This window comes from Shewanella olleyana (assembly GCF_023283825.1).
In the GTDB taxonomy this organism is placed as follows: Bacteria; Pseudomonadota; Gammaproteobacteria; order Enterobacterales; family Shewanellaceae; genus Shewanella; species Shewanella olleyana.
In genome coordinates this window covers 57,226-111,176 of record NZ_JAKILD010000019.1, presented here as the reverse complement: position 1 = coordinate 111,176, position 53,951 = coordinate 57,226, and the positions used below count along the sequence as shown (strand labels likewise).

Annotated in this window: 45 protein-coding genes and 1 pseudogene (1 of these 46 running past the window's edge); 32 read left to right on the top strand and 14 right to left on the bottom strand. The window is 39.3% G+C overall.

The features are described from left to right. Positions 1 to 214 precede the first annotated feature (214 nt). Positions 215 to 661 (bottom strand): DUF4826 family protein, encoded by a 447-nt coding sequence (locus tag L2735_RS14400; protein ID WP_153913511.1) that lies wholly within the window; start codon positions 659 to 661, stop codon positions 215 to 217. A 263-nt stretch (positions 662 to 924) separates the two neighbouring features. Here L2735_RS14400 and L2735_RS14395 point away from each other — a divergent pair, with 263 nt between their 5' ends. The 6 genes and pseudogenes from L2735_RS14395 (at position 925) to L2735_RS14375 (ending at position 6,117) form a co-directional block, all read left to right on the top strand. Continuing rightward, on the top strand, positions 925 to 1,956 hold the full coding sequence (locus L2735_RS14395; RefSeq protein WP_248985375.1) for a Glu/Leu/Phe/Val dehydrogenase dimerization domain-containing protein: 1,032 nt from the start codon (positions 925 to 927) through the stop codon (positions 1,954 to 1,956). A gap of 310 nt (positions 1,957 to 2,266) precedes the next feature. Then, positions 2,267 to 3,169 (top strand): UDP-2,3-diacylglucosamine diphosphatase, encoded by a 903-nt coding sequence (locus L2735_RS14390; protein WP_248985374.1) that lies wholly within the window; start codon positions 2,267 to 2,269, stop codon positions 3,167 to 3,169. Between the two features lie 75 nt (positions 3,170 to 3,244). Beyond that, entirely contained in the window at positions 3,245 to 3,439 is a 195-nt protein-coding gene (locus L2735_RS20240; RefSeq protein WP_487250618.1) for a hypothetical protein, read from the top strand. Positions 3,440 to 3,452: 13 nt separating this feature from the next. Then, a pseudogene (gene olsF / locus L2735_RS14385) lies at positions 3,453 to 4,982 on the top strand (bifunctional ornithine lipid synthase OlsF); the annotation flags it as partial. Between the two features lie 126 nt (positions 4,983 to 5,108). After that, entirely contained in the window at positions 5,109 to 5,531 is a 423-nt protein-coding gene (locus L2735_RS14380; protein WP_428848317.1) for a CBS domain-containing protein, read from the top strand. A gap of 241 nt (positions 5,532 to 5,772) precedes the next feature. Further along, positions 5,773 to 6,117, top strand: coding sequence for a hypothetical protein (locus L2735_RS14375; RefSeq protein WP_248985372.1), 345 nt, complete (start codon positions 5,773 to 5,775; stop codon positions 6,115 to 6,117). 169 nt (positions 6,118 to 6,286) lie between these two features. On the opposite strand, the gene L2735_RS14370 is transcribed toward L2735_RS14375, so the two are convergent. The 4 genes from L2735_RS14370 to L2735_RS14355 all read right to left on the bottom strand — a co-directional run bounded on the left by L2735_RS14370 (position 6,287) and on the right by L2735_RS14355 (position 10,432). Then, a complete protein-coding gene (locus L2735_RS14370; RefSeq protein ID WP_248985371.1) occupies positions 6,287 to 6,685 on the bottom strand; it encodes a PliI family lysozyme inhibitor of I-type lysozyme in 399 nt (132 codons plus the stop codon). Between the two features lie 182 nt (positions 6,686 to 6,867). Then, positions 6,868 to 8,058 carry a class I SAM-dependent rRNA methyltransferase gene (locus L2735_RS14365; RefSeq protein WP_248985370.1) on the bottom strand — a complete coding sequence of 397 codons (1,191 nt, stop codon included), beginning with the start codon at positions 8,056 to 8,058 and terminating at the stop codon, positions 6,868 to 6,870. 327 nt (positions 8,059 to 8,385) lie between these two features. Then, on the bottom strand, positions 8,386 to 8,811 hold the full coding sequence (locus L2735_RS14360) for a DUF2057 family protein (protein ID WP_248985369.1): 426 nt from the start codon (positions 8,809 to 8,811) through the stop codon (positions 8,386 to 8,388). Positions 8,812 to 9,517: 706 nt separating this feature from the next. Further along, on the bottom strand, positions 9,518 to 10,432 hold the full coding sequence (locus tag L2735_RS14355) for a LysR family transcriptional regulator (RefSeq protein ID WP_248985368.1): 915 nt from the start codon (positions 10,430 to 10,432) through the stop codon (positions 9,518 to 9,520). Between the two features lie 251 nt (positions 10,433 to 10,683). Between L2735_RS14355 and L2735_RS14350 the strand changes: the two genes are divergently transcribed. From L2735_RS14350 to L2735_RS14330, 5 genes are all read left to right on the top strand, one after another. Continuing rightward, a complete protein-coding gene (locus L2735_RS14350; RefSeq protein WP_283104650.1) occupies positions 10,684 to 11,382 on the top strand; it encodes a type 1 glutamine amidotransferase domain-containing protein in 699 nt (232 codons plus the stop codon). 27 nt (positions 11,383 to 11,409) lie between these two features. Continuing rightward, positions 11,410 to 12,567 (top strand): iron-containing alcohol dehydrogenase, encoded by a 1,158-nt coding sequence (locus tag L2735_RS14345; RefSeq protein WP_248985367.1) that lies wholly within the window; start codon positions 11,410 to 11,412, stop codon positions 12,565 to 12,567. 261 nt (positions 12,568 to 12,828) lie between these two features. Beyond that, entirely contained in the window at positions 12,829 to 13,485 is a 657-nt protein-coding gene (locus L2735_RS14340; RefSeq protein ID WP_248985366.1) for a TetR family transcriptional regulator, read from the top strand. A 2-nt stretch (positions 13,486 to 13,487) separates the two neighbouring features. Then, positions 13,488 to 14,846, top strand: a complete 1,359-nt coding sequence (locus tag L2735_RS14335; protein WP_248985365.1) for an efflux RND transporter periplasmic adaptor subunit — start codon at positions 13,488 to 13,490, stop codon at positions 14,844 to 14,846. Further along, positions 14,846 to 17,953 (top strand): efflux RND transporter permease subunit, encoded by a 3,108-nt coding sequence (locus L2735_RS14330; protein WP_248985364.1) that lies wholly within the window; start codon positions 14,846 to 14,848, stop codon positions 17,951 to 17,953. Before L2735_RS14335 ends, L2735_RS14330 begins: the two co-directional genes overlap by 1 nt. A 96-nt stretch (positions 17,954 to 18,049) precedes the next feature. Here the strand turns inward: L2735_RS14330 and L2735_RS14325 are convergent, their stop codons facing one another. The 3 genes from L2735_RS14325 to ydiJ form a co-directional block, all read right to left on the bottom strand. Continuing rightward, on the bottom strand, positions 18,050 to 18,460 hold the full coding sequence (locus L2735_RS14325; protein ID WP_248985363.1) for a MarR family winged helix-turn-helix transcriptional regulator: 411 nt from the start codon (positions 18,458 to 18,460) through the stop codon (positions 18,050 to 18,052). A 178-nt stretch (positions 18,461 to 18,638) separates the two neighbouring features. After that, entirely contained in the window at positions 18,639 to 19,088 is a 450-nt protein-coding gene (locus L2735_RS14320) for a DUF1285 domain-containing protein (RefSeq protein ID WP_248985362.1), read from the bottom strand. Beyond that, a complete protein-coding gene (ydiJ, locus tag L2735_RS14315) occupies positions 19,081 to 22,158 on the bottom strand; it encodes a D-2-hydroxyglutarate dehydrogenase YdiJ (protein ID WP_248985361.1) in 3,078 nt (1,025 codons plus the stop codon). The genes L2735_RS14320 and ydiJ overlap by 8 nt, the downstream gene beginning before the upstream one ends. A 444-nt stretch (positions 22,159 to 22,602) precedes the next feature. Between ydiJ and L2735_RS14310 the strand changes: the two genes are divergently transcribed. Then, complete coding sequence (locus tag L2735_RS14310; protein WP_248985360.1) at positions 22,603 to 23,349, top strand: tRNA (adenine(22)-N(1))-methyltransferase; 747 nt, start codon at positions 22,603 to 22,605, stop codon at positions 23,347 to 23,349. A gap of 62 nt (positions 23,350 to 23,411) precedes the next feature. Here the strand turns inward: L2735_RS14310 and L2735_RS14305 are convergent, their stop codons facing one another. Beyond that, positions 23,412 to 24,134: a DUF4937 domain-containing protein gene (locus L2735_RS14305; protein ID WP_248985359.1), complete on the bottom strand. Its 723-nt coding sequence runs from the start codon at positions 24,132 to 24,134 to the stop codon at positions 23,412 to 23,414. Positions 24,135 to 24,326: 192 nt separating this feature from the next. Beyond that, on the bottom strand, positions 24,327 to 26,696 hold the full coding sequence (gene ppsA, locus L2735_RS14300; RefSeq protein WP_248985358.1) for a phosphoenolpyruvate synthase: 2,370 nt from the start codon (positions 26,694 to 26,696) through the stop codon (positions 24,327 to 24,329). A gap of 124 nt (positions 26,697 to 26,820) precedes the next feature. On the opposite strand from ppsA, the gene ppsR reads away from it, so the two are divergent. The 12 genes from ppsR (at position 26,821) to L2735_RS14240 (ending at position 40,136) form a co-directional block, all read left to right on the top strand. After that, entirely contained in the window at positions 26,821 to 27,633 is an 813-nt protein-coding gene (gene ppsR, locus L2735_RS14295) for a posphoenolpyruvate synthetase regulatory kinase/phosphorylase PpsR (RefSeq protein WP_248985357.1), read from the top strand. 204 nt (positions 27,634 to 27,837) lie between these two features. Beyond that, a complete protein-coding gene (locus tag L2735_RS14290) occupies positions 27,838 to 28,902 on the top strand; it encodes a 3-deoxy-7-phosphoheptulonate synthase (protein ID WP_248985356.1) in 1,065 nt (354 codons plus the stop codon). Between the two features lie 448 nt (positions 28,903 to 29,350). Then, positions 29,351 to 30,430 (top strand): TonB family protein, encoded by a 1,080-nt coding sequence (locus L2735_RS14285; protein WP_248985355.1) that lies wholly within the window; start codon positions 29,351 to 29,353, stop codon positions 30,428 to 30,430. A gap of 464 nt (positions 30,431 to 30,894) precedes the next feature. Next, positions 30,895 to 31,527, top strand: a complete 633-nt coding sequence (locus L2735_RS14280; RefSeq protein WP_248985354.1) for a histidine phosphatase family protein — start codon at positions 30,895 to 30,897, stop codon at positions 31,525 to 31,527. Positions 31,528 to 31,763: 236 nt separating this feature from the next. Beyond that, entirely contained in the window at positions 31,764 to 32,213 is a 450-nt protein-coding gene (locus L2735_RS14275; protein ID WP_248985353.1) for an acyl-CoA thioesterase, read from the top strand. Between the two features lie 311 nt (positions 32,214 to 32,524). Continuing rightward, entirely contained in the window at positions 32,525 to 33,187 is a 663-nt protein-coding gene (locus L2735_RS14270) for a response regulator transcription factor (RefSeq protein ID WP_248985352.1), read from the top strand. 14 nt (positions 33,188 to 33,201) lie between these two features. Next, positions 33,202 to 33,798: a DUF938 domain-containing protein gene (locus tag L2735_RS14265; RefSeq protein WP_248985351.1), complete on the top strand. Its 597-nt coding sequence runs from the start codon at positions 33,202 to 33,204 to the stop codon at positions 33,796 to 33,798. Positions 33,799 to 33,989: 191 nt separating this feature from the next. Then, positions 33,990 to 34,835 carry a D-hexose-6-phosphate mutarotase gene (locus tag L2735_RS14260; protein WP_248985350.1) on the top strand — a complete coding sequence of 282 codons (846 nt, stop codon included), beginning with the start codon at positions 33,990 to 33,992 and terminating at the stop codon, positions 34,833 to 34,835. 329 nt (positions 34,836 to 35,164) lie between these two features. Further along, a complete protein-coding gene (locus L2735_RS20125; protein WP_248985349.1) occupies positions 35,165 to 38,419 on the top strand; it encodes an intermembrane phospholipid transport YdbH family protein in 3,255 nt (1,084 codons plus the stop codon). A 41-nt stretch (positions 38,420 to 38,460) separates the two neighbouring features. Continuing rightward, positions 38,461 to 38,643, top strand: a complete 183-nt coding sequence (locus L2735_RS14250) for a YnbE family lipoprotein (protein WP_248985377.1) — start codon at positions 38,461 to 38,463, stop codon at positions 38,641 to 38,643. A 17-nt stretch (positions 38,644 to 38,660) separates the two neighbouring features. Beyond that, a complete protein-coding gene (locus tag L2735_RS14245) occupies positions 38,661 to 38,981 on the top strand; it encodes a YdbL family probable chaperone protein (protein WP_248985348.1) in 321 nt (106 codons plus the stop codon). Between the two features lie 396 nt (positions 38,982 to 39,377). Continuing rightward, positions 39,378 to 40,136: a transporter substrate-binding domain-containing protein gene (locus L2735_RS14240; RefSeq protein WP_248985347.1), complete on the top strand. Its 759-nt coding sequence runs from the start codon at positions 39,378 to 39,380 to the stop codon at positions 40,134 to 40,136. 177 nt (positions 40,137 to 40,313) lie between these two features. Here the strand turns inward: L2735_RS14240 and L2735_RS14235 are convergent, their stop codons facing one another. From L2735_RS14235 to L2735_RS14225, 3 genes are all read right to left on the bottom strand, one after another. Continuing rightward, positions 40,314 to 40,721, bottom strand: a complete 408-nt coding sequence (locus L2735_RS14235) for a hypothetical protein (RefSeq protein WP_248985346.1) — start codon at positions 40,719 to 40,721, stop codon at positions 40,314 to 40,316. 74 nt (positions 40,722 to 40,795) lie between these two features. Next, complete coding sequence (locus L2735_RS14230) at positions 40,796 to 41,434, bottom strand: GNAT family N-acetyltransferase (protein WP_248985345.1); 639 nt, start codon at positions 41,432 to 41,434, stop codon at positions 40,796 to 40,798. 389 nt (positions 41,435 to 41,823) lie between these two features. Beyond that, complete coding sequence (locus L2735_RS14225; protein ID WP_248985344.1) at positions 41,824 to 43,713, bottom strand: choice-of-anchor I family protein; 1,890 nt, start codon at positions 43,711 to 43,713, stop codon at positions 41,824 to 41,826. Between the two features lie 317 nt (positions 43,714 to 44,030). On the opposite strand from L2735_RS14225, the gene L2735_RS14220 reads away from it, so the two are divergent. The 5 genes from L2735_RS14220 (at position 44,031) to L2735_RS14200 (ending at position 49,410) form a co-directional block, all read left to right on the top strand. Next, positions 44,031 to 45,194 (top strand): multidrug effflux MFS transporter, encoded by a 1,164-nt coding sequence (locus tag L2735_RS14220; RefSeq protein ID WP_248985376.1) that lies wholly within the window; start codon positions 44,031 to 44,033, stop codon positions 45,192 to 45,194. A gap of 253 nt (positions 45,195 to 45,447) precedes the next feature. Beyond that, on the top strand, positions 45,448 to 46,527 hold the full coding sequence (locus tag L2735_RS14215; protein WP_248985343.1) for a cytochrome-c peroxidase: 1,080 nt from the start codon (positions 45,448 to 45,450) through the stop codon (positions 46,525 to 46,527). 124 nt (positions 46,528 to 46,651) lie between these two features. After that, a complete protein-coding gene (locus L2735_RS14210; protein WP_248985342.1) occupies positions 46,652 to 47,170 on the top strand; it encodes a cupredoxin domain-containing protein in 519 nt (172 codons plus the stop codon). Positions 47,171 to 47,176: 6 nt separating this feature from the next. After that, the gene (locus L2735_RS14205; protein WP_248985341.1) at positions 47,177 to 47,779 is read left to right on the top strand and encodes a cytochrome P460 family protein; all 603 of its coding nucleotides are present in this window, start codon (positions 47,177 to 47,179) and stop codon (positions 47,777 to 47,779) included. Continuing rightward, a complete protein-coding gene (locus L2735_RS14200) occupies positions 47,776 to 49,410 on the top strand; it encodes a GGDEF domain-containing protein (RefSeq protein ID WP_248985340.1) in 1,635 nt (544 codons plus the stop codon). The genes L2735_RS14205 and L2735_RS14200 overlap by 4 nt, the downstream gene beginning before the upstream one ends. A gap of 27 nt (positions 49,411 to 49,437) precedes the next feature. Here the strand turns inward: L2735_RS14200 and L2735_RS14195 are convergent, their stop codons facing one another. Continuing rightward, positions 49,438 to 50,484 carry a sensor domain-containing diguanylate cyclase gene (locus L2735_RS14195; protein ID WP_248985339.1) on the bottom strand — a complete coding sequence of 349 codons (1,047 nt, stop codon included), beginning with the start codon at positions 50,482 to 50,484 and terminating at the stop codon, positions 49,438 to 49,440. Positions 50,485 to 51,071: 587 nt separating this feature from the next. Between L2735_RS14195 and L2735_RS14190 the strand changes: the two genes are divergently transcribed. The 3 genes from L2735_RS14190 to L2735_RS14180 form a co-directional block, all read left to right on the top strand. Next, positions 51,072 to 52,790 carry an acetolactate synthase 3 large subunit gene (locus L2735_RS14190; RefSeq protein ID WP_248985338.1) on the top strand — a complete coding sequence of 573 codons (1,719 nt, stop codon included), beginning with the start codon at positions 51,072 to 51,074 and terminating at the stop codon, positions 52,788 to 52,790. Then, positions 52,790 to 53,284 (top strand): acetolactate synthase small subunit, encoded by a 495-nt coding sequence (gene ilvN, locus L2735_RS14185; protein WP_153913550.1) that lies wholly within the window; start codon positions 52,790 to 52,792, stop codon positions 53,282 to 53,284. The genes L2735_RS14190 and ilvN overlap by 1 nt, the downstream gene beginning before the upstream one ends. Before the next feature lie 241 nt (positions 53,285 to 53,525). Continuing rightward, a protein-coding gene (locus tag L2735_RS14180; RefSeq protein ID WP_248985337.1) for a DEAD/DEAH box helicase crosses the window boundary here: on the top strand, positions 53,526 to 53,951 show its 5' end (the start). The gene runs 1,008 nt beyond the window's last position; the window shows 426 of its 1,434 coding nt (coding positions 1-426); the start codon lies at positions 53,526 to 53,528; its stop codon lies beyond the right edge, outside the window.

Below are 53,951 nucleotides of genomic sequence, written 5' to 3'. Positions count from 1 at the left end.
CCAACAATATTGCTCAAGATGTGTTTTTAAATAAACGTCGTGAAATGCGTATAAACCAATAAAATAAAACCCCCACTTTAAAAAAAGTGGGGGTTTGTCATTAATCTGAAGGCACCTATAATAGGTGCCTTTTTAATGTGTAGCGACATATCGCTAGCTTCTTACGTAATTTTGCTAAGCTCAAACATAATCGAGAATACTTAAACGAGAAAGCTTAAGCTTGCCCTTCCCACAATTTTTCATCATTTTGCATTTTATATAAGCTCTCAGCACGAGAGACTAACAAGTTAGCAAATTTTAATTGGGTTTCATCACGAGTAGCGCCGGACTTATGCAAGTTCTCGGCTTTAAGTTGCCACATCATTGAGAAATGACGAATCGCTTCACGAGCGGTGCCAGCGACTTTCACATCGACGTAATCTGAAGGTAAATCACCGGACATAACCCAAAATGTTTGCTTAGTTGGTTGCTTAGATTCCATTTTCCAAATTGCAAGATAAGGCACTAAATAACGGCTTTCATCAGCAAGTACTTTTGACGGGATGACCCCTTTCTCAGCGAGGAAACGATTGGCTTTTTGGAATTGCGCTTGGACCCATTGTTGTCTTTGAACTTCAGGATCTTGTTGTTCTGTTTTCGGCTCAGCCACTGACTCGGTCATTCTTTCTTCCTATTTTATTGTTATATTTGTCATCATAAAAATAACATTAACACCTATAAAAAGGTGACAAATGTAACGAAACGCATAAAAAGTTTACGTTTACGTAAAGTGGCAAGCTAAATTGCCACGTAGATCACAAAATTATATGAATCTATCTTTGTTGAGAGTATCGCTAAATGCTATCGTTCTGCAATAAATAATAACAACCAGTCGTTATCCCGTATCACTCTAACGACTTTTTTATCGCACAGCGGAGATCACAAGTGGCTTTATTTAATCATGTATCGTTTGATAACCACGAACAAGTCGTTTTTTGTCACGATGAAGAAAGTGGCTTAAAAGCAATTATTGCAATTCATAACACTAACCTTGGCCCAGCTGTAGGTGGTTGTCGTATGTGGAACTACGATTCAGATGATGAAGCAGTCAACGATGTATTACGTCTTTCTCGCGGCATGACATACAAAAATGCCCTTGCTGGTTTAACTATGGGTGGTGGTAAATCAGTCATTATTGCCGATCCTAAAACAACCGATCGTGAAGCACTGTTCCGTGCATTCGGTCGTTGTATTCATACCTTAGGTGGCAAGTACTTTTCAGCAGAAGACGTCGGTGTTTCAACTGCTGATATTATGATTGCGCATCAAGAAACACCTTACATGGCAGGTCTTGAAGGTAAGAGTGGCGACCCATCACCTTTCACAGCACTTGGTACGTATTTAGGTATCAAGGCAGCGGTTAAGCATCAACGTGGCCTAGACAGCCTTAAAGGCCTTAAGATTTCAGTACAAGGTGTTGGTCATGTGGGCTACTACTTATGTAAACATTTACATGAAGAAGGCGCAGAACTAATCGTTACTGATATTCATCAAGCCTCTTTAGATAAAGTGGCTACAGAGTTCGGCGCTACCGTAGTTGCACCACAAGATATTTACACCCAAGACGTTGATGTTTACGCGCCATGTGCATTAGGTGCAACGATTAACGACACCACGATTCCGCTATTAAAAGCAACCATCGTTGCAGGTTGTGCAAACAACCAACTAGCAGAAGTGCGTCACGGTGAAACGCTAAAAGAAAAAGGCATTTTATACGCACCAGATTACGTGATTAATGCAGGTGGTATCATCAACGTATCGTTTGAAAGTGATTATGACGCGGCTAAATCGACCGCTAAAGTTGAAGACATCTACAACACGCTAATCAAAATTTTTGATGAAGCTGAAAAAGATAACCGCACCACTGGTGATGTGGCTGACGACATGGCTCGCGCTATCATTAACGCAGCTAAATAAGACTTATTTAAGAGACACTCTATAACAAGTTAATAAATCGGTTCGCTAATGGCGACTGACTTAACCGTCTTATTTAAAGGAGTAACTGGAATCAGTTGCTCCTTTTTTATATCTGTTGGCTAGTAATGACAAGAGTATCTTAAACGACTGAATAACTACCCTTCACTTTCCCTTACTCACTAACCAGTAATCACTCCCATAATCACTAACAATTATTTAACCATGTCACCAATCTGACATATTGACGTCATCTATTATTCAAAAACTTGCCATAAGCTAGCCTTGAAATCCATTGATAGGCGATGCGTAAATGTCTCAAAGTCATGTTGATAGCAAAGCAAGCTTTAACCCATTTTCCAATGCAAATCTGGCAAATGGTAATGCTCTCCCTCCTGCCAACATCAAACAAAAATTCAATGCCCTTTGGCTTTCTGATGTCCATCTTGGGAGTGTTGATTGTAAGGCAGAGTTTTTACTGAACTTACTTACTCAAACTGAAGCTAAACAGATTTATTTGGTTGGCGATATCATTGATATCTGGGCACTAAAAAAACGAGTTTACTGGCCTGAGAGCCACAATTTAGTGCTGCAAAAACTGCTTCAACTCGCTAAAGATGGCATCCAAATAAAATATATCCCTGGTAATCATGACGAAGCCTTTAAGTCCTATACCGACTTTCATCTATGGGGCATTAGCATGGCAAACCAACATATTCATCAATGTATCACTGGTGAAAAAATCCTCATACTTCACGGCGACCAATTCGACTCAGAAGTTTGTATCAGCCGTACTTACGCAAAACTCGGGGATCATTTATACGACGTTTTATTATTTCTTAATCGTAAGTTACATCAAATAAGACACACTTGCGGATTTTCATATTGGTCATTGCCGAGCTACGTAAAACTCAGGGTTAACAAAGCCCAGCACGCGATCGAAATGTATCGCGATGCAGTGCTGCGTTATGCCAAAACTCAAGACGTTCAAGCCGTAGTCTGCGGCCATATCCACCAGCCAGAACTATCGCTTCATGACGACATTATTTACGCCAATGATGGCGACTGGGTTGAAAACTGCACCTTAATTGCCGAAACCCTCACAGGCGAGCTGCAATTGTTACGTTGGAGCGATGAAGCATCCACAACAAAAGTGCTGAAGCAATTCCAACTGAATGCACAGCATGCTGATGAATATAAGCAAAAAGTAGCTTAGTCATTTGCCATGAGTAATGGTCACAGTAATGACTAAAACTCGCAAAAATAATAAAAGAATAGAAAGGTCATTATTATGATTTTTACCGTAGAGAACGTAGTTAAAAAGAACTTACCAAAACTAAATCAAACACCATGGCTTGCCACGCCAACCAAAGCCATGTTGCGCTATTTGCTTAATGAAAAGCAATGTAATGAAATTGCCGCTGAGTTTGCTTATTTAAAAGGGGGTAGATTTTGTAGAACATGTTCTCGATTGTTTCGACTTTAACTATTCAGTACCCAGTAATGAAATCGAAAATATTCCTATTGAAGGGCGCGTAGTCATTTACGCTAACCACCCTATTGGCTCACTTGATGCGTTAGCGCTAATCAAACTTATTAGCCAAGTCAGGCCAGATATTAAAGTGGTAGCCAATGAACTGCTAATGGCATTAGAGCCTATGCATTCGCTGCTTTTACCCGTAAATAACATGTCTGGTGGCACGCCAAGACAGCATCTTGAAAATATTCACCTTCATCTTAAAAATGAAGGTGCAGTGCTCATCTTTCCATCCGGTGAAGTGTCAAGATTGCGTCCCTCCGGCGTGACTGATTTAAAGTGGCATTCAGGATTTTTAAAAATGGCGAATACCTGTAATGCGCCTTTATTACCTATGTATGTTGATGCAAAAAACTCCGCTGCTTTTTATGGTGCATCAATGATTTACAAGCCACTGGCAAGCTTGCTATTAGTCAAAGAGATGTTCAAGCAATCTAAGCGGACCATGCCAGTTCGTATAGGTAAGTTAATCCCCAAAGAAGCCGTCACCAGTAATGATTTTGCCCGTAAAACTAAAGTGCAGTTACTTAAAAACCACCTTTATCGCATCGGCAAAGATCGTAGCCCAATATTTGCCACTCAAAATGCTATCGCCCACCCTGAGTCGCGTAGCGAGCTTCAACATGCCCTACAACAGTGTGAATTATTAGGTGAAACCAACGACAACAAACAAATATTTCTATATCAACACAATGATTGCAGTCCAATCATGCGAGAGATTGGACGCTTACGCGAAATAGCGTTTCGCGCGGTAGGCGAAGGAAGCGGCCATCGTCGTGATAATGATCAATACGATCCTTATTACCAACACTTAGTATTGTGGGATAAAGATGCATTAGAAATTGTTGGTTCATATCGATTTGCCAGTGCTAAACAAGTCCATCAACAACGTGGTAAAACGTCCCTGTATAGCCAATCTTTATTTAATTACAGCGAAGAATTTGCGCCTTACTTTGAAAATGGACTGGAATTGGGCAGAAGTTTTGTTCAGCCAAAATATTGGGGAAAGCGAAGCCTAGATTATTTATGGTTAGGCATTGGCGCATATTTAGCTAAAAATCCACAGTTTAGATATTTATTTGGACCTGTTTCAATCAGCGATCAACTACCTGAGCAAGCGAAAGAAATGATGGTTCATTTTTACCAACAGCATTTTGCTATGCCAGATAAGCTTGCTCAGTCAAATACCCCATATCAGTACACTGATGAGCGCCTACACCAATTAAACCGCTTGTATACGGAAGATGACTATTCAAGTTGTTTTAAGGTACTTAAACACACCTTAGCCAATATGGGGGCTGCGGTGCCACCTCTTTATAAACAATACGGTGAACTGTGCCAAGATGAAGGGGTCAAGTTTTTGGATTTCGGTATCGATACAGATTTTGGTAACTGTATAGATGGCTTGGTACTCGTTGATGTACGTGCGCTTAAACCTAAAAAAAGACAACGCTACATTGAATATCATTTAAATCACGATAGAAAAGGTTAAAGCTATACTAATTAAATATTATCAAGCATTAATAGAATCATTTATTTAGATCATTGATAAAACCTTGGGATGATTTGTTCACTTTACAATTGTCTGATATAACTAGATTAATTGAAAAGGAGGAACATCATGGTCACAATTGAGCAAATTATGAGCCCAAGGGTTGTCACCGTAGAAATGGATGATCGCATTAGCACTGCCAAAGAAATATTTGATAATGTGCCTTTTCATCACTTAGTGGTCGTGGATGAAGACAAAACAATTTCTGGGATTTTGGCCCGTACTGATTTAATCAATGCCATCAGTCCTAATTTAGGCACAGCTGCAGAACTCACTCGCGATATTGAGACCCTTAATAAACGTGTACATCAGGTTATGGCACATGGTCCGATCACAGTTCCCCCTTCACTCGATATCGATAGCGCAGCTCAACTAATGCTAACTAAAGGAATTACCTGCTTTCCTGTTTTGCAAGAGTCTGAATTGGTTGGAATCGTCAGCTGGCGTGATTTATTGGGTCATTATTGTGGCTTGACAAATATTGAATAAAACATCATACAAAAAAATTAAACCACTGTTTTAAAAGAGTTTGTAAAGCCCTCACAATAACTACCTTCTAATAAAACGCTTAGCTCAAAAGCGATTTTTGTCAATAAAAAATAATTAAAATAAATTCTTTAGCCTCAACAGACACATACCCTTTGATTCAAAAAAACTTCATTTTTCTCACTGGAAAACGTCACATTTGTCTGCTTATCTTAAGGTAGGTTCACAGGCCAAGGAGACACTCATGACGAGTTTTAAATATCATCTACATCAGGAAAAAATTGAATTACTGGCGAGTGACTGGATCGGCTTAGAGCGTGTATTAGTGAATGACAAACTTGTATCGACTAAAGTTAATTTTGGACAAAGAAGCACCCATAAAATTGAACTTAAAAATGGTAAACCTTGTCGATTACAGCTCTTAATAGACCCTCAAACTGAGCAACTTACCTGCAGGCTATATAAGCAGAATGAGTTTATCGCAAGCTTAAAGCAAGGAAAGCAAAGCTTATTGGGTAGTAAAACGTTTTTTGAGGCAAGCATGATACTGGCGTGTATGAGCAGTTTAGGCCTTTACTGGCTAAGTTAGCTAATAAAATACCGTTATTAACATAAACAAAAAGCCGCATTAGCGGCTTTTTTGTCTTTAATACACATTAAATTAAAAGGTTACACTAAGTGTGTCAGGTAGGCACATCACGAACGGCTAACTTCCTATGGCCAAGAGTTCCTATGGCCAAACGTCCCTATGCCCAAGATTAGCCGCACTTTGAAACGAGATTGTCACTAACGCAGATGAACACATCATCTTGGTAATTACCACTTCCTGCTGTAACAGTGGTGATTTTCAGTTTTTGTTTAGCAGCAGTATCTTCAACAATTGCTACTGACAATATGGTTCCGTCTCTTGGTATAATTATCCCTTGAGTAAAATCACCAACATTTAAATCTTTGTATAGCTTAATACTTATTGAACCAATAGATCTTGGCTCAATACGCCCCTCAGCAATCACAACACTCTGACCATTATCAAAATTGAACGCTTTAATGTAGGTTCCACCGTTTGACGTTGTCAGCTCATACCCTTCATGTGATTGAACCGAAATACTAGAGAGCATTATTGCAATTACCGTAATTGTCTTAAGTAGTATTTTCATCTTCTACACCTTTTTACTGCTAAATTTGAGCTTCAAGCTCTTTAGATACTCTTGTTACGAATCAAGTTATGAATCATATGTTGGCTACTGTAATCATTAATCAAAATACGCTAAATAGCGAATATAAAAAAAGCTACCTTGTAAGTAGCTTTTAATTCACTCTTCTAAACGTCATTATTCCTTTAGAAGACGCGAGCAACATGACCTTTCAAATAAAAACCTTCAGGAAATGCGCTACCAATCGGATGATCGCTAGCTTGACTTAATCTATCAATAAATTGCACATCTCGTTTAGCATCAAGTGCGGCATCTGCAACCACTTTTTGAAATAGATCTGCGGCCATTAAGCCAGAGCATGAGAATGTCAGCAATATACCACCAGGATTTAGTAATTGCATAGCAATCATATTAATGTCTTTATAGCCACGACATGCACCATTTAATTGCGCTTTATTATCGGCAAACTTAGGAGGGTCTAACACAATCACATCAAAGGTTTTACCCTCATCACGATACTGACGTAATAGCTTGAAAACATCAGCTTCATGATAGTTAACATGTTCATCATTAAAACCGTTAATTTCCATATTCAATTTAGCAGTATCTAGCGCTAATTTTGACACATCAACATTTTCGATGCTGGCTGCGCCACCTTTGGCAGCATACAAGCCGAATGTGCCTGTGTAACAGAAACAATTTAATACTGACTTACCCTTGACGAAACGAGCCGCTATAGCGCGGTTATCTCGTTGATCCAAATAAAAGCCAGTCTTATGCCCTTTAGTCACATCAACAGAAATTTTAATGCCGTTTTCTTCGATAATAACTGGCATTTCAGGAAGTTCACCGTGTAATAAACCAGTTACAGGTTTCAAGCCTTCCTTTTTACGAGAATCTACATCTGAGCGTTCGTAAATAGCGCAGTCGGGGTAAAGTTCAGCTAATACTTCTACTAAAGTGTCACGCCAAAAGTCAGCACCAGTACTTAATAACTGGCAGACCAATACATTGGCATATTTATCGATAGTAATACCTGGTAAGCCGTCAGATTCAGCTGCAATAAGGCGGTAACCCGTTAGGCCTTGTTCAGCAATTAACGCATCTCTGCCAGCTTGAGCACGCTGAACACGGCGCATGAAGAAGTCTTTATCAATTTGCTCTTCTTTATTAAAAGTCCATACACGCACTTGGATTTGCGACTCTGGAGACCAAGCACCACGTCCTAACCAATGGCCATCATGCGCAACAACATCAACAGTTTCACCCGCTTGCGGTTTACCTTTAATGTTATGTATACCACTTGCAAAAACCCATGGGTGTTTGCGCTCTAGTGATTTTTCACGCTTGGGTCTTAGCTTGATTCTGATAGCCATGATAGTGCCTTTTTCATTTTGGGATCGCGATAATAAGGATCCTAACAAGGGAACGCAAGTTACAATCGTCAATTATAGTGCTTTAGCGTTGATTTCGGGACTATCAATAGCAAATTGATTCATAACGAATTATGTCTCTATTAAATGTAAAATTAATGTATACAAAAACGCCACTTAACATCATTTAAGCAGCGTTTTCCCTAGGATGATACCCATACATTATTCTTTACCGGTCTTAAGCTAATTTAATATATTGAATAGTTATATGTTTATTTAATTTAAATATATAACACTCTATTGAGCATAAAAACTAAAGTTAATTTCAAATTATTTATTTAATAATATCAATGTAAACAATTGAGATTGGCTTAATAGTGTTACATCATGAGCTTGACCATCAATAGATAATGATAAAACAGGATTTTGCAAAAAGTCTTTTGCATCGTCTGCTGAATATAACTCTGGTAATTCAAGGTGATACTTTTCAGTGCCTGCAACATCTAGTTTTAAATATAGCGGCTTTGACTTTACCCAATGTCCTGAATCATCTGCGTTATCCTGAAACAAGTCGCTATAGCTCACCTCAATAAGTTGCTCACCGGCAACGAGGTCTACTTCACGTTGAAACTCGACAACAACACCATTGACGCTATCTACATCAAGATCATCATGGAAGGTTATGCTAGAAGATTGCGCAGTAAAACTGGTTAGCAGTAAGCCAAAGGCAGCAGATAATGTTAATTTAGTCTTCATGTTAAACTCCGTTCTTAATTAAATTATTCCGTATAAAATTATTTCACACTACACAATTTAAAAGACCAATGAATAAATAAAAAAATTTCATAATATTTTATATTTGTACTTTTTATTTTAACCCCCAATGAAATATCAATCGGTAGACTAATGAAATAACTCGAAAAATTAATTGTAAATTTTTACAATTTACAAAACTACATTTGGATTTATTGATTTAATGCAAAGAAATAATTGCAACATTCGGTAAAATCACAAAATGAAAATAACAATTAAGTAATTATTTCTAAGGTATTGTGGTACCTAAATAATGACTAGAATAAGTCAAGGGAAAGTAACCTGCACTCGTTGCCAAACAGAGATCACTGAACTTTCAGTAAGTTGTAAGTGCGCATCCCCTTATACTGACAATTGTAAAAAGCAACCTCAGTTTAAATGTGCAGCAAAATTTCATCACGTGAAAGCATCTACAATTTTAATACTTGTGCTCAGTTGTACCGCTATCGTTATGTCAGCTTATTTCTGGTATTCAGTCATGCTTGGGTTTCGTGCTCACACATTACACCAAGGCTATCCATACGATAATTATGTATTGATATGTGCTGGATGGTGTTTTTTTATAGGTTGTTATGGTCTGATCATTACAATGGCTGAAATACTCTCCTATCGGCAGTCTATAGGCATAAAACACAAGGTGTAAAAACGCTTAAGTAAGCCCAATACTATTTACCTTTCGGTTAAAATATTCTTTTAAGAAGTCAATGAGTAAACGCACCTTTTTGGAATCTGCTGCGCCTGGCGGAAATACTGCATAAATATTAATATCAGACAATTGGTAGTCATCTAGTACTATTTCTAATGTGCCTTGCTTCACCTTTGGCCAAGCATCATAAGTAGGTATTCGGCCGATGCCATGACCGCCTTCGACAAATGCGGTTCTAGCAGAAGCATTGTTTGTGGTAATGCTTCCTTTCATTTCTATACTAAATGAACGTGAGCCTTTTTTAAGCTCCAATACTCGTTTTAAAGGCTTGTATACCACCCAATCATGGGAACTTAACTCACCTGGAGTTTGAGGTCTGCCCTGCTTTTCAAAATAAGCAGGAGCGCCACACAAACACGTTTTCATTACCGACAACTTAGTGGCTTGCAAACTTGAATCCACTAATGGCGCCCCACGAATAGCGATATCTATCCCCTGATTAATAATGTTGACCACTTCATCGGTCAACATCACGTCCAGTTCAATTTTAGGGTACAACAGCTTAAATTCGTTTAGAGCTGGCACTATAGTTTCAAGCCCTGCATTAACTGGACAAGTTAATTTGATTAAGCCCATTGGCTCGCTTTTCATATTCTCAATTTGCTGATTAGCGGAATAAGCTTGCTCGGCAATAACTTTACAGGATTGATAATAAGCTTGTCCTTCTTCAGTAAGACTAATACTGCGAGTTGAGCGATTGAGCAATTTAACTTGTAAATGTTCTTCTAATTTTTTTAGATGGTAACTTACAACTGCTCGAGACAGGCCAATATGCTTAGCTGCGCCGCTTAAGCTGCCTTGCTCAACCACTTGTGAAAACACCACCATACTTTTTAATTGCTCAAAAGATACATTCATTATCGACTCTAGTCTCCATACTAAAACTCAAACTCAAACTCAAACTCAAACTCAAACTCAAACTCAAACTCAAACTCAAACTCAAACCAGCATTAAAAATAACTCAATCACATCATTGTATCAATAATTTAAACAATGAAGTCAATAAAGTCTGCATTGTCAGATTTAATTCAGGTTTCTATACTGAGTTCATTATTTAATAAGCCAACAAGTGTTTATGGCTTAATATCAGCAGCAAACAAGGAATTCATATGACAAACGTTATCGCCAAAAAAGTATTAATGGTGCTTACTTCACACGACCAATTAGGTCACACAGGCAATAAAACAGGTTTTTGGATTGAAGAGTTTGCCGCGCCATATTTTGTATTTAAAGATGCTGGATTTGATATCACTTTAGCTTCACCTGCTGGCGGTCAACCACCGATTGATCCAAGTAGTGAGCTAGCAGACTTTCAAACTGATGACACCCGTCGATTTGATAATGATAAAGACGCTCAAGCACATCTTGCTACTACGCTTGTGTTATCTGATGTTAACGCTGACGATTACGACGGCGTTTTCTATCCAGGTGGTCACGGTCCATTATGGGATTTAACAGATAACCCAAATTCTATTGAATTAATCGAGCAGTTTATCAAGCAAAACAAACCAGTTTCAGCTGTTTGTCATGCAAGTGCAGCATTGTTAAATGCTAAAAACAACGATGGTAGCTACTTAGTAAAAGACAAAGCGGTAACTGGTTTTAGTAATACTGAAGAAGATGCTGTGCAATTAACAGATGTTGTACCTTTTCTGCTTGAAGATGAATTACAAAAACGTGATGCAGATTATCAAAAAGTCGCTGACTGGCATGCATTTTCAGTTCAAGATGGCTTAGTCATCACAGGGCAGAATCCAGCAAGTTCTTCACTGACAGCGCAAAAGCTAGCTTCACACATAAACGCGTAATAAATAATATTGTATTAGGACAATCTCATGCTTAATTTTTCATTTCAAAACAATACAAAAATTCTTTTTGGCGAAAACCAAATAAGTAGCATTAGCAATGAAATCCCAGCTGATGCGCGAGTACTCATGATTTACGGCGGTGGTTCAATCAAGTCAAATGGTGTCTACCAACAAGTGACTGATGCACTTAAAGAACACACTTGGTTTGAATTTTCTGGTGTAGAGCCTAACCCGCAGTACGACACCCTAATGAAAGCACAAGCAATCATTGAAGCTGAAAATATTGATTACTTACTCGCTGTGGGCGGTGGCTCGGTTGTTGATGGCGTTAAGTTCATTGCTGCAGCAGCTAAATTTGAAGGTCAAGATCCTTGGGATATGGTAGCAAAAGGTGCAAGCGTTAATGACGCACTGCCAATTGGCGCTGTATTAACGCTTCCAGCAACAGGTTCTGAATCAAACGGCGGCTCTGTTATTACTCGTAATGGTAATAAATTACCTTTTGGTAGCCCATTACTGCGCCCACTATTTGCAGTTTTAGATCCTACCGTAACCCTATCATTATCTGATCGCCAAATAGGTAATGGCGTTATTGACGCCTACATCCACATTATGGAGCAGTACTTAACTTACAGCGTAAACGGTAAAGTACAAGACAGATTCAGTGAAGGTCTACTGCAAACCCTTATTGAAGAAGGACCTAAAGCATTAGCCGCAGAATCTAAACAAGATTTAGAAGTTCGGGCCAATATTATGTGGTCTGCGACAATGGCGTTAAACGGTCTAATTGGTGCTGGTGTCCCTCAGGATTGGTCAACTCATATGATTGGTCATGAACTAACGGCAAGTCATGGAATCGATCATGCACGCACTTTATCAATCGTATTACCTGCGGTAATGAAAGTTCGCCGTGAGCAAAAACACGCAAAACTTGTACAATATGCAGAGCGTGTATTTAACATCACTTCTGGTTCTGATGAAGAGAAAATCGATCAAGCCATTATCGCCACTGAGAACTTCTTCAAGTTAATGCAAGTTCCAACTCGCTTGAGCGATATTGATATGGGTGCAGATCAAGTAGATGTGCTAGTAAATGCACTTGAGAAACACGGCATGACCAAACTGGGTGAGCATGGTGATATTGATTTAGCCATCAGCCGAGAAATCTTAACTACAGCTTTGTAAACTGCGTTTATAAGGTTTAGGTTTGAACCTTTCGGTCTCATAACCTTTAGCTTCGATTAAAAACCATAAGGCTAGCATTATGCTAGCCTTTTTATTACCTGTAATTTAAGCCAAGGACAGTTTCTAAAGTGTGACTTAAGCTTGATAACCATCAACAATTCATCAAATGATGAATATTGATGAATTATTTTACTAAGTATTCTGCGCTGCTTGGCATACTATATTCTACACTTGAAGAATTATTCAAAAAACTGCTCGCTGATGCCTAGATTAAAAAAAACCGCAGGAAGACCGTTAACCCAAGTGGATAACCGAAGTGCATTAATTGATGCTGCAAGAGTCTTGTTTGTTGAAAATGATTACGAGAAAGTCTCAGTGCGTGCTATTGCGCAACAGGCCAATGTGGATGCCAGTTTAATCCGTTATTATTTCCAGTCGAAAATTGGCCTATTTAGTGAAATGCTAAAAGAAACCCTCGCGCCTATAACTGAGAAAATATATCAGACTAACAAAGAGTTCATCTCGAATTCTGCTGAGGATATTCTCAGTACTTATTACACCTTAATGAGTCAAAATCCAGATTTTCCAAAGTTGATTTACCGTACAGCAAGTCTGCCAGATTCCCAAAGTAATCGAGAATTACAAGCAAGGTTATTAGCATTAATGCCAGCGCCACGTTTTGCCATTATTGAACAAATGCAAGACGCCAACCTGTTAAAAGCAGATGTCGATATTATGTGCGCCAAAATGAGCTTTATCAGCTTACTCATATTTCCGTTTTTAATGCCAGATTTATTGAAAAATGCTGTCGGCATTAAAACATCTCCAGAGTTTATGCAAAAACTTGCTAAACACAACGCTCAACTTTTACATCATGGGCTTATTGCCGATGACACACTACCAAGCCAGGACCGCTAAACATGACCAGCTTAAAAAGACGCTACGTATTTCCCGGAATCGCAGCCGGATTCATTATTTTATTTGCCGCAATTGCTTTGCGCTCATCTCCTGAACTAGAAGCAGGTCACGATAAGTCACGTTTAGTGGAAGTGATAAGCCTAGATAAACAGCTAAGCATGCCAGTGATTAAAGCCTATGGTCGAGTTGCCCCTAAACACAGCTGGCAAGGTATTGCAGAAGTAGGCGGTAAAATTATCTATCGCCACCCTGAACTGGAAACGGGCCGCTTGATTAAAGCCAATACCCTAGTGCTCGCCATTGATCCTTTAGAATACGAACTAAAACTTGCCCAAGCTGAAGCTAATGTAAATGCCAGCGAAGCGCAGTTAATTCAATTAAATCAAAAAGAAGTTAACCTAGAAACCAGTTTGGAGATAGAACAACAAAAACTCACTTTGGTTGACCAAGAGTATCAGCGTAAGCAAGCGCTTAATGTTAAAAACCTAATCTCGAAATCCGAACTAGAATCCCAAAAACAAGCCCTGCTTGCACAGCGTAACTTAGTACAAGATTTAAATAGCAGTTTGAGTCTATTACCCGATGATAGAAAAGTGACTCAAGCACAGGTCAAAGTTAACCAAGCACTATTTAATGATGCTCAGCGTCAGTTAAACAATACGCGTTTTACTTTACCCTTTGATGCACGAATTGCTGAAGTAAACATTGAACGTGCCCAAGCGGTTACTAATGGTTCTGTATTGTTCGAAGCCCACCAACTTGGCGCAGTCGAGATCAAAGCAGAGCTGTCACTGCAAGATGCCGAAACCTTAATTAGCAGTATCTCAGGTATCCCACGCGATACAGCCTCACTCCCTTCGATTGAGAAGGTAAACTTTGACTCCCATGTTGAAATTAGTATGGGTAAAAAACATCATCAATGGCAGGCAAAATTAACCCGTATTGCTGATACCATTAATCCAGATCAGGCCACTATCGGTTTCTACCTTGAAGTCGAACAAGATTTTAACGAGATGGATTTGGTTAAACGCCCTCCTCTAACAAATGGTATGTTTGTCACCGCTTATATCCATGGCTACGAATCAAGACAATTTATCATTCCTGAAAAAGCCCTCCATGGAGAACAAGTGTATGTCATGGACGCTGAAGATAAACTGCAAATCAAAAAAGTAAACGTGGTGTATCGCAGTGAACACGGCGTTGCTATTAGTACTCCATTAGATGGTAATGGCCAGTTAGATGGCGAAGCATTAGCTCAAGGCGATCGCATTGTCACTAATGATCTTATTCCTGCCATAGCAGGCATGAGTTTAAAAGTTGCAGAGCAAGCAGATGAGCAAAGTGAAAAGGAGTCTAACTAGTGATTAATTTTTTCACTCGTCATCCCACTATTGCTAACTTGATGATGCTGGCGTTTTTTGTGGTGGGCCTTAGCAGTATTGGCAAGATTAAACGGGAAACCTTTCCAGAGTTTAGTCCCCCTTACATTATTGCCAGTGTGGTTTACCCTGGCGCCTCACCTGCAGAAGTAGAAGAAAGTTTATGTCTTCGTATGGAAGATGCCATTGATGGTTTAAGTGATATTGAAGAAACCAAATGTGACGCCCAAGAAGGTTTTGCATCACTCACAGTAAAGCTCACAGGCGATGCTGATATGGGGCGCAGTTTGGTGGATATTCAAACTGAAATTAATGCCATTAAAGATTTTCCATCACAAATCGACCCACCAACGGTTAAAGAGCTCGACTGGGCTGAGCCTGTTGTTGATATTGCGATTGCAGCTGACGCCAGTTTACCGCACTTAAAATCTTATGCTGAAGATTTGAAACGTCGCTTAAAGATTGATGCTGGCGTTAATTTGGTGACAGTTTCAGGTTTTTCTGACCACCAAATTCGGGTCGAATTAAACGAAGCAGATATAAGACGCTTAGGGTTAACGGTTGCTGAAGTGGCGGATAAAGTCGGCCGCCAAAACGTGCAAATGCCAGCGGGAAGTGTTGAATTATCAGATAAAAACCTGCTTATCCGCTTTGATGAACGCCGTATTACTCCTGAAAATCTAGGCAAGATCATTGTCTCATCCAATCCTGAGGGCGGTGTCGTTCGCCTGCGAGATATTGCTAAAATTGAAGATCTATTCGAACTTGAAGAAGAACATACCATCTTTAATGGTAAAGCTGCTGCGGTATTAAAAGTTCAAAAAAACAAAGCCGATGATGCCCTGCGTATTAAAGAGCGAGTCACTGAATTTGTTGCACAAGAGCAACTTGTCGCCCCTGATGGCGTCACGCTGACACTGACAAATGACATGTCTTCATTGCTGCAAGACAGATTATCCATGCTACTGAAAAATGGTTGGCAAGGCATCATCTTAGTGTTCTTTTCAATGTGGCTATTTTTCTCAATTCGATATTCGTTTTGGGTATCTGCGGGGCTACCAGTGGCCTTTATGGGCGGCTTGTTCCTAATGTGGGTCTTTGGCGTCTCGATTAATATTATGAGCCTTGTGGGTCTATTAATGGCCATTGGCATCATGATGGATGATGCGATTGTAATTGCAGAGTCAGTCGCTGCTCATGTAGAAAAAGGCTTGCCCATAAACGATGCGGTCTCCCAAGGGGTTAAAAAAGTGGCTCCTGGGGTATTCTCATCCTTTTTAACCACAGTATTTATTTTCGGTAGTTTGCTCTGGTTAGATGGTCAAATGGGTGATGTATTGTCCGTGGTCCCGCTAGTGCTCATTATGGTTTTAAGTATCAGCTTGATTGAAGCATTTTTAATTTTGCCGAATCATTTAAGCCACTCACTTAAATCCAACAAGCAAGACAAACCGCCACTTAAGTTTAAAAGAGTATTTTTAGAAAAGTTTGAACATTTTCGAAATAATACCTTAGTCGAAGCTGTTACCTTTGTTGTTAAATGGCGTTATGCAAGCCTTGGTGCAACCTTAGGATTGCTATTTGTTTCAATAGCACTCGTGGCTGGCGGCGCCGTTAAATTTGTTGGTTTCCCTGAACTTGATGGTGACATTGCTGAAGCGCGCATCATTTTGCCTCCGGGTTCAACACTGGATCAAACGAGACAAGTCGTTGCTCAGTTAGTTGCCAGTGCCAATAAAGTCGGCGCACGATATACACAAGAAAACCAAGAAGATTCTGATCTTATCCGTTTCATCACCGAGCAATATAATATGAACGCCGATGCGGGCGAATCAGGCCCACACGTTGCTACCGTTCGTTTAGATTTATTGTCAGCGGAAACTCGAAGTACCTTAATCGACAATTTCATTCAAGATTGGCGCATTGAAAGTGGTGATATTGCTGAGCCATTGTCGTTAGTATTTAAACAACCTAGCATGGGGCCTGCTGGGCGCGATGTAGAAGTGAGATTACAACACGATGATCTAGATTTACTCAAAATGGCCTCGGTTGATTTACAGTCATATTTAAGTCAGTTCTCTGGGGTAAATGGTATTTTAGATGACATGCGCCCAGGTAAAGAAGAAGTGTTAGTCAAACTACGTGATGGCGCCGAAAACTATGGTGTTGATGGTGAGATGATCGCATCTCAACTACGCGCGGCTTACTTTGGTCAAACCGCGGATGATGTTCAAGCTGGACCTGAAAACATTGAAATCCAAGTACGGCTCAATAAACAACAAGCTGGCGATTTACAGGCGTTAGCTAACTTCCCAATCATGCTAGGTGATGGTACACAGCTGCCATTAAATGCAGTCGCTACGTTAAACTACGAACGCTCTTATGTGCGTATTCAGCGTATCGAAAGCCAGCGAACCGTCACCGTTATGGCTGATATTGACAACACTAAAGCAAATGGTAGTGAAATCCTTGGTAAAGTCAGAAATGAATTCGCCCACGAATTACGTGAAAAATACCCAGGCCTAAAAGTTGATTATGAAGGTGCAGCCAAAGAAACAGCCAAAACTGGCGCTTCCTTTATGCAAGGTTTTGTCATCGGCTTATTTGGTTTATTCGCGATATTGAGCTTCCAATTCAGAAGTTACTTAGAACCTTTCGTGGTTATGCTAGCTATTCCGCTCGCATTAATCGGAGTATTCTGGGGACACCTGTTAACGGGACATAGTTTATCTATGCCATCGATATTAGGTTTTGTATCTCTTGCAGGTATTGTGGTCAATGACTCCATCTTGTTGGTGCAATATATCCGCCACCATGTGGATATTGGCGATAACATTCAAGAAGCTGTGGTTAAAGCTAGCCGAGATAGATTCAGAGCGGTATTCCTAACCTCTCTAACCACTGCAGCCGGTTTATTGCCACTATTAATGGAAACATCACTTCAAGCACAAGTGGTTAAGCCGATTGTTATCTCAATTGTGTTTGGTATTTTCACATCTACCCTATTGGTACTGTTTATAATCCCGAGCGCATACGCAGTATTAGCTGAATTTAACCTTGTACATAAACATGAAGAATTATCTGCATAAGGGTTAAGAAAAAGGCCGTTAATGATGTCATTAACGGCCTTTATAGAATAATGTTTTAAAAAAATTTAAACTAAAAGAAATTCCCATGCGCCCTATTTATTGATTAATTTTATTCAATAATTGCAATAGTGTTTGTTGCTCTTGTTCATCAAGGGCTTCAAGGCACTTTTCATTTACCCACTGCGCTTCATGGATTAAATCTTGTTCTAAAGCTTTACCCGCATCGGTTAAGAAAATTTGAAAAGCACGGCGATTATCAGACTCCTGATGACGGGTAATATAGCCTTGAACCTGAAGCTGGTCTAACAGACGAGTCATAGTGTAATTGGCGACATCACAAAGCTTAGATAGCTCTGTTTGACTGATGCCTTCCTCTTGCCATAAGGAAAATAAAACCGGCCAGAGCTTAACGTCGAGTTCATAGCGTTTAAGGCGTTCATCAAGCTCGTTTTGAAGCGTGATGTTGAGATGAGATACTTGATAATAAAGACTTTCGTAACGTTTCATAACGCGCTCCTACATGCTCATCAAATCTTAGCTACTGGTCAGTAGACGAATCAAGCTAAGAATACGACTGTTGAGTTGTACTTTAGATTACTATCATATAAACAAGTTTTCACTGAATACTGACTGTTAATACTGGCACTAATTCTAAAACATGGTACGTATGAGACCGCTGTTTTAGTCAGTCTGTTACAAATTGATTAATATATCGGTAGTAGCACGCACGCCCTAAACCAGCTATAACGCCTCTCTCAATTTGAATTTCAATGGCATCTTCCAATAAATTCACCGCTGAAGTATTAGCTATAGCATGCTCAGTACCAATACTGCTAATGAATGTTAATCCATTTTCATTTGCTTCGTAATCTACCAGTACTATCGCATGTCGTTTAACGAGCACTTTGACTTTTTCAACGGGTGTTATTAAAAAAAATTCCCCATCAATGCAATTCAGCACACTAGAAAACAGCTTGGCAAACTTGGCAGGCAGCGGACTGTTTAGATAAAACCATTCACCCTCACCGTTAATTTCTAACATAGGCGTTTCACTACATAGCTCGACACCATTGTTATCGGAGTGCTTAGTTGAAAGTTGCCCTAATTGCTTGGCAATATTAATCGGCTCAGCCATGGGTTTTATTCGCTTGTACCATCAATTGCAACAAGGCCTCAATTGGGTGCTTTGGTTTAAAGCCTGCAAAACGTTTCACTTGGCTTCGACATGAATAGCCTGAAACCAATATTTGGGTTTTGTCATCGATACAATCAAGTGTTGGTTGCCATGACATGGCAAATAATTTTGTTGAACGAGCGAGGTTATCTTGTTCATGGCCGTAAGTACCTGCCATTCCGCAACAGCCGACATTAATCACATCAAACTCTGCGCCAAAATGACTAAACACATTTTTCCATTCTGCTGGCGTTGCAGGTTTTGCAGTAGATTCTGTACAGTGACTAAACCAACTGAACTTTTGCTCAGTTTTAGTAAGTTGAGGCATTGCCTTAACCGCATCAGTTAGCCATTCATTAGCCAGTAATACTTCAAAATTACCGCGCTTATCCCCTAACACTTCTTGGTATTCGTCGCGGTAACACAAGACTAACGCAGGATCTAAGCCCACCATCGGCATATTCAAAGCATGAACCTGATTCAAGAAATCTGCACTCGATTGAGCAGTTTTGGCAAACTTGTCTAAAAACCCTTTAATGTGGGTAGGTTTACCGTTCGGTTTAAACGGTAATAACACAGGCTTAAGACCCATTTCTTTAATTAATTGAATAAAGCGATACACAAGTTCTGCATCATAAAAACTATTAAATGGATCTTGTACCACTAATACATAGTTTGCTCGTTCAGATACAGGAATGCTTTGTAATGCTTCTAAATCATAACCACGACTTTCATGACCATCTAGGCGCTGCTTTAATGTTGGTACTGACAAAGCCGGTGCATCCACATACCCGATTGATTTTTTAATCACCCATTGGCTTAGCTTATTTTGTGAGGCTAGATTTGTCACTTTTGGCATTGCAGCCATCATAGGTAACATATCTTCGATCCCCGCAACCAAGTAGTCCTTCGCTGGTCGCATATAACGTTTGTAATAGATATTAAAGAACTGCGCTCTAAACTTGGGGACATCTACTTTGACTGGGCATTGACCCGAACACGCTTTACACGCCAAACAACCTTTTAGTGACTCCATCACTTCATGGGAGTAATCATAATCACGTGTGCTGTTAATTGTGTTTTGGGCGCGCTGCATAATACTTAATGGTTTAGACTTTGCGAGTGCATCAACATCGACCCCTTCAGCTTCCAATAAACGCAACCATTCTCGCATTAAGCCGCTGCGACCTTTAGGAGAATGAATACGATCGCCCGTAGCTTTAAATGACGGACACATAAACGAATAACTGCTGTAATTAAAGCACACCCCATTACCATTACAGTTCATCACATCAGGGAAAGCATCACGGACTTGCACTGGAATTTGCCTATCGAACTTGCCGCGTTTAACGCTATCGACATTAAACATCATTGGACCATGATCTTTTGGCGACACTAATTTACCTGGATTTAGGCGATTATCAGGGTCGAATAAGCCTTTCACGACTTCAAGTTCACTATAAAGCTCGTCACCAAATACCGCAGGGCCATATTCACCGCGCACGCCTTTACCGTGTTCGCCCCACATCAAACCGCCATATTTAAGGGTTAACTCAGCAACTTGATCAGAAATAACTTTTAATAATTTCTCATCCGCTTCATCACACATGTCCAGTGCTGGGCGCACATGTAATACACCTGCATCAACGTGGCCAAACATGCCATATTGCAATTGATGACCATCAAGCAAGTCGCGAAACTCCATAATGAAATCAGCTAAATTCTCAGGTGGCACGGCTGTATCTTCAGCAAAGGCTAACGGTTTCCGGCGACCTTTAGTCGCGCCTAATAAACCAACCGCTTTTTTACGCATAGCGTAGATTTTATTAATACTTGGCTTGTCAGAGGTGAGCTGATAACCCACTACGCCGGCTTCTTCGTTGGCAAGTTGACTCGCTAGCACCGCTTCAAGTCTACTAATGCGCGCCTTAACGTCTTCTTCATCACCTGCAAACTCAACCATATTAAGCCCTTCAATGACTTTATTAGGCACAGCTTCAATGAGGTGTGAAACTGAATGCCAAATAATGTCTTCACGGGCAAGGTTTAGTACTTTTGAGTCTATGGTTTCAACCACTGTGGCACTAGCGGCCACCAACGATGGAGCATGACGTAATGCAGACTCGAATGAGTCATATTTAATATTCAGCATCATCCGCGTATTTGGTAGCGGCGTGATATTCAGTTTAGCCTCTGTTAGAACCGCTAAGGTGCCTTCAGAGCCAGCTAAAATCCGTGATAAATCAAATTGAGTTAGCCCGTCATTCCATACATGGCGAAGATCATAGCCTGTTAAAAATCGGTTTAATGCCGGAAACTGCTTAACGATCAATTCACGTTTCTCATGACAACGGTTAGCAATTTGATTAATGATATTTTGTGCAAAAGGATGTTCACCAGCTTGCTCTGTTGTAACTTCCTCTTTCCCCAATGCTATATCAGCGTCCATTGGAGATGTTGATAGCACACTACCGTCAACCAACACGCTAGTTAATCCCAAAACATGATCAGAGGTTTTACCGTAAACGAGCGAGCCCGCACCTGAGGCATCGGTGTTAATCATGCCGCCCACAGTTGCACGGTTTGACGTTGATAGATCAGGACTAAAAAAGAATCCATGAGGACGCAGTGCATCATTTAGCGCGTCTTTAACCACACCGGCTTGTACTCTTACCCAGCCTTCTTCAGCATTAACTTCTAGCACTTGATTCATATGCCTAGAAACATCGAGAATTAATCCATGAGTCAATGATTGACCATTGGTTCCCGTTCCGCCGCCACGAGCACTAAAAGTCACTTGCTTATACTTAGGATCTGATGCCAGAGTTAATACTAACTCGACGTCAGTTTGATTGAACGGGTAAATAACCGCTTGTGGCAAGAATTGATAAACAGAATTGTCGGTTGCTTGGATCAGTCGCGCGCTATAGCGCTTGTCAATTTCACCAGCAAACGATGACGCTTCAAGCGCATCTAGAAAGCTTAAATAAATAGGTTCTAATGTTTGATGATGAGATAGCAACGGTAGCATATTCGACTTCTGTTTATAGTAATTTTGTGATCATTATAAACAAAAAAAGAGCCGCTAAGTAGTTGAGTTAAAAAATTTCATTAGAAACATTAATTACAATAACAACTTAACCATTCACAACGAGCCTTTGGGTAACCGTCTGTTTTTAAGGCAATTAAAACATATAGACACTAAAACAAATAGCTATTAGTTAATTATGTAAGATTCATATTTCTTGAATACGATGATTAAGCCTCTTACTTAAATCTAGTACAGGTAATTCTTCAATTTAATCTCCGACGTTGAAGCATTAAATCAAAACATCCAAATTCATGGTAAAAAGTTTATAGTAAATAGTGCAGATTATTCATCACTATTATGACTAAATCATATACCCACAGATTGAAAACCATTACAATGCGGCGCTTTTTAGTCAACACTCCAACTTAGACTCGGATATACCCCATGAAACTCAGTAAAAGATTACAGCAAATAAATAGTATGGTCTTATCTGGGTACGATCATATTTGGGATTGTTGTTGCGACCATGGTTTTCTAGGCGGGGCTTTATTAACGCGCCAAGCGGCGCCAAATATTCACTTTGTAGATATCGTTGCTGAGTTAATGAATGAGCTCGAGCAAAAATTAATTAAACTTGATTCAAGCTCAAAGCTTAATCCTGCTGTCCCATCCAACTGGTTTACTCACTGTATGGATGTAGCAAAGCTTCCTTTAGATAAATATTGCGGTAAACATTTGATTATCATGGCAGGTGTGGGAGGTGATTTAATGAATGAATTTATCAATAGTATTCAAAAGCAGTATGCTAATTTGAATATCGATTTTTTACTTTGCCCTGTTCATCATCAATATAGTTTAAGGCAGAACCTCATTTCGCTCGATTTCAGCTTAAAACAGGAATGTCTGGTTGAAGACAACAAACGTTTTTATGAAATTCTGTTAGTTGCTAATTATACAAGCTCAGCTTGCATACCAGACTCATTAAACCCTAAGACACATAAAACTTCTCATGCAATATCTGAAGTCGGAGAGCAAATTTGGTTTAATAACATTGAAAATGAACAAAGTGTGTCTCAGCGTTACCTCAATAAAACATTAAGCCATTACCAACGAATACAGATTGGACGGAAACAAGAAGTGCAGCATATTATCGATGCTTATAAAGCGATTGATATGCCTCATACACAATGAATCATATATTGAGTGGCTATTAACCTGTAACCTCTAACCTCTAACCTCGATTTAGACGTGTTTTATCCCGCTATAACGTCCCATCGACGTTCTACTAATACTGTTTTACTGGTGATTTTTCGAGGCGAGACTTTCATACCCGAGACATTCTGAGGCGAGACTTGGGTGATGTTTTCTTGATTGAGCAACTGAGTTAAATTCGGCAAAGTTTCTAAGTTATATACCTCATAAGCTTGTTCGCTCGACCAATATGTCAATACAAGATATTTATTGGAGTCTTTTTCTTGTTGCCAAACATCACCTCCAACAAACCCTAGTTGTTTTTGTAACGCAGGAATCCCAAATTGCTTCTGCTCATCAACAAATTTTTGTTTATCAATTACACCTTCGCAAGTAACCAGACTTATGAGTTGTATCTCAGGGATATTCAGTGCTTTTAAGCTCATGGATAACACATGCTGATGTCGATTAACCTGACATGCTATAAAAGTTGACGGTTGCAGGTTTTGTTCAATGATGTCGTCATGAGTAGATTCCATAAAGTCGGTTAAATCTTGCTGTGATTGCCATAATCCAATCACAACGGCTTGATTGTGACTATCCGAATTATGTTCCTCACTAACTTGTTCACACTCCCCTTGCACCCAGCCACCTAACTGACCAATGAACCCTTCACAAGATGCAGTTAACCCCCACAGGCTTTGGCTGTGAGTAAAACTCTGTTGTTTCTTGTCAGTCACCTGACAAGTAATAATTTTAGCTATTGCCTGTTTAACTAATGCCATTTGAATCTATCCTTTTATTCATTCATCTCAATTGACATCAAATCATTAAATAGCATGTCTTAATAAAACCACTATATATGTTTAACTATTAGAGATTGCCGCTTAAGTAGCTAAACACAAATTACAGGCACAAAAAAGCCGCATTTAAGCGGCTTTTTCAAACTAACTAAGTTAGCTTAACTTAATCAGCAATTAAGCATGTTCTTCAGCTAGGTATAACCAAGTGTCGATAACTGTATCAGGGTTAAGTGATACGGTATCAATACCTTGTTCTACTAACCATTGCGCAAAGTCAGCGTGGTCAGATGGGCCTTGGCCACAAATACCTACGTATGCACCTTTCGCTTTCGCAGCTTTAATCGCTAGCGATAATAATGCTTTAACAGCGTCATTACGCTCATCGAATAAATGGCTGATGATGCCAGAATCACGGTCAAGACCTAAAGTTAACTGAGTTAAATCGTTAGAACCGATAGAGAAACCATCGAAGTGCTCTAAGAATTGGTCAGCTAATAATGCGTTCGAAGGTAGCTCACACATCATGATTACGCGTAAACCATCTTTACCGCGCTCTAAGCCCTGCTCTTTTAGTAACTCAATAACTTGAGCTGCTTCATCAACAGTACGTACGAATGGGATCATGATTTCAACGTTCTTAAGACCCATGTCGTTACGAACACGTTTAATCGCTTCACACTCTAATGCAAAACAATCGCGGAATGATTCAGAGATATAACGGCTAGCACCACGGAAGCCCAACATTGGGTTTTCTTCTTCTGGCTCGTAACGGTCACCACCAACAAGGTTAGCGTATTCGTTAGACTTAAAGTCTGACATACGTACGATAACTTTTTTCGGGTAGAACGCACTGCCGATAGTCGCAATACCTTCAACAAGACGAGCAACATAGTATTCAACTGGAGAGTCATAACCTGCGATCATCTCGTTGATTTCTTGTTGTAGCTCAGCTGGCTGTGAACTGAACTCAAGCAATGCTTTAGGGTGAATACCAATCATGCGGTTAATGATGAACTCAAGACGCGCAAGACCAACACCTTCGTTAGGCAGGCGAGCAAAATCAAATGCACGATCTGGGTTACCCACGTTCATCATGATTTTCATTGGTAGTTCAGGTAATGAATCAACACGGTTTGTGATGACTTCAAAATCTTGCTTACCGTCGTAGATGAAACCAGTATCGCCTTCAGCACATGAAACAGTCACTAGTTGACCATTTTTAATACGGTCAGTGACATCGCCACAACCTACAACAGCTGGAACACCTAGCTCACGAGCGATAATCGCAGCGTGACAAGTACGGCCACCACGATTAGTCACAATCGCGCTTGCACGCTTCATGATTGGTTCCCAATCTGGGTCAGTCATGTCAGTAACAAGTACATCACCTGGCTCGATTTGATCCATATCTTCGATTGATGCAAGCACTTTAGCCACACCTGTACCGATTTTATGACCAATTGCACGGCCTTCACATACAACATCACCCTTAGTTTGTAAGTGGTAACGTTCGATTAACTGTACGTCTTCACGGCTACGAACAGTTTCAGGACGTGCTTGAACGATATAAAGCTTACCGTCATTGCCATCTTTAGCCCATTCGATATCCATTGGACGACCATAATGCTTTTCGATGATGCAAGCTTGCTTAGCAAGTTCCATCACTTCTTCATCATTAATCGAGAAAACACTGCGCTGTTCAGCTGGGATATCTTCAATCTTCACTTGTTTACCATGTGAAGCATCGTCAGAGTAAACCATCTGAATCAACTTACTGCCGATATTACGGCGCACAACGGCTTGATGCCCTTGCGCTAAAATTGGTTTGTGCACGTAGAATTCATCAGGGTTAACCGCGCCTTGTACTACCATTTCACCTAAACCAAATGATGAAGTGATAAAGACAACGTCGTTGTTACCTGATTCAGTGTCCATGGTGAACATAACACCTGATGATGCTTTATCTGAACGTACCATACGTTGTACGCCAGCAGATAATGCGACACCTTGATGCTCGTAACCTTGGTGAACACGGTAAGAAATTGCACGGTCGTTAAATAGCGATGCATAAACGTGCTTAATAGCAAGTAGTACAGCATCAAAGCCTTTAACGTTTAGGAAAGTTTCTTGTTGACCCGCAAAAGATGCATCTGGCATATCTTCAGCTGTTGCTGATGAACGCACTGCAAATGATGCTTCTTGAGTCTCACTAGAAAGTTGCTCGTAAGCTTCGCGAATCGCGTCTTCTAGTTCTGGTTGAAATGGGGTATCAATAACCCACTGTCTGATCTGTGCACCAACTTTCGCTAATTCATTAACGTCATCAACATCCAGTGTTGCTAGAATATCGAAAATTTTCTGGTTAACACCACTTTGCTCTAGAAACTCATTAAACGCATGAGAAGTTGTAGCAAATCCGCCTGGAACTTGAACGCCTGCGTTTGCTAGGTTACTGATCATTTCACCAAGTGACGCATTCTTGCCGCCAACCTTGTTAACATCACCCATGCCTAGTTCTTGATACCAGAGTATGTATTGCTGCACAGTTATCTCTCCACAAGTTTATTTCAATGGCCCCTTCACACGAGGGCAGCGGCATTCTACACTCCCACACAAGTGACGTAAATCTATAATTTTATTTGTAATTTTATTACTACAAGAGGTCATAATGGCACCAAAAGTATTCTATATCTCAGACGGGACGGCAATCACTGCAGAAGTATTTGGACATGCTGTGCTTTCACAATTTCCAGTTGAATTTGAGGCACTTACAATTCCATTTGTTGAAACAACTCAAAAAGCTGAGAAAGTTAAGCAGCAAATTAATGATTGTTTTATTACAACAGGCGAAAGACCAATACTTTTCCATTCAATAGTCAAACCTGAAATCCGTGACATTATTTATTCAAGCGAAGGCTTGGATTATGATTTTTTGAACACTTTCGTTAGCCCGTTAGAAAAACAATTGGGTATAGAAGCGAAGCCAGTGATGAATCGTACCCATGGTAAAAGTAACTTGGGCTATGACTCTCGGATAGAAGCGATAAATTACACAATGGAGAACGATGATGGCCAAACCATGAAACATATGGATAAAGCCGACATCATTTTATTAGGGGTTTCGCGCTGTGGTAAGACGCCTTCAAGCTTGTATTTGTCGATGCAATTTGGCATTAAAGCAGCCAATTATCCGTTCGTTGAAGATGATATGGATAACTTGAAACTACCAGAAGCATTAAAACGCAATAAATCTAAACTTTTCGGTTTAACCATTGACCCTAACCGTCTCCATGAAATACGTCAGGGCCGAATGGAGAACAGCCGTTACTCGTCTTTAAGACAGTGCCGCATTGAAGTTAAAGAAGTCGAAATGATGTATAAGAAAGAGCGCATTCCTTTCGTTAATACTACTTTCCATTCAGTGGAAGAAATTTCAGCTAAAATTCTTGATATCACAGGCCTAAAACGTCATATGTTTTAAGCTAAAACATCAAGTTACAACGGTGTGAATCAAACTTGTAATAAGCCGAAAATGTTAATAACCCAACATTTTCGGCTTACTTATGTCAATTTGACCGCTTTAGTTCCCAATCTTAGTCGATTTCGACGTGTCTAACGCTGGCTAATTAGTTATAATCACGAGCAATATGATGTTAATTCATCGCAAACATGCTCGGTAAAGTGAATGACAATTAAAACAGACGAACTACGCACCTCCCTTTTATGTAAGGTAATTTCACCTGCGCAACTCGCATCTGAATATCCATTAACCCAAGATGCAGCTGATTACTTAGTAGAGCAGCGTCGTGAAGTTGAAGCCATTATTGCCGGCGAAGATCAACGTTTACTCGTTATCATTGGCCCTTGCTCAATTCATGATACTGAAGCCGCACTAGAATATGCTCAGCGTCTTTCTAAATTACACCATGAGCTTAAAGAAGACTTATGTATTGTTATGCGTGTTTATTTTGAAAAACCACGCACTATTGTGGGTTGGAAAGGCTTAATTTCTGATCCAGATTTAGACGGCAGCTTTAGCCCTAATAAAGGCTTAAGAATGGCTCGCCATCTGCTACAACAAATCACAGAGTTGAAACTTCCGATCGCCACTGAATTTTTAGACATGGTTAACGGTCAATATATTGCTGACTTAATCACTTGGGGCGCAATTGGTGCTCGTACCACTGAAAGCCAAATTCACCGTGAAATGGCGTCAGCACTTTCTTGCCCTGTAGGGTTTAAGAACGGTACCGATGGCAACATCAATATCGCTGTAGATGCAGTACGCGCAGCGCAAGTGCCGCACATCTTCTACTCACCAGATAAAGATGGCGCAATGGCAGTATACCGAACCCACGGTAACCCATACGGTCACATCATTCTGCGCGGTGGTAAAAAGCCTAACTACTCAGCTGAAGATGTTGAGTCAGTTCGTTCGCAACTTGAAACTGTCGGTGTTACTCAGCGTATTGTGGTTGATTTCAGCCATGGTAATAGCGAGAAGAAACACAAGAACCAATTGAATGTTGCAGATAGCATTATGGCGCAAATGCGCAGTGGCAGTACTGCTGTAGCGGGCATTATGGCTGAAAGCTTTATGATTGAAGGCAATCAAAAAGTAGTTGAAGGACAACCTTTAACTTATGGTCAGAGTATTACTGATGCTTGCCTACATTGGGAAGATTCAGAGACGTTATTACGCGAATTAGCTCAAGCTTCAAAAGAGCGTAAAGCACTACTTGCCAAGTAAGCATTTAATTAACAAAAGCTAATTCAATAATTTATAAAAAACCAATCATGTTAATGATTGGTTTTTTTGTTTTCTAGCCAGTTTAAGGCACAGCTTAAATAGTCGTTAAGTAAGTATAAAGCCTGCGCCTTCTTCCTCTAAAGATTGTAACGGTAGTCGCTCAAACAAGTTTTTGATTTTATATAATTTTAAACGACTTAGACTCAAAGTACTTCCCCCTTGAATTATCAATAGTACCAATGAAGTCACTTTCCATGATTGAAAGACTGCTAATAACAGCCCTGTAAACTCAGAGCTTCGTGCATATCAGCTAACGCAACAAAGCCAAACTCACATCACTTCCTCAGAAATACTTAATGAGTAAATTAAATTGTTATCAAGATGAGTAAAGGTTAATATTCGCTAATGTAACGGATAAGAATAGCTTTATTTTTCAAAAGGATTTGTCATGAGTATTAAGACTTACAAGTTAAGCAGATTAACGATTTTAATTGGCTGTTTAGTGCTTCCACTGCAATTATCTGCAACCCCATCAGAGTTCAAACAAGCATACAAAGCTTACAATGAGGCTTTTGAAGCTGGAGATACCGAGCAAGCAGCAAAATCAGCCCAACAAGCTTTTGATTTAGGCAAAGTGTTATACGGTGAAACAAGTATAGACACAGCAAACCTTGGATTTAACCTTGCGATTTCACTCGCAAATAATTATCAATTTGATGAGGCTGAACCCTATTTTGCCTCCACTCTGGCCTTATACAAAACTCATTTCGGTGAAGATAGCGTGCAGCTTGTTGACCCTCTTCTAACCTATGCAGATAAAACCAAAGACTTAAAGCTGGCTAAAAACTTACTCTCTGACGCTAGAAAAATTGCCGATGATAGTGGCAAACCAATACTTTACGCCCACACTCTATCCGCGAGTTATTCCAAACTTGTGCAAACCAAATACGATAAGAAACAAGTCCGAAAATATATTTTGCAAGCTAAAGACATATATAGTGAATTACTGCCTGCCGACTCTAACGTCTTAGTGAACTCAAGGTTTGAAAGTTCAGCTGTTTATCTAGCAAATAAAAAATATGACAAAGCTGAAGTAGAGTTACTGGAAGTCATCAATCAATACCAAGCGCTTGATTATACGCACCCATATGAACTGGCAGCTCATGCCCATTTAGTCGCTATGTATAGTGAAAAAGAAAAATCAGATCTTGCCACGCAACATTGCTTAGCCATTGGCAGTATGAAGCCTTGGAGTCAAGAGCAGCAACAAACACCTATTTACCGTGTAAATCCAAAGTATCCAAGCCGAATGGCTGCACGACGCACTGAAGGAATGGTGCAATTAAGCTTTGTTGTCGATGAACAAGGGTTTGTATCTGAGCCTGAAGTGATAATGTCTGAAGGTGGCAAAGCATTTGAAAGGGAAAGTATTAAAGTCCTTAAAAAATGGCGCTATGCCCCTAAATTTGTTGATGGTAAGCCAGTAAAAGCAACTTCAACAGTGCAGTTAGATTACAGCATGGGTTAACTCTGATATATGACCCGCTAATATCGAAATCATAAATAGTTAACTCGTAATGAGTTAACTATAAAAAACAATCAATTCCTTGGCAGGTAGCTACAACTTTCAGCCAACGACATTGCTCCATTGGATGTCAGGCATAAAATAAATGTCCAAATGCCTACATTAACCTTAATTCCTTAATACTTCCCATGCTCACGAATCAACCAATCACGCTAAAAAGTTGACTAACACGTCAACTTACAGATATGGTCTTAAACTATAAAGTGTTACTTAAACGTTAATTTTTTACGCGAAATTAAGTCAACTAACAATAATAAATAGCCATCACTCGACTTGTTTTGTATCAAAAATCGATACCATCACACTGCATAAAAAATCGATAATGGAAGGATTCCTTCTGTGTTGTATCGTTAATAAGAAAAGCTTTGAAAATAAAGAGAATAAAAAGAAAATTTGAGGGAGATAACGTGGATACAAACTATAAAAAACAAATGCAACGAAGGTACGTTACTGGATTACTTATGACCTTCGGTTTACTGGCCGTATTAAGTGTAATGATGTTCAGCAGTGGACTTATCGCAGCAGAGAAACCGAACTCTTCAAATCAGACTCTTAATAATCACTCTATTAATAATCTCTCTGAAAATCACAGCACTGATAACCAAAGCGTAAACAATCAAAACAAAACTTTTATTTTAGTCCGCCATGCAGAAAAACAAACAGGTAAAGATCCAATACTAACGCAAGATGGAACACAAAGAGCTAACCGACTTGCGAATATGCTTTCATCTGTTCCGTTAACGGCCATATACAGCACTAATTATCAAAGAACTCAATTAACCGCCCTTCCAACTTCAGAGTTAGTCGCTGTAAACATCACTGATTACAACCCTAGCCAACTCAGCTCTTTTGCAGAAAAACTGAAATCCAGCCCGCACTCACATAGTTTGATTGTAGGCCATAGTAATACAACGCCAGAACTCGTTAGTCTTCTTGGTGGAGATGCTGGAACAGAAATTAATGAAAAGTCAGAGTTTGGTCGTGTATATATACTGACAAGTAAAGATGGTGATATGAGCACCTTAGTACTGCATTATTGAAGTATTTGTAAAAGTTCTATTAATTACTGCCTGCATTTCCCCTTCTTTAAATACTTTGTTTAATCAAAACCTACCTCAGTGTAATGTAAGCAATAGGTAACACGACACAAGTCATATCGAGGATATTATAATAGCCTGCAACATAGAACAATCATATTAGCGCTACCTATTTTAAAGCCACCTCCGTATAATCCTGCATCCAGCTAGAAGTACTTAGAAGAATATTAGGTAGTTGAATGCCCTTTACTAATAACGTTTCACCAGAAAATAATCCAACATTACCAAAAGAAATTAGCGACAGAATTGACCATTCTGAGGCTAAAGTCATTAAAGCTATTTTTCCTTCAAACACTAACCATCACAACACCTTATTCGGCGGTGATGCATTAGCTTGGATGGATGAAACAGCCTTTATCGCAGCAACTCGCTTTTGCCGTAAGGCTTTAGTCACCGTTAGTTCTGATAGAATTGATTTTAAAAAAGCAATTCCAGCAGGAAGTCTTGCAGAACTAGTGGCGCGGGTGATCCATGTTGGTAATACTTCTTTAAAAGTAGAAGTAAATATTTTTGTAGAAGACATGTACCAAGACTTACGTGAACATGCCATAAGAGGTGTTTTCACATTCGTTGCTGTCGATGAGCAAAGAAACCCTATCCCTGTTTGGCCAGTAAACACTGAAGTTTAAGCTGATATTTTTCTTTTTAAACAGCAAAACATCAAACCCTGCTAATTTTAGACCTGCTGGAAAGCGAGATTCTTTCCAGTTTTATAGCCTATTGTTTATAAAACCAACCAATTAACACTCCGCTTTGGTTTCAGCAAGCAATTAATTGTTTTAGCTTTTGCCCAAAAGAGCAGCCGCATTAGACCAAAGTCTAAGCTACAATATTAATTAACTGTTTTCGTTATACTCTTGCACTTTAATCGTAGATCGATAACCAAGTTATCTGTTACATTAAAATTACCTTCACGTGCAACCAAGACAACTAAAAAGCCATGAAGCTACAAAACTTAAATATTATTATTGCAGACGACCATCCCTTATTTAGAAATGCATTGAGACAAGCATTAAATAATGCTTTTCAAGGCACTAATTGGTTTGAAGCTGACAGTGCAGAAGCACTACAAACAATTCTCGATGAAAAAGCGACAGATCTTGATTTAATTTTACTTGATCTTCAAATGCCAGGTTCTCATGGCTATTCAACATTGATTCATCTTCGTGGTCACTACCCTGATATACCCGTTGTGGTTATTTCAGCTCACGAAGATATTCAAACGATTAGTCGCGCTATTCATTACGGAAGCTCTGGCTTTATTCCCAAATCAGCTTCAATGGATACCCTTAAGCAAGCACTTGATGCTGTATTGTACGGCGATATTTGGTTACCAGAAGGAACTGAGATCCTCGAAGTCAATGACGATCCAACAAGTCAGATGGCAAATAAGCTGTCAGACTTAACACCGCAGCAATACCGCGTATTACAAATGTTTGCTGAAGGTTTGCTTAACAAGCAAATCGCCTATGATTTTGGTGTGTCAGAAGCCACCATTAAAGCTCATGCGACTGCTATATTTCGTAAGCTTGGAGTAAGAAATCGTACTCAAGCTGTTATTGCATTACAGCAACTTGAAATGGAAAAGGTAGACCTATCTTAAGTCATGCTTCACAATTGCCGTTTTCACAAGCCTGTGAAAATAATAAAGGACCGATACTTGTTGAGCTAAAACGTATTTTTGCTAATAGCCAACAAGTATTAGAAATAGGCAGCGGCACTGGACAACATAGTGTCCACTTTGCTGAAAACCTTCCACATGTTACTTGGCAAGCAAGCGACCAAAACAGTTATTTAACTCACTTAAATGCCCGTATTGAACTTTTAGGTATCCCTAACTTATTACCTGCATTTGGTCTTGATGTCACACTGAATTGGCCAACTCAGATGATATCCCCTGACCTTGATAGCATTTTCACTGCCAATACATTACACATCATGAGCAAATCAATGGTAGAAGCCTTTTTTACAGGTATTGGCCAGTCTCTTATTAAGACTTCACAAGTCGCAATTTATGGCCCTTTTAATTATCAAGGTGAGTTCAGCAGTGAGAGCAACGCATCATTTGATGAGTGGTTAAAACAAAACAACCCTGAAAGTGGAATTCGAGATATCGAATGGATCACTGCACTCGCTGAACAACAAGGGTTAATACTGCAAGCCGATATCGAAATGCCGGCCAATAATCGTTTGCTGCACTTTAGCCGAAATTAACGAACTGATACCGAAATTAGCGAACTGAGTTTAATCCAGCTAAGTTAATCGATTTGAGTCTAATCAGTTTATGTTATTTATCAAACACTCAAACCGTAATAACAAAGAGTAAATCACTTAAAATATCATGCAAAAATTTGTAAGCTAATAGCTAGATTTAAATATCTCATTACACATAAGGAAAACGCATTATGGGTTCGGTTACCACTAAAAAACACCCAAACGGTTTAGATTATGTCGAAGTAAATACTGATTTATGCCAAGCCAGTATTTTTCTACAAGGCGCGCAAATTGATTACTTTAAACCAGCAAATAATTCACCATTATTGTGGGTATCTGATGCCGATGATTACCAACCAGGTAATGGCATTCGTGGCGGGATCCCAGTTTGTTGGCCATGGTTTGGTGCAAGCGCAGTTGAAGGTTTTCCTCAACATGGGTTTGCGAGAACCAGTATCTGGTCACTCGCCTCAGTGAAAATGCGTAATCAATTAGTGGATCTAACTTTTACACTTAAGATCACCGAAGATAATAAACAGTTTTGGCCACACGACACCGAAGTTAGTGTCTTGTTTACCCTTGGGGAAACCCTATCGGTGAGCATCGTTAACAAAAATAACTGTGATTACCCTGTTAACCTCACTCAAGCTTTACATACCTATTTTCCAATCGAGGACATACACCAATTAAAAGCTACTGGGTTTTCTGGTGCAAAATATATTGAATTTGGAAAAGGGCCTTATCAACAAGATAGTGATGAAGTCAGTTTTAACAGAGAAACCGATCGCGTTTATACTGATTTAGGTGGAACGCAACTTTTACATACTCCAAATGGCACGATTGAAGTCAGCCGCGAAAACAGTCAATCCGCGGTTTTATGGAATCCATGGATTGACAAGTCACAACGTTTATCTCGCTTTGAAGACAATGACTATCTCACTATGGTGTGCCATGAAGCTGCAAATGTACTAGAAGATGAAGTACAACTAGCGCCAGGTGAAAGCCACACTTTGACCACACACATACGCTGGCGCTAATAGCGACAAATACGTGGCTAAAGCGATTAAAATAATCATGTGTGTCTAAGACTAAATCTTAGGCACCTATTTTATTGATTTCACTTATTAGATTAAATGTAAAGAGCCACCGCTGCTTAGCTATGCTATCCTTCCTTAAACTCAATAAATCAATATCTTAAAGACTACATACCCTAATGGCAGGCCGCATTTTTACAGTTAAGCGATTCCTTTTATTGTGCTTTTTTACAATCGCAATAGGCTTAGTCCTGCTTCAACAAAACTTCAGACCATTAGCACTCAACTTCATTAATTCATTAACTGAACCCTATAATGTCGAAGTAATAGATGTGAAAGTGAAGCTGACAGATCTAACCCAGTTAAAACTATCAGATCTTAACCAATTATCTTTGCCTTGGCTTAAGATGCATTATCAAGACAGTATCATTGAGCTTAAGGATATTCAGTTAGATTTATTTGATGGTTATCGTGCTATCAAAAGTATGTCTTTAAGTATTGAGGATATAAAAGCACTGCATATTGCAGATATTCAGGTCACCTTAGGTGAGAGTTTTTTACAAAGACAAGAGCAAGGCGAAAATTCTGACAATCTGGGCTTAAGCATAAATCACATACCACAGATAGCATTAGATAATATCAGTGTTTATCTGCCTAGTGCATTGCAAGATAAATTCCCCTTTCCAATCATTCAAACTCAATACTTACAACTCGCTGATACCTCATCTGAAGAGAAGCTAAACTCAAACATCACACAGCAAAGAGCGACTAAAAAATTGTCTGCGACATTACATTTAATGCAGCAACAAGCCCTTAAGTTTGACTTAACATTAGACAAAGAACATTGGCTTCTTAACCATCAAACTGACATAGAGACACTTCTTGTAGGATTAGCTGAGTTTAATGGCGCATTGGAATTAGCTTTTACACAATACTCAAGCCAAGCCAACAAACAGAATGATGTGAACACGAGTGCTAAAACAGATCACTTAACTAAAAAACCCGAGTTCATGACGGCACTTGAGCGTTTTGTGCAACATCTAGATGAATCACAAATTGAAGTTAACGGTAAATGGAGCAGCCAAACAACACTCGATTTACTTCGTGGGTCTATTACAAGTCAACATAGGGTTATGCCAGTTGTAGATTCTCGAACAGCTAATCTCGCAACGACAGCTAATACATCTAGTACAGCTAGAACATCAAGGTCGCCGATAATCAGCAGTCCATTAATCAGCAGTCCATTAATCAGCAGTCCATTAATCAGCCATCCCTTAATTAGCAGCCCATTGATTCCAAGTATTGCTTTTACGCCAGAATCACCAATTGAGTTCGCTATAGACTATAGCCCTGATACAGACAATTCCCCTGCTAAATTATCCTTTGAGTTACAACCTATAATTTGGCACCTTAAGACTCACCATCAGCAATTAGATGAATTAATCAACTTATTTAACTTATCTGATTTCACTGTATTAGATAGGCAAGCCACGACGTTGGCAGCTGAACTCACTCACCCAATCAATTGGACTTTATCCTTAGATAAGCCCTTAACGATTGAAATGCCAATTAATAACCAATCTATGGCAAATGTTCTTAATACCGATTTAAGCTTAAGTGCGAGTCATCCGGCTGTTTCAGCAACACTCAACATTAACGAACTTTCAATAGACAACTTACCAACTGATCTTATATCTAAAGGCCTCGGTTCTGTCGAGGCTAGCAACTTTCAATTACATTCAGCACTAAGCCTTAACCTCAAACAAGAGCAAAAAGTTGATTTACTGACGCATCAGAACAAAGAAAAGTCAGACGCTAATAATGAAGTCATTGATAACAATACCTTCAATAATGATAAAATTTTAATTGATGACAGTATTTTAATTAATGATTCGGAAGTTAATATTTTTGCAACTTTATCTGTAGTTCCTCAATCAGCAAAGATTACCTTACTACCGCAATCTGAAATACACACAAAGCAGCTAACGCTGCAATTACCCCATAAATCATTATCTTTTGATAACCTATATTGGCAACTCACAAAACCTGCAAGCATTCAAACCAGCTATGAGTTGAGTACAAATAATATCATTCAATCAGCAGAGCTCATGCTTGCTGATTTTATGCTTGGTTTTGAGTCATTTTCCTTTAATAACCATCAAGATAGTGCTCTTTTAACTGAAAGCTTTGAAGTTTTTTTAGGTACATTCGAAGTTAAAGCTCAACAGGCTATAGAGTTATCAGTCAATCTAGATTCAAACGTTCAAGCTGCATCATCAGATATTAACGCTGTTGCAATTAATCATTCTGAAAACCAATCAAATCAAACACTGTTTTCAGAATTACTCGCGCAGACTAACGAAACGGAGCTGGATTGGAAGTTACAAAATATCCGTATTGATAAGCTCATCCCCAATCGTTCAAAGGTACGTCGATACAAAGTGCTGCGCCTTGATGAAATCACACTCAACCAGCAACTTCGTTTACAGCAGCAGTTATTAACGGGTAAAGAGCTTTGGCAGCTTGATGATCTATTGCTATCAAGTTATCACCTACTCAGGTTACCTCAACAACAAACCCCTGTTTCTTTAGCGGGGCAATGGCAAGTTGATACAGATTTACAGTCGGTGATAAACACCTTAGGTCAAACTCAAATGTTACCTGATAATCTAACGCTATCAGGACACAATAAACTAAATGCAGGGTTCGCTCTCAACGAGAGCCAAGGTGTCTCTTTATTTGAAATGAAATTTGAGCAGCAGCTTACTCAATTGGATGCTCAATACAATGACAACTTCTTTTATGATGCTAACTTAACCTCCAACTGCCAATTCAACTGGCAACAAGTTCACAGTACTCGTAGTCAGCCAACAACCTATAGTCAAAGTCGTCTTTTATGTCAGCAAGCTGAACTCAATATTGCTGATGCTTATGTTGGTGTAAATCTTGAAAACATCAATCTTAAAGCCAACATCTCATTGGGTAAAAATGATGAATTACCCGCTAAAAATTGGTTACAAGAAATTAGCGGCCTTAGTGATACCGATGTTAATTTAACTGCTAGCGGTGATTTATTAGATGGTCAATTCCTCGTGCCTGAATTTTATCTAAAATTACATGACAGATCTGAAGGTTACTTTGTATTAAACGGCATCAGTTTAGAAGCATTGTTAGCCGCGCAACCCCAAGTGGGTGTTTATGCAGATGGTATTTTCGATGGCGTGCTTCCAGCAACATTAATCGATGGTAAAGTGACAATAAAAGGCGGCCATTTAGCCGCTAGACAACCCGGTGGGCTTATACAAGTCTCCAACAATCCAGCTCTTGAGCAAATTCGTAATACTCAACCCTATTTAGACTTTGTCGTGCAGGCTCTAGAACATCTTGAATACAGTCAATTGAGTAGTAGTTTTGACATGGAAGATAATGGCGATGCTTCCCTTAAAATACAGGTAAAAGGTAAAAGCCAAGATATTGAAAGGCCTATACATTTGAACTATTCTCATGAAGAGAACTTATTTCAGTTGTACAAAAGTACGCAGATCGGCAACCAACTGCAAAATGATATTGAACGTTCCGTGAAGTAAATTTCGAGAAGTAAAAGGACAACTCAGTGAAAATTCATTCGATATATAACTTATTACTATTGTGTTCAGGTAGTTTGCTCATCACTGCCTGTTCGCCAACGGTAAAAATTGCCCCGCCTGATAAGCCCATTGAGATAAATCTCAATGTTAAAATCGAGCATGAAATCATTATTAAAATCGATAAAGAACTGGATATTTTACTAGAAGATGAAGAGTTATTTTAATTAATAGGGATCACATTATGAAGCTAGCAATCATTGCCTTATTAACTGGGCTATTAGTATCGGTTAATGCTTATGCATTAACATTGCAGCAAGCCAAATCACAGGGTTTAGTTGGCGAGCAAACCAATGGATATCTCGGCTTAGTCGTCAATAATACTGAAGCTAAACAACTTATGACTGAGGTTAATGCGAAACGAAAACAGCATTATCAAAAAATAGCTAAAAAAAATAAACTGTCGACATCCGATGTTGCCAATAGAGCCGCCAAAAAAGCCATTGCAGCTGCTGACAAAAATCATTTCATTCAAAACTCTGCTGGTAAATGGCAACAAAAATAAACACCCATCCTCAACTTACAATGTAAATGCCAGCAGTTAATGGGCTATAATTTTTTTAAGCAAAAAGCTGACTGGCATCATTTACATTTGTAACCTTCAGAAAATAACTTTCAATTTATTACATGCTCATTTCGTCAGTTACTAGCCCTACTCTAATTTATCTCTGTATCAATTTTGCCTTAACATAGAACCTGCCAACTGCACCGTAACCTCCAACACATCTAGCTTTAGTTTTAAACGGCGAATTCTGAATCTATTAAAAATTATAGTCATAATTCAATAACCTTATTTCATAAACGGGTATTCTTTTACTCATTCAAAAGTGTTACATTTTTAACACTAGTCAATTATTTGTCTGGTGTCATTTTTGCCATTTACCTTTCTTACTTTGAGCATATGAACAAAATTCTTTCTGCTATTGCCGCACTCATAATGTTAATCAATCCCGTACAAGCTAAACCTGTCGTTAATGTCGGAGGTTATTTATTTGCGCCATATGTGAATGTTACCGAAGGGGGAATGTTCCAAGGTTTTACTATTGATTTAATCGCAGCATTTAACGAACTGCAGTCAGAAGTCAATTTCCAGTTCGTTAACACGAGTATAGGCAACCGCTATCAAGCTTATAAAATTGGTCGTTTTGATATGATGATTTTTGAGAGCCCAGTATGGGGCTGGCAGAATTTTGATACCACTTTTATTCCACTTGATATCAAAGATGGTGAAGTATTTATCACCCTTAGGGGAAGTAATAAAAATCAACGTTACTTCTCATCGTTCGCGGGGAAATCACTGAGTCTTGTTAGTGGTTATCACTACCAATTTGCTGATTGGAATACCGATGACAATGAACTTGCTAATAATTTCAATGTTCAGTTTGTGCATACTAATAAAGCATCGATTGAAAGTGTCATTAAAGGGCGAGCTGATATCGCACCTGTGACATATTCATACCTAATGCACTACCTGCAAACACACCCTGAAGCGCGATCGCAACTATTAATATCCGACAGATTAGATCAATCTTATTCCCACAGTATTTTGATTAAGCCGGATGCTATTATCTCAGCCAGTGATGTTAAACAATGGTTTGAGGAAATAAGACGTTCAGGAAGATTAAAAAGAATAGCCAGCAAATATAATGTCGATATTTGAGGTTTACGCTAAATGCTAAATCAAAAATTTGGATTAAACGTTCTAAAAAATAGTGTTTGAATTAGGACTAAAATAAAACTTGCTGACAATAATGCCGCCAACATTACTAATATCATCAACAAGTTATATTTTAAATAGGTAGATAAACCCTCAACACTCTAGCTTAAACCTTACACACTACATCGTCACCATTGCCCAATACTCAAGACGAGATTTAGGGTCAAGCACAACCTTTTTACACAAATCTTTATACTTACCCATTAATGGGCCTAATCCACTAGAACCGCCTAAACTAGCAATTTGTTGCTCTTTCGCCGTCGCTACAGCGGCTTCTACTTCGTCAGCAGCCATGTACTGACCCGCTAGCTTTTCAGCTTCAAGCCCTGAGTCTTTAAGTCTTCCACCCACGGCTTGCATTTGAGGCGCATCCATTCCCATGATCACGCCAGATGCAATTTCATAATACGCAGCGCACTGCACCAGCTCGTTACTAAAAGCTTCTTCTGCTTTGTCTTGGGCAAAACTAGTCGTGGAAGCTGTTAGCAAAACGACTGTTGCGGCTAATTTAAATCCTTTGTTTAACATGAAATATCCTTGATTGTTTTTATCATTTTATACTTAGCTAAAAGCTAAATATCTAAACCATCATGCTTAATGATTTAGTAATTAATTTCGGCATGTAAGATGGCCGTCGTATTTTGCTGCTGATAATAATCTAAGCGATGTTTTAAATGCTTTTTCACTGTGGTCCATTCAGTGTCAATAATGGAATACACCACAGTGTCTCTTACAGTGCCATCTTTAAGTAATTTATGGTTTCTTAATACGCCATCTTGTTTGGCGCCTAAACGCATGATTGCTTGTCTTGAAGCTTGATTATGCCAATGGGTTCTAAACTCTACCGCCATCACATCTAAGGTGCCAAAAGCATATTCAAGTATTAATAATTTTGTTTCGGTGTTTACAGCGGTTCGTTGCGCCCTTTTCGCATACCATGTATAGCCAATCTCTAAACGTCTGTTAGGTTGATCCCAATGACAAATACGAGTACAACCAATAATCTCGCCTGAGGTCTTTTCACGCACAACAAAAGCTAAGGCTTCACCTCGACTTTCCTGAGCCAAGGCTTTTTCGACATACGCTTTCATATCATCAGGGTGCGGCACAGTGGTAAACCACAGTTCCCATAAATTACCATCTGATGCTGCCAAGCTTAATGCTGCCACGTGCTCAAGTGTCAGCGGCTCTAAAATGACATGTTCACCTGTTAAACAAGTGTCACTGTTCACTTCTGCCATTTACTTCTCCAATTAAGTCGTTAACTTGCTCACATAAAGACAGAATACATGATCTAGAGCAGAATAAAATCACCTTTTTATTCTGAAAAACAATAACTGTATTAGTAGCTTCTGAAGATAGTTCAATTATCACTGTGCTTATATCAGTCCATCTTGCCTTTAAAATTTAACCAAATAAAAAGCCAATATTTTTCAATATTGGCTTTGCACAGCAAAAGCTGTCGTTGAGTATATTACGTCAATATGCAGTTGGGAGCTGCAACTAACGATACTAGTAAACCGTGTATATATGACGGTTTAACGATAACGAGATGACCAGATGACTAAATACCCTATAAATTTAGCAACCCGTTTAATTCTCGCTATGCCGTCAGCATTTAACGCTAGCGTTATTGATTAAAAGTCAGTTGGTACACACTCGTTGTCCCACTCACTTCGTTACCAATCACTAATAATGGCATGCCTGTAGGGTTTGACTCTGCGCTGATAAACTTCATACCTTCTGGCCCAAGATCGCCAGCTAACTCTGGTTGACCGGTAATATCATCTCCATCAATTTCAAAATCGATGTCGAAATCACGGTTAATCACATAATCAATAAAACTGACGTTGAAAGGGTTAGTAATATCATAAACCATAAAACCGCCCGTTCTCTCTAAACCAATAAAGGCATATTTTTTGTCACCAATTTCGCCAATAGCAAGTGCTTCTGGCTCAGGACCTTTATCATCACTGCGGCTGTCGCCTTTGCTTTCTTCATTATGATTATTGAAGTTATCGCCTAAAATCACAGCTGTAATACGTTCAAATTGACTGCCACTATCGAATACTTGTTGGCCGTCATGGCTCCAGATAGAGAATGAACGAGCTCCATAGGAGACGATTTTATCCATATCGCCGTCGCCATCTTCATCACCCATACTGGTAGTGATTTTCAAACGACCAAGTTGAGTTTTATCTTGAGCAGCTAAAATTTGAGGATGATTTGGGTCTAAAATTAAATCTTCAGCACGTTCTTCTTCAGAAAAACCATCATAATCTCTAGCGTCACCTTCGTTAGCCGTCACAATGAAATCTTGACCATGCCACTGATAGCTGGCGATAGTATCGGGTTGATACATACCATAAACGCCTTCGTAAGCCGCAATATTAATCGCATCATCTTTGTCGCTGGCATCAATTTCGTTACCTGCTTTTCCATAATCTTTAAGTCCAAGCCCATTGATGCTTTCAACCGAGTTATCTTCAAGGTTGATCACTGCAATAGCATTGTTTTCTTGCAAACTAACGTAGGCAAATTGATTATCTTTAGATACCGCAACATATTCAGGTTCTAAATCCTGTGATACCGATGCGCCAGGTCCGTTTAACTTAATTAAATCACTTAGCTCATCATGGCGTGCATTACCCGCATCAAACTCGTTAAAGGTAATTAAGGTCGCAGTATCTGCTGGCATGCTATCAAGGATATTGATCACTGCAACAGTCCCTTCAGGATCAACAGTGTAAGAAGAATTTGGTTCGCCTTCATTGGCAACAATGACTTTGGCACCATCATGAGTAAAGACAACATTATCAGGCAGAGCACCAACTGTGACCGCTTTAATGAAACTTGGCGCTTCAGACTCAGAAAGTTGGTAAAAAGCGATAATGCCATTACCTTGAGTTGCATTCCCTGCATCATCTTCACGCTCAACGGCTGCAGCTAAAAGGTTATCAAAAATACTAATACTATTAACGCTGCCTAAACCTGACATTTCAGCATCTGTTGCTACATCTAAACTAAATGCCTTACTCAGGTTATTGAGAGTACTGGACTCAGCATCTTCAGCGGATTCAGTACTCAGAGTCGATAAGTCAATCGCATCGACCATACCACTTTGCGCGTTGACGACATATGCGAGGTGACTAGCGGCATGATAATCGACAATCTCTGCAGCACTTTTACCAAAGATACCAGATTCATAACGACCAACTAACCCTAAAGATAATGCACCTTGTGAGGTATTACAGATAACTTGTGCTTGGTCACTAATAATCTCGTCAGCATCAAGAACACCATTACTATTAGCATCGATTCCGGTATCGATTTGCTTACCACCAAAAGGACACATGGCATGACCTGACGCTAACGTACTCGTTGCAAGCAGAGAAGTAAGGCCATTTGAGCCGTTAATACCGTCGACGCCATTCACACCATCAGTTCCATCATCGCCATCACAGCCAGCCAAAAACATCATCGAAACTACAGCTGCTAGTGGTAAAAGTTTGGTTTTCATTATCATTATCCTGTTGCGTACTTGTTATAAAAATTTCAAGTAAGCTAACCAAGTTCAATGACAGTCAAGCGACACTCTTATTAAGCTATTGTTAAACTATTGCTACATTCTTTTTCAATCATTTAAGTAAAGATTTTGATACAAGTTTTATTTCATTGATTCCCTTTTGTGAGCTGTAAACATGTTAAAATCTTTTATGGAATATTCTTAAGTTCCTTTCCTTGTTCTCTGCATTCTTTTCTATAACTGAGGTAAGTGTGAGCCCGTCTTCTAACACTCATTCTGGTGCTACGGCACAAAACTCTCCAAATCTTGCCATGTTAATTCCGATGCTGGCTGCCATTGTTGCTATCACGCCATTAGCAATTGATATGTACTTGCCTGCAATGTCGGCTATTGCATTAACTTATGATGCTCATGTCACCACAGTGCAGCAGTCATTAAGTATTTATTTAGCAGGCTACGCATTAGGTATGCTGACTTTTGGTCCACTAGCAGATCGATTCGGACGTAGACCATTAGTCATTTTTGGTTTGAGCGGTTTTACTCTTATTAGCTTATTTATCTCTTTTAGTAGCAGTATAGAAGTGTTTCTTGCACTTCGATTTGTTCAAGCATTTATCGGCGCTGCAGCAACGGTTGTTGTGCCTGGTTATATCAAAGAGGTATACGGTGAGAACACAGCTAAAGGCATGTCATATGTGAGTTTAATTATGATGTTGGCGCCGTTACTCGCCCCAACGTTAGGCAGCTTGATTTTAGAATTTGGCGAATGGCCATTAATTTTTATAAGTCAAAGCTGCTATGCCATTGTGCTATTAATGATTGTGCTGTTTAAACTTAAAATGCCAAGTGACAAAGCAAAAGACTCACGTAGCACTCAGTCATTTTTAAAGTCATATAAAACAGTCTTAAGTCGCCAAGGGGTCAAAGTTAATATCACTTGCGGCGTGTTAACTTCGTTTGCATTTTTCTGTTATCTCACTGCATCACCTTTCATTTATATGGAAGTATTCAATCTTGATAAGTCACTATTTGCCATATTATTTAGTACCAATGTCGGCGCATTAATGTTGGCAAATATCGTCAATTCAAGAATTGTCGGTCGTTACGGTTCAAACAGAATGTTATTTGTGGCAACTGTTTTTGCGACCTTGTCTGCAACCGGATTGATTATCGTCAACCTAATCGACCTCAGTTACCATTACACGGTGGCGATGCTTATCCCATTAATGGGTTGTCTTGGGATAATGTCAGTGAATGCTGATGCGATTGTTTTAATGAAATTTAAAAAAGAGACAGGGACGGCAACTGCCGTCATAGGAACACTTAGATTTGGTTTTGGCTCGTTAGCTGGTCCATTATTGGCTTTCTTTTACACCGGAACCGCTGTGCCCTTTTCCGCTATGATGTTGGTATCGGTAATCTTGGTTATGGTTTGTTTATTGTTTCAGCGAACACAGCCAAGCGTTAACCCATAACCTTGCCCGCATACTTTATATATAAGGTGGATGAAATTCACCAGCTGCTAGATTTATTCGTTCAATATAACTCCTTCCTCAAGCACTTTTAGAATATCAAAAATTTAGATAAACAAAATCAAATCAATTTCACACGAAATAATTATTTTGAACTAGAATAAAATTAATTATGTATTCTAAAACTAGAAACAGACATAAATGTAAAGGAATACAGTTCTATAACTGATTAAGCAGAACACATAGTTGGTTGACATTGGAGAGCCAAATTATAAATAAAGCTATCAAGGTTCAAATCGTTAAGGGTATCAACTCACCATCAAGTTGGCTAAAAGCATGCGCGCTTATAGCGTTAGCATTAACGTTCTCTCCTGTTTTTTCAGAGCCACTCGCCACGCCTGATATTGACGACATTGAATACCCTGAAGACGAAGCACCTAATCAAATGGAAGTTGAGTTAGGTAAAATATTGTTCTTTGACCCTATCTTATCAGCTAACAATCAAATGTCCTGTGCCACTTGCCATGACCCAAATAATGGATTTGGGGATGGACTCAAATTAAGTATTGGCCATGACGATAAACCACTCACAAGACACACTCCTCATTTGTATAATCTCGCCTGGGCTCATTCCTTATTTTGGGATGGCAGAGCGCCTTCTTTAGAACATCAAGTGCTAATGCCTGTTTTTGACCCATCAGAAATGAATTTATCTCAGAAACAAATGCTTGAAAGAATCGAACTGTCACCATTTTATAAAACACAATTTAATCGCGTATTTCAACAAGATAATATTGATACACACTTAGTAAGTCTCGCCATAGCAGCATTTATGAGAAGTATCATTTCTTCTAACTCCCCATTCGATCAATACCTAGCAGGCGACACTAACGCTATAAGCACTGAAGCTGTCAGTGGGCTCAAGCTATTTGAAGGCAAGGCAAAATGCGTTGAATGTCATGATGGTGCTAATCTCACCGACGGCAGTTATCACAGTTTAGGTATAGCCAGGTCAGATAAAGGTCGCGGTTTTGTTATCAACGACGACTCGATGAATTTTCGCTTTAAAACCCCAGGGCTTAGAAACGTCAGTCTGACAGCACCTTATATGCACGATGGTTCTATTGCCGATTTAGAGGGAGTGATTAGATTTTACAACGATGGCGGCGGAACTGGCCCAAATAAAGATAACCTGATGGAAGAACTTAACCTGACAGAGGGAGAAATAAGAGACTTAATCGCATTTTTAGCCGCATTGACTCAACCCATTTCTATCGCTCGTCCGTCTGTCCCTAACAATTTTACGACTGACCCCAGTATTCAAAAGAAGGATTAACCATATGGGCATGTCCCCTTCAAAAACGTGTCTCAGCATGTTGTTATTCTCCACTCTACTGTCAAGTTCTTATGTTAACGCTGACAGCATAAACGGTACCATTTCCTTTATAAAAAAGCCCCCTATGGTAGGGATAGCTTACGTACCATCTCAAACTGTTAGTGAATTTAGTCCTGAAATAGATCAATTGGATAAACAATTTACCACTAAAATGGCAGTGGTCAATTCAGGTAACAAAGTCATATTTAAAAACTCGGATAATGTCGAGCATAATGTTTTTGCCAATGACTTAAGTCAGTCTGCTAAGTTTGATGTCGGCTTGATGACACCAGGCGGCAAAAAAGAAATCACTGTCGATTGGCAAGACAATAGTATTGTCAGGGTCGGTTGTAAAATCCACCCTAAAATGCGCACCTATTTAGCCTCTATTAATACCCCATTTCATAAAATAATTGAATTTAGTAAAGACACTCAGGAATACACTTTTGTGATTAACAACATCCCTGACGATGCTAAGCAAGTCTTATTTGCTATTCCCAAGTATGACTTGATCACTCTGGATATCTCATCAGGTTCCGATTGGTCTTCAGACATTACCAAAAAAGGTAAAGTTCGCGGCCAAATCACCATAATTAAAAAGTAGCCTCTTATGAAAAAATGTAAAGTTGCACTTTTATCGATTGGGGTATTGATCATTTTCCCTGTGTTATTTATACAAGCGAAAACCAGCAATAGTGGTTCCCCTTATCAAATCAATATTTTTGGTTTTGATCATACATTGGTTCCTCAATCTGAAAACTATCAGTCTAATTGGCGCCGATTAACAGGGTTTGAGCATTCAGGCCTTCACTGGGAACAATTTGTCGTTATTTATACCAATAAAGGTGAACAGGTCTATCGACATAACTTTCTTCAGTACAGTGCATGGTTTGACGATCCAGAAGACGAAGACAACCAGCCGATTTACAAAATGTATCCCACCGGCACGACTTTCATTAAAGAAAATTATCATATGAAACAAGGCAAACCTTCTGACGCCGAATCCATTACCGTTATGATTAAACGTCAAATTGGATTTAATCCTGCAGGAGGCGACTGGGAATATATGCAGTTTTCTAAAAACGGTGAGCAAATTATTAAAGGTAAAGGTTCAGATAAATTAGTGCAGCAAAAATGTGCCAGTTGCCATGAAAATGTCAGTGAAAGAGATTTTATATTTTCTAACTTTTATAGTGGTACAAGTCATCAATGATGAAAATACGTCACCGTTTGAATCTTAAACAAAAAGCCATTGCCGCGACCATCGTGTTAGTGCTTGTATTGCTTTCTATCACTCTGGTATCACTTGTTAGCTTTTCCTCCACTCAAGAAAAACTCACAAAAGTTACCTCGCAATACCAACCTAAAATGCTCCGTGCGATGCAGTTAACCTCGCATTTTTATCATAGCTTAAGCGTATTAGGTAACTACCTCATCGAGAAAGATGACTACAATATGATTTTGTATCGGCAAAAAGTAGAGGATATCAATAGCACGCTAACTGAGCTGGTTAACCTTACCAATATGAACCCTGAGTTGGATGACTCTGAACAATTAGCTCGAATTCGAGTGTTAGTTGATCAAATTATTGCCCATAACCTTGCAATGTTAGATTTGGCGCAAAATAACAACAAAAATATGCCAGCCATTGGAATCGCTTCCGCGCAACTTGAGCCCATTGCTATAAATGTAAACCAAATAGTTAATGATCTACTGCTTGCTACATCCGCTAATAAGCAGTCAAACATTTTACCTCTGATAGAAGATTTAAGATTTAACTGGATCATGTTAGTCAGTGAGGTAAGGAACTATCTTGCATTTAGACAAGACAGTACGATTGATGAAATCTCTTTATTTAAAACAGGTGTAAACCAATCTTACGAGTCCCTTGAGAAATACCGCAAAGAAATGGATGCCGATCAAGAAGATTTACTCGATGAGTTTGAATTTGATATGAACACTTATCAAGAAGCGCTCGTCAAAGCGATTAATATCCATGCAGGTAATCATTGGCGCGCAGACCGCCAACTCATGAAACAAAATATTACTCCAACGCTTAAAAAACTTACCCATGAACTTGAAACCTTGGTGACTAAACAGCAACTTAGGATCCATGAAAGTAACCTTGCCCTATCGACACAAATCAGTAATGCAGAACAAACTATTAGGGTTTCTATCCAAATAGCGATCGGTATTGCGTTATTAGTGATGTTTTTAACGTTCAAAAATAAACGATTACTTAGCGATATATTGGCCCATAAAGAAAGTGAACGAAAGCTATTCCATAAAGCACACTATGACGCACTGACGAAGCTTGCTAACCGGGCATTCTTTGACGACAAACTCTATAAATTATTTTTAGAGCAAGAGAGCAATCTCAAACAAGTAAAGGATAACGGTAACGTAGGTGCTAATCCACCACGTTTTTTCGGTTTACTTTATATTGATTTAGACGGATTTAAGGCAGTTAATGATGATGTGGGTCACGATGCTGGCGATTTCATTCTTATCGAAGTTGCTCAAAGAATGAAAAACGTAGTTCGAAACTCAGATATTGTTTGCCGTTTAGGTGGGGATGAATTTGCAGTGATACTTAATGATATCGCTGATACTTCAAGTATCGAAAAAGTAGCTGAAAACCTATGTGTTGCCATTAGCCACCCCTACGAATATAAACAGCAAACCTTAAATGTCAGCGCCAGCATCGGTATTTCTCACTCCATTCACTCAAAGTTGCCAATGGATAAAAAAATTAAATTTCAGATAGAAGCCATTACTAAACAAGCCGATACAGCCATGTATCAAGCAAAAGAAAATGGCAAAAATCAATATTCAAAATACTAACTAGGTTATATTGCTTTAGGGCTAAATTTATTGTTCAGCATGCTTAAATTGGTTTCTACCCTGCTGTTTTGCTTCATAAAGCGCCTTATCCGCTTTTCCCATCATGTCATCGATTAACTCTGTTAAATTGACTTGTTTATTATCACTAAACTTATAATGAGATGAGCCTATAGATACTGTAATTGGCTCTGAAGTTACCTTGATTTCAGAGATTGATTTCATGACCCGTTTGAATACTATTGAGCTACCCTTGCTATTTGTATCAGGTAACCAAATCATAAACTCTTCACCACCTAACCTCGCGACAAATTCATAGTCGCGTAATGAGTCGTTAATTTTATTTGCGATCTCGACTAAGGCTTCATCACCTTTTTGATGACCATAAACATCATTTAACTTCTTAAAATAGTCGATATCTAAAATGGCAAGAGTACATTCCCCGCTCATGCGATTTAAGTGATTCATTCCTTTTATAAGCTTTCTATGCATGCCTCTACGATTGGGAATATTGGTAAGGCTGTCATAATTCGCTTGATACTTGAGCTTGTTATTTAACTTTCTGAGCTCAGCTTCTTGCTCACGACGGATCAATTCTACTTCTATCCAAGAAGCCATCAGCTGCAATGCGTCAATATCAATATCAAGAAACTTTCTGAAGAAAGGAGTGGGACTAGAAAAATTTAAAGTGCCATATAGCTCATCATTTAATCGAATTGGAACCCCAATATAAGACTCTAAGCCAAAGGCTTTGTAAGCTGGATGAACCGCAAACCTTTTATCACTTCCAACATGTTCAATTGCAACCGGTGCCATAGCACTACAAGTGATACTGCAGTATGTGGCGTCGTAATCAAATCTATCACCAGGCATCATTGGGACATCTTTTGGTGTAATGCAGTCCTGAACGAAATAGTTACTGCCTTCTATTTTAGAGAAAATACCAATATCTAAGCCAAATCGCTCTAGCCCCATCTGGATAAGTTCATTGACCTGATGCTCAAATCCTTTGTTATGATCGCAGGTGATTTGATAAAGTCTGCGAATAACTTGTTCGCTGTTTATCTGTGTGGTCATCAATAGTTCCTTGGTCATTTAGTCGATTGAACATCGACGACTTATCTATTTACCTGCTTGACTTAAAACAAGAAAACATAAGCACTAACTCTAATTATTATGAAAACTTAACAGAATTATAATGCAAAAACTATTAGCCATAAGTTATAGCTAATTTCAGAGTTGACATTTCTTTAGTTATCTAGCGTCCATACTCCTATCAAAACGAACATCAAAAGAATGTACCTGCAATTTTATGCACAAATAGAAATTTAAATCCTTTATTCAATATTGTGCAGTTTATGATGTATTTAATGGTTATTGATGACTCAATAATTAATTATTTTAAATATTCATGAAATACACTCAAGTTTCTGAATAAATTTCCAAATCCCTCTTGTATCAAGTTCAAAATAAATTATGATGAAATCATCTTGTTTCACTTAGTGTTGTGTAAACAACTCATATAACAGGACAATTATCTAAGGCGGTTATCGACTGCAAAGATAAACGAGTTCGAACTACCATTCGGGCTTACTTTTAAAACGATTACCGTCGTTGTAACAAGATACTGTTTACCCACAACGGTAACTTAAGAGGATTTAGCAATGGAAAAATTATCCGGCGCAAGCATGATCGTGCGCTCGTTAATCGATGAAGGCGTAAAACACATATTCGGCTACCCTGGTGGCTCAGTTCTTGATATCTACGATGCACTTCATAAAATTGCAGGTGTAGAACATATCCTTGTAAGACATGAACAAGCTGCAGTCCATATGGCTGACGGTTATGCCCGCGCTACGGGTGATGTTGGTGTCGTGTTAGTGACCTCAGGTCCAGGTGCTACCAATGCTATTACAGGTATTGCGACTGCGTACATGGACTCAATCCCAATGGTTGTGCTTTCAGGACAAGTTCCGAGTAACCTTATCGGTAATGATGCCTTTCAAGAATGTGACATGATTGGTATTTCTCGCCCAATCGTTAAACACAGCTTTTTAGTCAAAGATCCTCAAGATATTCCTGAAATCATCAAAAAAGCGTTTTTTATTGCCTCAACAGGCAGGCCAGGTCCAGTGGTTGTCGACTTACCAAAAGATTGTTTGAATCCTGAGTTACTGCATGACTATGTATACCCAGAATCAGTCAATATGCGTTCGTACAATCCAACAACGTCTGGCCACAAAGGTCAAATACGTCGTGGTTTACACGCGTTATTAGCCGCTAAAAAACCGGTACTTTACGTTGGTGGCGGCGCGATTATCTCAGAATGTGATCAACAGGTTTTACAATTAGCAGAACGTTTAAACATTCCAGTGATCAATACCCTAATGGGCTTAGGTGCATTCCCAGGAAGCCACCCTCAATTTCTTGGTATGTTAGGTATGCACGGCCGCTACGAAGCCAATATGGCAATGCACGAAAGCGACCTTATTTTTGGTATCGGTGTACGTTTTGATGACCGGACAACGAATAATGTCGAAAAATACTGTCCTAATGCCACCATTTTGCACATTGATATTGATCCCGCATCAATTTCAAAAACCGTACGAGTTGATATTCCTATCGTTGGCTCTGCGGAAAACATATTAGACAGCATGCTAAAACTGTTAGATGACACCCAAAAAACCAATGACGCTGAAGCGCTTGAGTCATGGTGGGCAGATATCAACAAATGGCGTGAGCGTGACAGTTTAGCTTACGACAAAACAACCGATCGTATTAAGCCTCAGCAAGTAATTGAAATGCTGCACAAGCTTACTGATGGTGATGCTTACGTTACATCCGACGTTGGTCAGCACCAAATGTTTGCCGCTTTATACTACCCATTTGATAAACCTCGTCGCTGGATTAACTCTGGTGGTCTCGGCACCATGGGCTTTGGTTTACCAGCCGCCATGGGCGTTAAAATGGCAATGCCAGATGAAACTGTTGTGTGTGTTACTGGTGATGGTTCAATTCAAATGAATATTCAAGAGCTTTCAACAGCACTTCAATATGACACCCCAGTAAAAATCATCAATTTGAATAACCGTTTCTTAGGCATGGTAAAGCAGTGGCAAGATATGATTTATTCAGGTCGTCACTCACACTCTTATATGGACTCAGTGCCTAATTTTGCCAAAATTGCTGAAGCTTATGGCCATGTTGGCATGACTATTAGCGATCCGAACGAACTTGAATCTAAGCTTGCAGAAGCATTAGCAATGAAAGACAAACTTGTATTTGTTGATATTAGCGTTGATGAGACTGAGCATGTTTACCCTATGCTGATCCGTGGCGAGTCAATGAAAGATATGTGGTTAAGCAAAACGGAGAGAAGCTAATGCGTCGTATTATTTCTGTATTACTTGAAAACCAACCGGGCGCATTATCCCGTGTTGTCGGTTTATTCTCTCAGCGTGGTTACAACATTGAAAGTTTAACGGTCGCGCCAACAGAAGACACCACACTGTCGCGCCTTAACATTACCGTGAATGCTGAAGCCAATGTACATGAGCAAATCGAAAAACAATTGCATAAACTAATCGATATTCTCAAGGTATCTAACATTACTGAAAATGCGCATATTGAACGAGAGTTAGCCTTAGTAAAGGTTAAAGCACAAGGCGATATGCGTGAAGAAGTGAAACGCACTGCGGATATTTTCCGTGGCCAAATCGTTGATGTGACATCTAGTTTGTACACCATTCAAATGGCAGGAACCAGTGACAAAATTGATGCCTTTATTAGTGCACTCGCTGAAGTGACTAAGGTGATTGAAGTATCACGTTCTGGTGTTGTTGGCCTTGCTCGCGGCGATAAAGCCATGAAAGCCTAATTTAAAATACTGTTTGAACAACCTAAAGGGAGCATTCGCTCCCTTTTCTTTTCAATTATTGCTAAATACCTGTGCAGTAATTTAAACAAATGTCAGTTGCCAGCAAGCAAACGCCCTCACATCTTAAATTTTAATCCTTAAGCTGCACTCTAAACTCGCTGTCTGATATACTTAGCCTCTACTCTTTAAGCTGCTATCACTAAGCTAGCAGTCACTGTTGACACTTTACCCGAGATAACACATGCCATTTGCTAAGCTAGGATTAAGCGATCCTATTATTAACGCCCTGAATTCTTTAGGTTATAGCCAACCTACACCAATTCAAACCCAAGCGATCCCAGTGGCTTTATCGGGTAAAAATATCATTGCGGCGGCGCAAACTGGTACAGGTAAAACAGCTAGCTTTGTACTGCCGATTCTTGAGCGTTTTAAAGAGCCTCGTAAAGTGCGCGGTAAACGCGTTAAAGCATTAGTGCTTGCTCCAACTCGTGAACTGGTTGTTCAAGTTGAGCAAAACATTCAGCAGTACAGCAAAAACTTATCAATTAACTCGATGGTCATGTACGGCGGCGTAGACAGTAAACAGCAAAAACAGCGCCTTATTGAAGGCATTGATATCCTTGTTGCAACACCGGGGCGTTTATTAGATTTATACACTCAACGGGCT

Bases quoted from the DNA above. Each gene is read 5' to 3' on its own strand.
- L2735_RS14350 (WP_283104650.1), top strand. From the start codon at position 10,684: ATGACAAACGTTATCGCCAAAAAAGTATTAATGGTGCTTACTTCACAC.
- L2735_RS14360 (WP_248985369.1), bottom strand. From the start codon at position 8,811: ATGAAGACTAAATTAACATTATCTGCTGCCTTTGGCTTACTGCTAACC.
- L2735_RS14195 (WP_248985339.1), bottom strand. From the start codon at position 50,484: ATGACCACACAGATAAACAGCGAACAAGTTATTCGCAGACTTTATCAA.
- L2735_RS14235 (WP_248985346.1), bottom strand. From the start codon at position 40,721: ATGTTAAACAAAGGATTTAAATTAGCCGCAACAGTCGTTTTGCTAACA.
- L2735_RS14240 (WP_248985347.1), top strand. From the start codon at position 39,378: ATGAACAAAATTCTTTCTGCTATTGCCGCACTCATAATGTTAATCAAT.
- L2735_RS14205 (WP_248985341.1), top strand. From the start codon at position 47,177: ATGAAAAAATGTAAAGTTGCACTTTTATCGATTGGGGTATTGATCATT.
- L2735_RS14325 (WP_248985363.1), bottom strand. From the start codon at position 18,460: ATGAAACGTTACGAAAGTCTTTATTATCAAGTATCTCATCTCAACATC.
- L2735_RS14390 (WP_248985374.1), top strand. From the start codon at position 2,267: ATGTCTCAAAGTCATGTTGATAGCAAAGCAAGCTTTAACCCATTTTCC.
- L2735_RS14230 (WP_248985345.1), bottom strand. From the start codon at position 41,434: ATGGCAGAAGTGAACAGTGACACTTGTTTAACAGGTGAACATGTCATT.
- L2735_RS14190 (WP_248985338.1), top strand. From the start codon at position 51,072: ATGGAAAAATTATCCGGCGCAAGCATGATCGTGCGCTCGTTAATCGAT.
- L2735_RS14400 (WP_153913511.1), bottom strand. From the start codon at position 661: ATGACCGAGTCAGTGGCTGAGCCGAAAACAGAACAACAAGATCCTGAA.
- L2735_RS14375 (WP_248985372.1), top strand. From the start codon at position 5,773: ATGACGAGTTTTAAATATCATCTACATCAGGAAAAAATTGAATTACTG.
- L2735_RS20240 (WP_487250618.1), top strand. From the start codon at position 3,245: ATGATTTTTACCGTAGAGAACGTAGTTAAAAAGAACTTACCAAAACTA.
- L2735_RS14200 (WP_248985340.1), top strand. From the start codon at position 47,776: ATGATGAAAATACGTCACCGTTTGAATCTTAAACAAAAAGCCATTGCC.
- L2735_RS14320 (WP_248985362.1), bottom strand. From the start codon at position 19,088: ATGGCTGAGCCGATTAATATTGCCAAGCAATTAGGGCAACTTTCAACT.
- L2735_RS14370 (WP_248985371.1), bottom strand. From the start codon at position 6,685: ATGAAAATACTACTTAAGACAATTACGGTAATTGCAATAATGCTCTCT.
- ppsR (WP_248985357.1), top strand. From the start codon at position 26,821: ATGGCACCAAAAGTATTCTATATCTCAGACGGGACGGCAATCACTGCA.
- L2735_RS14290 (WP_248985356.1), top strand. From the start codon at position 27,838: ATGACAATTAAAACAGACGAACTACGCACCTCCCTTTTATGTAAGGTA.
- L2735_RS14305 (WP_248985359.1), bottom strand. From the start codon at position 24,134: ATGGCATTAGTTAAACAGGCAATAGCTAAAATTATTACTTGTCAGGTG.
- ilvN (WP_153913550.1), top strand. From the start codon at position 52,790: ATGCGTCGTATTATTTCTGTATTACTTGAAAACCAACCGGGCGCATTA.
- L2735_RS14345 (WP_248985367.1), top strand. From the start codon at position 11,410: ATGCTTAATTTTTCATTTCAAAACAATACAAAAATTCTTTTTGGCGAA.
- L2735_RS14245 (WP_248985348.1), top strand. From the start codon at position 38,661: ATGAAGCTAGCAATCATTGCCTTATTAACTGGGCTATTAGTATCGGTT.
- L2735_RS14220 (WP_248985376.1), top strand. From the start codon at position 44,031: ATGTTAATTCCGATGCTGGCTGCCATTGTTGCTATCACGCCATTAGCA.
- L2735_RS14210 (WP_248985342.1), top strand. From the start codon at position 46,652: ATGGTAGGGATAGCTTACGTACCATCTCAAACTGTTAGTGAATTTAGT.
- L2735_RS14355 (WP_248985368.1), bottom strand. From the start codon at position 10,432: ATGAATGTATCTTTTGAGCAATTAAAAAGTATGGTGGTGTTTTCACAA.
- L2735_RS14285 (WP_248985355.1), top strand. From the start codon at position 29,351: ATGAGTATTAAGACTTACAAGTTAAGCAGATTAACGATTTTAATTGGC.
- L2735_RS14225 (WP_248985344.1), bottom strand. From the start codon at position 43,713: ATGAAAACCAAACTTTTACCACTAGCAGCTGTAGTTTCGATGATGTTT.
- ydiJ (WP_248985361.1), bottom strand. From the start codon at position 22,158: ATGCTACCGTTGCTATCTCATCATCAAACATTAGAACCTATTTATTTA.
- L2735_RS14275 (WP_248985353.1), top strand. From the start codon at position 31,764: ATGCCCTTTACTAATAACGTTTCACCAGAAAATAATCCAACATTACCA.
- L2735_RS14365 (WP_248985370.1), bottom strand. From the start codon at position 8,058: ATGGCTATCAGAATCAAGCTAAGACCCAAGCGTGAAAAATCACTAGAG.
- L2735_RS14335 (WP_248985365.1), top strand. From the start codon at position 13,488: ATGACCAGCTTAAAAAGACGCTACGTATTTCCCGGAATCGCAGCCGGA.
- L2735_RS14260 (WP_248985350.1), top strand. From the start codon at position 33,990: ATGGGTTCGGTTACCACTAAAAAACACCCAAACGGTTTAGATTATGTC.
- L2735_RS14270 (WP_248985352.1), top strand. From the start codon at position 32,525: ATGAAGCTACAAAACTTAAATATTATTATTGCAGACGACCATCCCTTA.
- L2735_RS14340 (WP_248985366.1), top strand. From the start codon at position 12,829: ATGCCTAGATTAAAAAAAACCGCAGGAAGACCGTTAACCCAAGTGGAT.
- L2735_RS14310 (WP_248985360.1), top strand. From the start codon at position 22,603: ATGAAACTCAGTAAAAGATTACAGCAAATAAATAGTATGGTCTTATCT.